Origin of the sequence: Pseudoclavibacter sp. RFBJ3 (assembly GCF_002931375.1) — a bacterium.
Lineage (GTDB): Bacteria > Actinomycetota > Actinomycetes > Actinomycetales > Microbacteriaceae > Pseudoclavibacter.
Genome location: NZ_PSXZ01000005.1, coordinates 229207 through 286877, shown reverse-complemented (window position 1 = coordinate 286877; position 57671 = coordinate 229207). Strand labels below are relative to the sequence as shown.

General features: G+C 68.2%; 53 protein-coding genes (2 of these 53 only partly in view). 12 read left to right on the top strand and 41 right to left on the bottom strand.

Features of this window, described 5'->3' with window-relative positions:
- On the top strand, positions 1-1190 hold the 3' portion of the coding sequence (locus C5E07_RS07475; RefSeq protein ID WP_104298975.1) for an ABC transporter ATP-binding protein. 571 nt of this gene lie to the left of the window's left edge; only the last 1190 of its 1761 coding nucleotides appear in the window; its start codon lies beyond the left edge, outside the window; it ends in the stop codon at positions 1188-1190.
- Complete coding sequence (locus C5E07_RS07470) at positions 1187-3049, top strand: ABC transporter ATP-binding protein (RefSeq protein WP_308471358.1); 1863 nt, start codon at positions 1187-1189, stop codon at positions 3047-3049. Before C5E07_RS07475 ends, C5E07_RS07470 begins: the two co-directional genes overlap by 4 nt.
- Positions 3050-3259: 210 nt before the next feature.
- Here the strand turns inward: C5E07_RS07470 and C5E07_RS07465 are convergent, their stop codons facing one another.
- The 4 genes from C5E07_RS07465 to infC all read right to left on the bottom strand — a co-directional run bounded on the left by C5E07_RS07465 (position 3260) and on the right by infC (position 5528).
- Complete coding sequence (locus tag C5E07_RS07465; protein ID WP_104240893.1) at positions 3260-4060, bottom strand: RNA methyltransferase; 801 nt, start codon at positions 4058-4060, stop codon at positions 3260-3262.
- Between the two features lie 176 nt (positions 4061-4236).
- A complete protein-coding gene (gene rplT / locus C5E07_RS07460; RefSeq protein ID WP_068481110.1) occupies positions 4237-4623 on the bottom strand; it encodes a 50S ribosomal protein L20 in 387 nt (128 codons plus the stop codon).
- 39 nt (positions 4624-4662) lie between these two features.
- Positions 4663-4857 carry a 50S ribosomal protein L35 gene (rpmI, locus tag C5E07_RS07455; protein ID WP_104240892.1) on the bottom strand — a complete coding sequence of 65 codons (195 nt, stop codon included), beginning with the start codon at positions 4855-4857 and terminating at the stop codon, positions 4663-4665.
- The gene (gene infC, locus C5E07_RS07450; RefSeq protein ID WP_104240891.1) at positions 4857-5528 is read right to left on the bottom strand and encodes a translation initiation factor IF-3; all 672 of its coding nucleotides are present in this window, start codon (positions 5526-5528) and stop codon (positions 4857-4859) included. Before infC ends, rpmI begins: the two co-directional genes overlap by 1 nt.
- A 291-nt stretch (positions 5529-5819) precedes the next feature.
- Between infC and C5E07_RS07445 the strand changes: the two genes are divergently transcribed.
- Positions 5820-6194, top strand: a complete 375-nt coding sequence (locus C5E07_RS07445; protein ID WP_104240890.1) for a DUF1844 domain-containing protein — start codon at positions 5820-5822, stop codon at positions 6192-6194.
- An 86-nt stretch (positions 6195-6280) separates the two neighbouring features.
- Here the strand turns inward: C5E07_RS07445 and C5E07_RS07440 are convergent, their stop codons facing one another.
- The 12 genes from C5E07_RS07440 to C5E07_RS07385 form a co-directional block, all read right to left on the bottom strand.
- Entirely contained in the window at positions 6281-7807 is a 1527-nt protein-coding gene (locus C5E07_RS07440) for an NAD(P)/FAD-dependent oxidoreductase (protein WP_104298974.1), read from the bottom strand.
- Complete coding sequence (locus tag C5E07_RS07435) at positions 7804-8643, bottom strand: carotenoid biosynthesis protein (protein WP_104298973.1); 840 nt, start codon at positions 8641-8643, stop codon at positions 7804-7806. The genes C5E07_RS07440 and C5E07_RS07435 overlap by 4 nt, the downstream gene beginning before the upstream one ends.
- An 85-nt stretch (positions 8644-8728) precedes the next feature.
- Positions 8729-9421, bottom strand: a complete 693-nt coding sequence (locus C5E07_RS07430) for a monooxygenase (RefSeq protein WP_104240887.1) — start codon at positions 9419-9421, stop codon at positions 8729-8731.
- Entirely contained in the window at positions 9418-10986 is a 1569-nt protein-coding gene (gene crtI, locus C5E07_RS07425; RefSeq protein WP_104298972.1) for a phytoene desaturase family protein, read from the bottom strand. Before crtI ends, C5E07_RS07430 begins: the two co-directional genes overlap by 4 nt.
- Positions 10983-11852: a squalene/phytoene synthase family protein gene (locus tag C5E07_RS07420; protein WP_104298971.1), complete on the bottom strand. Its 870-nt coding sequence runs from the start codon at positions 11850-11852 to the stop codon at positions 10983-10985. The genes crtI and C5E07_RS07420 overlap by 4 nt, the downstream gene beginning before the upstream one ends.
- Positions 11849-12970: a polyprenyl synthetase family protein gene (locus C5E07_RS07415; protein WP_104298970.1), complete on the bottom strand. Its 1122-nt coding sequence runs from the start codon at positions 12968-12970 to the stop codon at positions 11849-11851. Before C5E07_RS07415 ends, C5E07_RS07420 begins: the two co-directional genes overlap by 4 nt.
- 108 nt (positions 12971-13078) lie before the next feature.
- Positions 13079-13924 carry an SseB family protein gene (locus tag C5E07_RS07410; RefSeq protein WP_104298969.1) on the bottom strand — a complete coding sequence of 282 codons (846 nt, stop codon included), beginning with the start codon at positions 13922-13924 and terminating at the stop codon, positions 13079-13081.
- 17 nt (positions 13925-13941) lie between these two features.
- A complete protein-coding gene (gene priA, locus C5E07_RS07405) occupies positions 13942-14685 on the bottom strand; it encodes a bifunctional 1-(5-phosphoribosyl)-5-((5-phosphoribosylamino)methylideneamino)imidazole-4-carboxamide isomerase/phosphoribosylanthranilate isomerase PriA (RefSeq protein ID WP_104298968.1) in 744 nt (247 codons plus the stop codon).
- A gap of 121 nt (positions 14686-14806) precedes the next feature.
- Positions 14807-15460 carry an imidazole glycerol phosphate synthase subunit HisH gene (gene hisH / locus C5E07_RS07400; protein ID WP_104298967.1) on the bottom strand — a complete coding sequence of 218 codons (654 nt, stop codon included), beginning with the start codon at positions 15458-15460 and terminating at the stop codon, positions 14807-14809.
- Positions 15457-16065 (bottom strand): imidazoleglycerol-phosphate dehydratase HisB, encoded by a 609-nt coding sequence (hisB, locus tag C5E07_RS07395; protein WP_104298966.1) that lies wholly within the window; start codon positions 16063-16065, stop codon positions 15457-15459. The genes hisH and hisB overlap by 4 nt, the downstream gene beginning before the upstream one ends.
- A gap of 9 nt (positions 16066-16074) precedes the next feature.
- A complete protein-coding gene (locus tag C5E07_RS07390; protein ID WP_104298965.1) occupies positions 16075-17163 on the bottom strand; it encodes a histidinol-phosphate transaminase in 1089 nt (362 codons plus the stop codon).
- Positions 17164-17208: 45 nt separating this feature from the next.
- On the bottom strand, positions 17209-17526 hold the full coding sequence (locus C5E07_RS07385) for a LysM peptidoglycan-binding domain-containing protein (RefSeq protein ID WP_104298964.1): 318 nt from the start codon (positions 17524-17526) through the stop codon (positions 17209-17211).
- Positions 17527-17751: 225 nt separating this feature from the next.
- Between C5E07_RS07385 and lexA the strand changes: the two genes are divergently transcribed.
- A complete protein-coding gene (lexA, locus tag C5E07_RS07380) occupies positions 17752-18405 on the top strand; it encodes a transcriptional repressor LexA (RefSeq protein WP_104240877.1) in 654 nt (217 codons plus the stop codon).
- A gap of 113 nt (positions 18406-18518) precedes the next feature.
- Here lexA and hflX read toward each other — a convergent pair whose 3' ends face one another.
- Positions 18519-20045: a GTPase HflX gene (gene hflX / locus C5E07_RS07375; RefSeq protein ID WP_104298963.1), complete on the bottom strand. Its 1527-nt coding sequence runs from the start codon at positions 20043-20045 to the stop codon at positions 18519-18521.
- Between the two features lie 36 nt (positions 20046-20081).
- Here hflX and C5E07_RS07370 point away from each other — a divergent pair, with 36 nt between their 5' ends.
- Positions 20082-20693 (top strand): class I SAM-dependent methyltransferase, encoded by a 612-nt coding sequence (locus C5E07_RS07370; protein ID WP_104240875.1) that lies wholly within the window; start codon positions 20082-20084, stop codon positions 20691-20693.
- Here C5E07_RS07370 and dapF read toward each other — a convergent pair.
- Genes dapF through miaB form a run of 3 tightly spaced genes read right to left on the bottom strand, consistent with a single transcriptional unit; the run spans position 20662 to position 24066 of the window.
- Positions 20662-21573, bottom strand: coding sequence for a diaminopimelate epimerase (gene dapF / locus C5E07_RS07365; RefSeq protein WP_104298962.1), 912 nt, complete (start codon positions 21571-21573; stop codon positions 20662-20664). The genes C5E07_RS07370 and dapF overlap by 32 nt on opposite strands.
- Positions 21574-21628: 55 nt before the next feature.
- A complete protein-coding gene (gene miaA / locus C5E07_RS07360; protein WP_258063801.1) occupies positions 21629-22540 on the bottom strand; it encodes a tRNA (adenosine(37)-N6)-dimethylallyltransferase MiaA in 912 nt (303 codons plus the stop codon).
- Between the two features lie 2 nt (positions 22541-22542).
- Positions 22543-24066, bottom strand: a complete 1524-nt coding sequence (miaB, locus tag C5E07_RS07355; protein ID WP_104298960.1) for a tRNA (N6-isopentenyl adenosine(37)-C2)-methylthiotransferase MiaB — start codon at positions 24064-24066, stop codon at positions 22543-22545.
- Between the two features lie 67 nt (positions 24067-24133).
- Between miaB and C5E07_RS07350 the strand changes: the two genes are divergently transcribed.
- On the top strand, positions 24134-25075 hold the full coding sequence (locus tag C5E07_RS07350) for a hypothetical protein (RefSeq protein ID WP_146080541.1): 942 nt from the start codon (positions 24134-24136) through the stop codon (positions 25073-25075).
- Here the strand turns inward: C5E07_RS07350 and C5E07_RS07345 are convergent.
- The 10 genes from C5E07_RS07345 to lepA all read right to left on the bottom strand — a co-directional run bounded on the left by C5E07_RS07345 (position 25037) and on the right by lepA (position 36718).
- Positions 25037-25669 carry a regulatory protein RecX gene (locus C5E07_RS07345; RefSeq protein ID WP_181057868.1) on the bottom strand — a complete coding sequence of 211 codons (633 nt, stop codon included), beginning with the start codon at positions 25667-25669 and terminating at the stop codon, positions 25037-25039. The genes C5E07_RS07350 and C5E07_RS07345 overlap by 39 nt on opposite strands.
- 206 nt (positions 25670-25875) lie before the next feature.
- A complete protein-coding gene (recA, locus tag C5E07_RS07340; RefSeq protein ID WP_104240869.1) occupies positions 25876-26955 on the bottom strand; it encodes a recombinase RecA in 1080 nt (359 codons plus the stop codon).
- A 258-nt stretch (positions 26956-27213) separates the two neighbouring features.
- Entirely contained in the window at positions 27214-27444 is a 231-nt protein-coding gene (locus C5E07_RS07335; protein ID WP_104240868.1) for a DUF3046 domain-containing protein, read from the bottom strand.
- Positions 27445-27516: 72 nt separating this feature from the next.
- On the bottom strand, positions 27517-27828 hold the full coding sequence (locus tag C5E07_RS07330; protein ID WP_104298957.1) for a helix-turn-helix domain-containing protein: 312 nt from the start codon (positions 27826-27828) through the stop codon (positions 27517-27519).
- A 169-nt stretch (positions 27829-27997) separates the two neighbouring features.
- On the bottom strand, positions 27998-28537 hold the full coding sequence (locus C5E07_RS07325; RefSeq protein ID WP_104298956.1) for a CinA family protein: 540 nt from the start codon (positions 28535-28537) through the stop codon (positions 27998-28000).
- Positions 28534-29166 carry a CDP-diacylglycerol--glycerol-3-phosphate 3-phosphatidyltransferase gene (gene pgsA / locus C5E07_RS07320; protein WP_104298955.1) on the bottom strand — a complete coding sequence of 211 codons (633 nt, stop codon included), beginning with the start codon at positions 29164-29166 and terminating at the stop codon, positions 28534-28536. The genes C5E07_RS07325 and pgsA overlap by 4 nt, the downstream gene beginning before the upstream one ends.
- Positions 29167-29180: 14 nt before the next feature.
- A complete protein-coding gene (locus C5E07_RS07315) occupies positions 29181-32036 on the bottom strand; it encodes a DNA translocase FtsK (RefSeq protein WP_104298954.1) in 2856 nt (951 codons plus the stop codon).
- An 85-nt stretch (positions 32037-32121) separates the two neighbouring features.
- The gene (locus C5E07_RS07310) at positions 32122-33795 is read right to left on the bottom strand and encodes a ribonuclease J (protein ID WP_104240863.1); all 1674 of its coding nucleotides are present in this window, start codon (positions 33793-33795) and stop codon (positions 32122-32124) included.
- A 48-nt stretch (positions 33796-33843) separates the two neighbouring features.
- Positions 33844-34818, bottom strand: a complete 975-nt coding sequence (gene dapA, locus C5E07_RS07305; RefSeq protein WP_104240862.1) for a 4-hydroxy-tetrahydrodipicolinate synthase — start codon at positions 34816-34818, stop codon at positions 33844-33846.
- 55 nt (positions 34819-34873) lie between these two features.
- Positions 34874-36718, bottom strand: coding sequence for a translation elongation factor 4 (lepA, locus tag C5E07_RS07300; protein WP_104298953.1), 1845 nt, complete (start codon positions 36716-36718; stop codon positions 34874-34876).
- A 109-nt stretch (positions 36719-36827) separates the two neighbouring features.
- Between lepA and C5E07_RS07295 the strand changes: the two genes are divergently transcribed.
- The 3 genes from C5E07_RS07295 (at position 36828) to C5E07_RS07285 (ending at position 39417) form a co-directional block, all read left to right on the top strand.
- Positions 36828-38441 carry an ABC-F family ATP-binding cassette domain-containing protein gene (locus C5E07_RS07295; protein WP_104298952.1) on the top strand — a complete coding sequence of 538 codons (1614 nt, stop codon included), beginning with the start codon at positions 36828-36830 and terminating at the stop codon, positions 38439-38441.
- Between the two features lie 114 nt (positions 38442-38555).
- Complete coding sequence (rpsT, locus tag C5E07_RS07290) at positions 38556-38816, top strand: 30S ribosomal protein S20 (RefSeq protein ID WP_068493103.1); 261 nt, start codon at positions 38556-38558, stop codon at positions 38814-38816.
- 10 nt (positions 38817-38826) lie between these two features.
- On the top strand, positions 38827-39417 hold the full coding sequence (locus C5E07_RS07285) for a DUF1697 domain-containing protein (protein ID WP_104298951.1): 591 nt from the start codon (positions 38827-38829) through the stop codon (positions 39415-39417).
- A gap of 147 nt (positions 39418-39564) precedes the next feature.
- On the opposite strand, the gene holA is transcribed toward C5E07_RS07285, so the two are convergent.
- The 8 genes from holA to C5E07_RS07245 all read right to left on the bottom strand — a co-directional run bounded on the left by holA (position 39565) and on the right by C5E07_RS07245 (position 52782).
- Entirely contained in the window at positions 39565-40578 is a 1014-nt protein-coding gene (holA, locus tag C5E07_RS07280; RefSeq protein WP_104298950.1) for a DNA polymerase III subunit delta, read from the bottom strand.
- Between the two features lie 99 nt (positions 40579-40677).
- Positions 40678-43146, bottom strand: coding sequence for a ComEC/Rec2 family competence protein (locus tag C5E07_RS07275; protein WP_104298949.1), 2469 nt, complete (start codon positions 43144-43146; stop codon positions 40678-40680).
- 26 nt (positions 43147-43172) lie between these two features.
- The gene (locus C5E07_RS07270; RefSeq protein ID WP_258063800.1) at positions 43173-43847 is read right to left on the bottom strand and encodes a ComEA family DNA-binding protein; all 675 of its coding nucleotides are present in this window, start codon (positions 43845-43847) and stop codon (positions 43173-43175) included.
- Between the two features lie 474 nt (positions 43848-44321).
- The gene (gene leuS / locus C5E07_RS07265; RefSeq protein WP_104298948.1) at positions 44322-46871 is read right to left on the bottom strand and encodes a leucine--tRNA ligase; all 2550 of its coding nucleotides are present in this window, start codon (positions 46869-46871) and stop codon (positions 44322-44324) included.
- A gap of 111 nt (positions 46872-46982) precedes the next feature.
- Positions 46983-48662, bottom strand: coding sequence for a thiol reductant ABC exporter subunit CydC (gene cydC / locus C5E07_RS07260; RefSeq protein WP_104298947.1), 1680 nt, complete (start codon positions 48660-48662; stop codon positions 46983-46985).
- On the bottom strand, positions 48659-50323 hold the full coding sequence (cydD, locus tag C5E07_RS07255; RefSeq protein ID WP_104298946.1) for a thiol reductant ABC exporter subunit CydD: 1665 nt from the start codon (positions 50321-50323) through the stop codon (positions 48659-48661). The genes cydC and cydD overlap by 4 nt, the downstream gene beginning before the upstream one ends.
- A gap of 3 nt (positions 50324-50326) precedes the next feature.
- Entirely contained in the window at positions 50327-51355 is a 1029-nt protein-coding gene (cydB, locus tag C5E07_RS07250; protein ID WP_104298945.1) for a cytochrome d ubiquinol oxidase subunit II, read from the bottom strand.
- Positions 51355-52782, bottom strand: coding sequence for a cytochrome ubiquinol oxidase subunit I (locus C5E07_RS07245; RefSeq protein WP_104240852.1), 1428 nt, complete (start codon positions 52780-52782; stop codon positions 51355-51357). The genes cydB and C5E07_RS07245 overlap by 1 nt, the downstream gene beginning before the upstream one ends.
- A 249-nt stretch (positions 52783-53031) precedes the next feature.
- Between C5E07_RS07245 and C5E07_RS07240 the strand changes: the two genes are divergently transcribed.
- On the top strand, positions 53032-53769 hold the full coding sequence (locus C5E07_RS07240) for a DedA family protein (protein WP_104298944.1): 738 nt from the start codon (positions 53032-53034) through the stop codon (positions 53767-53769).
- A 4-nt stretch (positions 53770-53773) separates the two neighbouring features.
- Complete coding sequence (locus C5E07_RS07235; protein ID WP_258063799.1) at positions 53774-54922, top strand: App1 family protein; 1149 nt, start codon at positions 53774-53776, stop codon at positions 54920-54922.
- On the opposite strand, the gene C5E07_RS07230 is transcribed toward C5E07_RS07235, so the two are convergent.
- Positions 54919-55425, bottom strand: a complete 507-nt coding sequence (locus C5E07_RS07230) for an HtaA domain-containing protein (protein WP_104298943.1) — start codon at positions 55423-55425, stop codon at positions 54919-54921. The two genes, C5E07_RS07235 and C5E07_RS07230, sit on opposite strands and share 4 nt — an antisense overlap.
- 53 nt (positions 55426-55478) lie before the next feature.
- Complete coding sequence (locus C5E07_RS07225; protein WP_104240849.1) at positions 55479-56408, bottom strand: AEC family transporter; 930 nt, start codon at positions 56406-56408, stop codon at positions 55479-55481.
- A 262-nt stretch (positions 56409-56670) separates the two neighbouring features.
- On the opposite strand from C5E07_RS07225, the gene C5E07_RS07220 reads away from it, so the two are divergent.
- Complete coding sequence (locus C5E07_RS07220) at positions 56671-57015, top strand: Lsr2 family protein (RefSeq protein ID WP_104240848.1); 345 nt, start codon at positions 56671-56673, stop codon at positions 57013-57015.
- A 163-nt stretch (positions 57016-57178) separates the two neighbouring features.
- Here the strand turns inward: C5E07_RS07220 and C5E07_RS07215 are convergent, their stop codons facing one another.
- Positions 57179-57671, bottom strand: the 3' portion of a protein-coding gene (locus C5E07_RS07215; RefSeq protein WP_104298942.1) for a universal stress protein. The gene runs 350 nt beyond the window's last position; the window shows 493 of its 843 coding nt (coding positions 351-843); its start codon lies off the right edge, out of view — the gene reads right to left on this strand; its stop codon occupies positions 57179-57181.

The window sequence follows — 57671 nt, the reverse complement described above, 5'->3', positions numbered from 1 at the left end:
GGCGCAGCCAGGACCAGGCCGGGGCGCTCGCGACGACGGTCGGCGAGGCGGCGAAGGGGATCCGGGTCATCAAGGCCTTCGGCCGTGGCGGAGAGTTCCTCGAGTCGTTCCGCGAGGAGGCGCAGGCGCTGCGTGAGACCGAGCTCGAGAAGGCCCGCCGCCAGGCCGACATGCGCTCGTGGCTCATCCTGCTCCCCCAGCTCGCCGTCGCCACCTCGCTCGCCCTCGGTGTGATCGCCGTCGCCGACGGCAGGCTCACGATCGGCGCGCTCTCCGCGTTCCTCTTCACGGCGCTCATGCTCGCCTGGCCGGTCCGCTCCCTCGGTTTCCTCTTCGCCGACACCCTCGACGCGGCGGCGTCGACGACCCGTGTCTTCGAGGTCCTCGACACTGCGACTGCAGTCTCCGACCCGGAGCACCCGCTCCCCGTTCCGGACGGGCCTGGGGTCCTCGAGTTCCGGGATGTGCGCTTCGCCTTCCCGGATGCGCCGGACGGAGACGAGGTGCTGCGAGGCATCGACCTCACCCTCGTGCCCGGCGAGACCCTTGCGCTCGTGGGCGCGACCGGGAGCGGCAAGAGCCTGCTGAGCGAGCTCGCCGTGCGCCTCCACGATCCGACAGCTGGCGAGGTGCGGCTCGACGGCACCGACATCCGCCGTCTCCGCCGAGACGACCTCAGGGGCCACGTGGCCATCGCCTTCGAGCAGCCTCTGCTCTTCTCGGCCAGCGTCAGAGACAACGTCGCCCTCGGCCGACCGGACGCGAGCGACGACGAGGTGCGGGAGGCCCTGACCGTCGCGCAGGCCGGCTTCGCGCTCGAGCTCCCGGAAGGCCTCGAGACCCTCATCGGGGAAGAGGGGCACAGCCTCTCGGGAGGCCAACGGCAGCGCCTTGCGCTCGCCCGCGCCATCCTCGCGCGCCCCCGCGTCCTCGTCCTGGACGACCCGCTCTCGGCCGTCGACGTGCGCACCGAGACCCTCGCGACCGAGGCCCTCCGGTCGGCTCTCTCCGGCGTGACGACCCTCGTGGTCGCGCACCGGTCATCCACCGTCGCCCTCGCCGACCGGGTCGCCGTCCTCGTCGACGGTCGCATCACGGCCCTGGGCGAGCACCGCGAGCTGCTCGCAGCCGACCCCGTGTACCGGGGTCTGCTCTGGCAGGGCGACCACGTCGATGAGGTGGTCGCGTGACCAAGTCCAGCGCTGCTGCACCCCTCGGGGTGCGGGTCGAGCACCTCACGAGCGTCGACCGCGACACTGCCAGACTGCTCCGACGGCGCTCGCTTCGGCTCATGGGCCAGCTCCTCGCCCCGCACAAGGCACGCCTCGTGTGGCTGGGGGTGCTCGTCCTCATCAGCCAGGCGGCGTCGGCTGCCGGGCCTCTGCTGCTCTCGCAGGCCATCGACACGGGGCTTCCCACGCTGCTCGACGGCGACGCGGCCCCGTTCCTGGTCATCGTCGTCGCTCTGGTCCTCGCGACGATCACCGACGCCGGGCTCTCCAACCTCTTCACCCGGAATGCCGCAGCGCTCAGCCAGCGTGTGCTCCTGCGAGTCCGGACCCTGCTCTTCGAGCACACTGGGCGTCTCGGCCTCGACTTCCACCAGCGCTACACGTCCGGGCGAGTCATCAGCCGCCAGACGAACGACGTCGATGCGGTCGCCGAGCTCCTCGAGTCCGGCTTCGGCGACCTGGTCAACGCCGTCGCGCGGATGGCATTCATCGCGGCGGCCCTGCTCATCCTCGACCCGTTGTCGGCCCTCGTGGCGTTCGCGGTCTTCGTGCCGGTCGTGCTGGTCACCCGACGGTTCCAGGTCGTCTCCTCACGCCTCTACCGCGAGTCGAGCGAACGCTCCGCGCGCCTCATCGTGCGCTTCGTCGAGACCATCACGGGCATCCGCGCCATGCAGGCCTTCCGCGCCGAATCGAGAAACGCGGACGTGTACGGCGGACTCAACGGCGCCTACACCGACACCGGTCGGCGAACCGCGATGGCGTTCGGCAATCTCTTCACCGGCATCGAGCTCATCAGCAGCATCGGCCTCGCGGTACTGGTGCTCGTCAATGGCCTCCGCACGCTCGAGGGCAGCATCGGCGTCGGCGTCCTCGTCGCAGCCGCGCTGTACCTCGTGCAGCTCTTCCAGCCGATGGAGGCCGTCGGCATGTTCGCGAACACCTTCCAGTCCGCAGTCGCGGCCCTGGAGAAGATCTCGGGCGTGCTCGAGGAAGAGCCAAGCGTCGCGGCACCCGCCCGAGATGCCAAGCAGGATCCGGCCCGACGGACGGCGGACCACCGCGGTGTCACCGAGCCCGGTGACATCGCCCTCCGTGGCACCGCGTTCTCCTACGGAGACGGACCACTTGTGCTGCAGCGTGTCGACCTGCACATCCCCGCCGGGCAGACCGTTGCGATCGTCGGCCCGACCGGGGCGGGGAAGACCACGCTGGCGAGCATCATCGCCCGATTCGCGGACCCGACGCAGGGGCAAGCGCTCCTCGATGGCGTCGACCTCCGCGACATCCCGGACAGCGAGCTTCGACGACGCGTCATCACGGTCACGCAGGACCCCTTCCTGTTCCAGGGAACCGTCGCCTCCAACATCGGGCTCGGGCGGCCGGGCGCGAGCCGCGAGGAGATCGAGGACGCCGCGAAGCTCATCGGCGCCGACCCGTTCATCCGACGCATGCCGAACGGCTACGACACCGACCTGAGCCACCGCGGAGTGAAGCTCTCGGCCGGGCAGCGCCAGCTCATCTCCTTCGCCCGCGCCTTCGTGGCCGATCCGGAGGTGCTCATCCTCGACGAGGCCACGAGCTCCCTCGATATCCCGAGCGAGCGAGCCGTCCAGAAGGCGCTCGGCACCCTCCTGCACGACCGCACGGCCGTCATCATCGCCCACCGCCTGTCGACCGTCAACGACGCCGACCGCGTGCTGGTCCTCGATGGCGGAGCGATCGTGGAGGACGGCTCCCCCGCAGACCTCGTGGCCCGTGGGGGGCGCTACGCCGAGCTGCACAGCGCCTGGCTGTCATCGCTCGACAGCGACTGACGCGAACGAGCGCCACTCCCGCGACGCGAGCAGGATACCCCCGAACCCGACTGACGACCGCGGAAGACGAGGCGAGATTCACCGCCAGCCAGCCAGCCGGCCGGCCAGACATCCAGGCATCCGGATCACCAGACGCGCAGAGAGACAGAGACGCCCGGGCCGCCCGACGCGAGTATCGCGAAGAGGCCCGGGCGTCCAGGTGCGCTGCGGTCAGGCGCGCTGCGCGAACGCGCTCTCGTACAGGCAGACGGAAGCCGCGGTCGCGAGGTTCATCGATTCCGCTCGCCCGTAGATCGGCACGCTCATGGTCGCGTCGGCATACGCGAGCTGCTCGGCGTCGAGGCCGCGAGCCTCGTTCCCGAAGAGCCAGGCGGTCGGCTGCGCCAGCTCGCCGGCGTCACGAGCCGACAGCAGGTCCGAGCCGTCGATGTCGGCGGCGACGATACGGAGACCAGCGTCGCGAGCGCGCGAGGTGGCGACGTCCAGGGTCACCTCGACGGCGATCGGCAGGTGGAAGATGGAGCCGGTGCTCGAACGCACGACCTTCGAGTTGTAGAGGTCCACGGTCCGGCCCGTGAGGATCACCGCGTCGGCACCCGCAGCGTCGGCCGCTCGGATGATCGTGCCCAGGTTGCCCGGGTCGCGCACCTCTTCGAGGATCGCGACGAGCTTCGGCGAACCGCTCAGCGCATCCCGAATGGAAGCGGGGAACTGACGGCACACGGCGATGACGCCCTGCGGGGTCCGCGTGTCCGCCATCGCGTCGATGGCCTCCTCGCTCGCGAAGTCGACCTCGAGCTGCGCCTCCTCGGCAAGGCCACGCAGCTCGGAGTGACGCTCGAGCGCCGTGGGCGTGACGAACAGCTCCTCGATGAGCTCTGGGCGCGAGACCAGTGCCTCGCGGACCGCCTGGGGGCCCTCGATGACGAAAAGGCCAGTCTCCTGACGCTCCGACTTCTGCGCGAGCTTCCTGACGTCCTTGACGCGCGCGTTGCGCGGGCTCTCGATCATGGTGTCGACTTCTTCCTGCGCGCGAGGCGCTGCGTTGCTTGAGTGGATGCTCATCGAGCCAGGTGCGGATGCAGAGTGCAGGCCCTAAGAAAAGAACATGCGGCCGAGAGCTGGACTCTCGACCGCATGTTCATACGGCCGGCACACTCAGAGAGCGAATCGGGCCGCGGTGGTGACTAGGCCGCTGCGCGCGGAGCCGACGTGTCGGCCGGGAGCGCCTGCTTGGCTGCCTCGACGAGACCGGCGAACGTCGCGGGCTCGTTCACGGCGAGCTCAGCGAGGATACGGCGGTCGACCTCGATGCCAGCAAGGCCGAGGCCCTGGATGAAGCGGTTGTACGTGAGGCCGTTCGCGCGGGATCCGGCGTTGATGCGCTGGATCCAGAGGCGACGGAACTCGCCCTTCTTGGCGCGACGGTCACGGTAGGAGTAGACCATCGAGTGGATGACCTGCTCCTTGGCCTTGCGGTACAGGCGCGAGCGCTGTCCACGGTAGCCGGATGCGCGCTCAAGGATGACGCGACGCTTCTTATGGGCGTTTACTGCCCGCTTTACACGTGCCATGTGTGTTGATTCTCCTCAGTAAGTGTGGGTGCGGGCGGCTTAGTGGCCGAGCAGCTTCTTGGCGACCTTGGCGTCTGCCTTGGAGAGCAGCTGGTCCTGGTTCAGTCGAGCCTTACGACCCGGCGACTTGACCTCGAGGTTGTGGCGAAGGCCGGCCTGCTGCTTCATGAGCTTGCCGCTTCCCGTGACCTTGAAGCGCTTCTTGGCGCCCGAGTGGGTCTTCTGCTTCGGCATTAGTTCTCCTCTGTGGTTGCAGACTCTGGTACAGACTCTGTTGCAGCTTCATCTGCAGATTCATTCGCAGCTTCGCCAGTTGACGGCTGCCCGTGCTTGGCCGCTCGAGACGCCTCGCGGGCCGCATTCCGCTTCGCGGAAGCGTCAGCCTTGACGTCGGACTTGTTTCGGAACGGGCCGATGATCATGACCATGTTGCGGCCATCGATCATGGGGTTTGACTCGACAGTGCCGTACTCCGAGACTTCCTCGGCGAAACGCTGGAGGAGGCGCACACCCATCTCCGGGCGCGACTGCTCGCGGCCGCGGAACTGGATCATGGCCTTCACCTTGTCACCGTCTTCGAGGAAGCCGATGGCGCGCTTGCGCTTGGTCTCGTAGTCGTGGGCGTCGATCTTCAGACGGAAACGGACCTCTTTGAGGACGGTGTTCGCCTGGTTGCGACGCGCTTCCTTCGCCTTCTGGGCGGCCTCGTACTTGAACTTCCCGTAATCCATGATCTTGGCGACGGGGGGCTTCGAGTTGGGGGCGACCTCGACGAGGTCGAGCTCAGACTCCTGCGCGAGGCGCAGCGCCATCTCGAGCTTGACTACTCCGACCTGCTCACCGCCCGGGCCGACAAGGCGGACTTCACTGGCACGGATGCGGTCATTGGTACGTGGTTCGCTGATGGAAGGCTCCTGACTTCACTGAATGTGGAAAGGAGGCGTCACACCAACCACGCTGCGCTCGCAGCGTGTTTCCACCCATCGCCACCGAGCCTGCGCATCCTGCAGCGAGTGCAGTTCGTGCGAACTCTGTGACCTCTTCCTGCACAGCCGCGAGGCCGGGCAAGGAAGGGAGTGGAGCAACCCGGTAACCTACGTAGAGCGGTTTGCGCGGGTGGGACGAATCCTCTTTCGTGGCCTCTGCACAGCAGAAACCGCTCGCCACATTACCAGAACTCCGGACAAAGGACCAGCGTGACCGACGCCTCACTCGAAAACCCCTCCGCAGCCGAGCCAGAGTACGGTGATCTGCGTCGCGACATCGGCGAAGTCCCGGCCGTCGAGCTCATCACGACAACCGCCGTCCACCTCATGAGCGCCGCCGCAGTCGCGTGCGGCCTGGACGAGGACAGCGGCGACGACGAGCTCGACCTCGACGAGGCCCGCAAGCTCATCTCGGCGCTCGCCGGTCTGCTCACCGCGAGCCTCCCCTACCTGGGCGACCACCACGCGCGCCCCCTGCGCGACGGCCTGCGCTCGCTGCAGCTCGCGTTCCGCGAGGCATCCGAGCACCCGGACCCCGTCGGCAAGGGGCCAGGCGAGGACCTCACCGGCCCCGTCTACGGCTGAGTTCGGACCACGGGACCACGGCCCGCTTGCCGAGCCTTCGGGCCGTCGAGCGGGCTTCGTCGATTCGTGGGTCGGCCTCCGGGCGTTCAGCGGCCTTCGGCGGGCCCGACCAGTTCCGCGACGATAGCCGCCGAGAGGGTCACGAGCGGAAGTCCCCCGCCCGGGTGCGAGGAACCGCCAACGAGGTACAGCCCATCGACGGGCTGACGGTTGGCCGGCCGCAGGAAGGACGCCTTCGCGCCGTTCGACGCCGTCCCGTAGATCGAGCCTCCGGGAGAGAGCGTGTCGCGCTCGATGTCAGCCGGGGTGCGGATGCGCATCCACCTCACGTGCGGCCGCACGTCGAGGCCTCGTTCGGCCATGAGCTCCAGCAGCGACTCCGCGTAGCGGTCGGCGAGCCCCGGCTCGTCCCAGTCGACACCGTGCTCCGGGTCATGCCTGGGGGCATTGACGAGGACGAACCAGGCGCCGCTGTGTGGCCCCGGAACGGTCGCCGGATCCTGCGGCGCCGAGACGTAGATCGTGGGCCGCTCGACCGGCCTCGGCCCGGACCCCGCGTGCGCCCCGACGCCGAAGACCGCATCGAACTCGGCGTCGTAGTCCTCGGCGAAGAGCACCCTGTGGTGCGTCGCCTCGTCGTGCGCGAAGCTCGCACGCTCGAGGTCGTCGAGGGCGAGGAGCATGACGAAGCCCGAGAGCGAGGGGTCGAGCTTCTCGTGGCTCCTGGCGGCGCGCCTGGCCCCCTCGCTGTGCAGCAGCTCCCCGTAGACGGACTGGGCGTCGGCGTTCGCGACGACGACGTCCGCGGCGAGACGCTCCCCCTCGCTCGTCTCGACCCCGGAGACCCTGGCGCCTTCCTGGAGGATGCGGGCGACCCTGACCCCGGTGCGAATGTGCGCCCCGCACTCCACGGCACGTTCGGCGATGGCCTCCCCGAGCCGCCAGAGGCCACCGGGCACATACCAGGAGCCGTAGGCCTGCTCGGCATACGGCACCGTCGCGAGCGCAGACGGCGCCCGCCTCGGGTCCGACCCCGTGTACGTCGCATAGCGATCCAGGAGTGCGCGCAGGCGAGGGTCCGAGAGGTCGCGCTCGCCGAACCCGCGCAGACTGCGCCACGGGGCCACCCGTGCGAGCGACAGCGGATTCACGGCGAGCGACGCGATCCCGGCCGCATCGATGGGCGATTCCAGGAAAGGACCCCTGGCGATGTCCCAGACGCCCTCCGAGCGCTCGAGGAAGCGCGCCCACTGCTGCCCGGTCCCCGCACCGAGCGCGGCGTCGAGCGCAGCAGGGATCTCCTCGATCCGTCCGGGCATGTCGAGCTCGCTGCCGTCGGCGAACCGGTACCGGCAGGCGACCTCGAGTCGGCGAAGCTCGACGACCGACTCGATCGGCGCCCCCGTCTCCGCGAACAGCTCGGCGAAGACGTACGGCATGGTCACGAGCGACGGACCGGTGTCGAAGAGGAAGCCGTCATGCTCGAGCGTGCCGAGCTTGCCCCCGACCTTCTCGGCCTGCTCGAGCACCGTGACGTCGTGGCCCAGCGCGGAGAGGCGGGCTGCCACGGCGAGCCCGCCGACCCCCGCCCCGATCACCACGACCGTGCTCATCGCGGGGAGTCCCCCGTGTGCGCCCCGGACGCCACGAGGGAGCGCTCGGCTCTCCTCGCCCGCCAGTCGCGCAGCAGCACGACGACAAGCGGGATCGCGATAGCACCCATGATCAGGCCGCCGACGAGAGCCACGCTCGGTCGCTCGAAGAACGTGAGGTTGCCGACGACGCACGTCGCGTACGTCCACAGGTAGACCGTGAAGGGTGCCGCGTCGCTCGGTGCGCCGTCGACCTTCTGCGAGCGAGCGGCGACGGCGTCGATGAGCCCGCAGATGATGAGCGAGACCAGGTACCAGCCGAGGAAGTTCGTGAGCGGGATGCCGTCGACGCCGGGGATCCCCGGGTCAGGGTGCTTCCAGCCCCAGTGCCCCGAATCGACCATCTGGGGGTCGAGGAAGACATCCCAGGCGGTGAGCGCCCACGCGGCCACGGCGACGCGCACGATACGCCGCAGCGTGCCAGGCGCCGTGCCGATGAGCCGCCGCGCGATGATGACCGCGGGGTAGGCGATCGTCACCCAGGCGAGGGGCACGATGAGCGGCACCTCGAAGAGCGAGAAGCCGAGCGACGGCGTGTAGATGTACTGTCCGAACGGGAAGCTCGTGGCCACACCGACGACTTCCGCGAAGAAGCCGATCGCGGCGGCGGCGAGCAGCACGGAGGCGAACCGCGGCCCGCGGGTCGCCCAGGCGTGGAGCACCCCGGTGGCGGCGAGCAGGGCGACGCTCGCGATGGTCAGCGGCACGGTGCCGCCGCCGGTGAAGGCGAACAGGCTCTGGACGAACATGCCTGCTGCGAGTGTCACCCACATGAGTCGTCGTGTGATGGCGGTCATCTTGAGTCCGTTCCTCTCGGTCGTGGCTCTGGATCTGCGTCGTCTGACGTTCTGGCGGATGGTGGCCCGCTCTTCGCGGGGGAGGTCATGCAGTCGTGGCCGACCAGCCCTCGACGGCATCGACCGCGAAACGCGCGAACAGCTCCTCGGCGAACCATCCGCCCGCTCGGCTGTCGGCCATGGCGGCTCTGTGCGATGGTGCGCCGCTGATGAAGGCGCGAAGCGCCGGCTCGGACTCCCAGAGGGTGAAGGTGCCGAGGAGGCCTGCTGGCAGCTCGCCCATCCCGAACGCGAGACCGAGACCGCGCGACCTCGCGCGGAGGAGTTCGGCAGCGATGGGTGGCACGGTCCCCGTGAAGCGCGGCACCGACGAGGCCCGGATCCGCGCCCGCGTGATGACGGCCACCCGCTGCCCCTCCTCGGCCTCCGCGACGGCGGGCCCGAACGGCTCGCGACCTCCCCAGAGGCCGACCGAGCGAATGGCGCGCATCCGCACTCTGAGTCGCTCCCGCGAGCGTGCGTCCCACGCACCCACGAGGGCCCCTCGATCGAACGCGTCCGCAGCCTCGAGCGACTCCCAGGCGGCGACCAGCGCCCAATGCCCGAGGTCGGCGTCGCGCGAGGAGAAGCTCGTCGCCCGCGCCGTGCCCATGACACGCGCGAATCGCAGACCCTCCGGACGTCGACGGCCCAGGAGGTGCAGCGTGGTCTTCGCGGTCAGCGAGAGGCCGGCGCTCGCGCTGCCGGTTCCCCAGAGGTGGACGGTGGTGACCGTCACCGGCGGTCGACCTCGAGGGGGCCAGCGCTCCGGTCGCCCCGCACGTGCTTGAGCACCAGCTCGGCGCTGATCAGGCACATCGGGACGCCCACGCCGGGGTTGACGGTCGCGCCCGCGTAGTAGAGCCCCTTGACCTTCGGGGACGCGTTGCCGGCACGCAGCATGGCCGACTGGGCGAGCTCATGCGACGGGCCGAGGATGCCGCCACGCCAGGAGTTGTAGTCGTGCACGAAATCGGCGGGGCCGAGCGTCCGGCGAACCACGATGCGGCGCTCCAGGTCGGAGACTCCCGTCCATTCGGCGAGCTGGGAGATCGCGAGATCGGCGATCCGCTCGACCTCTGCATCTCCCGCCCCATCTGCTCCTCCCCCACCGATGCTCTCCTCGCCCTTGACCGGGATGAGCAGGAACAGGTTCTCGTGCCCTTCCGGCGCAACTGCCGAATCCGTGGCGCTCGGCTTGCAGACGTAGACGGAGACCGGGTCAGGCAGGGCGACGCCCTCGCCGAAGATGGCGTCGAAGTTCTCCCCCCACTCCTTCGTGAGCAGCAGCGAGTGGTGCGGCAGGGCGGGCAGCTCGCCCTCGACGCCGAGCATCACCAGCACGGCGCCCGGACCCGACGAGGTGCGCTTCCACACGCGCTCCGGGTAGCTGCGGTACCGCTCTGGCAGCAGCCGCGTCTCCGTGTGATGCAGGTCAGCGGCGGAGACGACGACCTCCACGTCCTCGAAGTGCCGCTGCCCGTCAGCGTCGCGCCAGTGCACGCCACGGCTCCAGCCATGCGCCACGGCGATGTCCGTGACCTCGGCCTCGAGCCGGAACTCGACGCCGGCGTCCACGGCGAGCCGGTGCAGCGCATCCACCACGGCGGTGAAGCCGCCCATGGGGTACTGCACGCCCTCGACGAGATCCATGCGACTCATGAGGTGGTAGATCGCCGGAGCGCGGCGCGGGTCGGTTCCGAGGAACACCGCCTGGTAGGCGAGGATCTGCCTGAGCAGCGGATGCGTGAACGACTCCTCCACGAACTTCTCGAGCGGGACCGTGAGCCACGTCAGCAGCTCGGGGAGCTCGCGGCGAACGGGGGCGCCGAGCAGCGTGGCCGGGTTCTTGAACGTGTTGTAGAGGAACGATTCCTCCGCCATGTCCATGGCGCGTCTCGCGGTCTCGAGGTAGTCGTCGAAAGCGCCGAGCGCCTCGGGCTCGAGCTCAGCGACGAGTTCGCGCACGGCGTCCTGGCCGTAGGGGATGGAGAGGGGCTCGCTTGCGCCCCCCGCATGCTCCGGCTCGGGGAAGACGCGGTAGCCGGGGTCGAGCATGCGCAGATCCAGCTGCTCCTCGGTGCTCGTGCCGGCAAGCGCGAAGTAGTGGTCGAAGACGCTCGGCATCAGGTACCAGCTCGGGCCGGTATCGAAGCGGAAGCCGTCGACCTCGAGGAGGCCAGCACGGCCGCCGACCCTGTCGTTCTTCTCGAGGACCGTCACGGCGAAGCCGTCCCGCGCGAGCAGGATCGATGTGGCGAGGCCGGCCATTCCGGCGCCGATGACTACTGCTCGGGTGCTCATGATCGTGTCTCCAGAAGGACTCGTGCTGCGATGCGCGCCTTCTCGGCGCCGGGAACTCTCACGCGTGTGGTGCGCAGCCGGTCTGCCGGCGTCTCCGCGATGCGGTCGGCGAGCGCAGCGAAGAGCGCGCTCGCGAGGGCCACGCCCCGTCGGCAATCCCTCGGAAGCAGCGGGATGCCCGCTTCCGCTGTCGCAAGATCGGCGCGGATGCGGTCGAGCCAGATGAGCTTGCGCCGCTCGTCGAGCGGCGCCGATTCCAGACCCTCCACCGGCAGGTAGTCCCTGCCGAGCCGGTCGGCGTCATCGCCTACGTCGCGGAGGAAGTTCACGTTCTGGAACGCGGCGCCGAGCGCGCAGGCCGCCGCGTCGATGCGCTCCCGCTGCTCCGGGGTGCGAGAGACACCGGTGAGGAATACCCGCACGCACATCAGCCCCACCACCTCCGCGGAACCGTAGACGTAGCGCCGCTGCTCCTCCACGTCGAGCGAGCGAGGTTCGAGATCCATGCGCATCGAAGCGAAGAAGGGCACGACCAGCTCGGCCCCGAACCCGCAGCGTCGCGCCGTCACCGCGAACGCGTGGACGACCAGATTCGTGCTGAAGCCTGACTCGATGGCCTCGAGCGTCTGCGCCTCGAGCCCGTCGAGCGCCGCGTGCTGCTGCTCGAGGGAGAGGCCGGCGAGCGCGCCGACACCGTCCACGATCTCGTCCGCCACGCGGACCAGCGCGTAGATGCTGCGCACCGGCTTGACCGTCCGGCGCCCGAGGAAGCGCGAGGCCGCCCCGAAGGAACTCGAGTAGGCGAAGATGACCTCGGCCGCGGACTTCTCCGCGGTGCGCGTGTACTGCTCGAGTGGCGACATCATGACGTTCGCCTCTCCAGCAGCATCAGCAGACGCTCCAGCATCTCGGCCAGGTTCCGCTCCCCCTCGCGGCCCGAAGCGCCCACGGCCCTCGCGGCGGCTCGTGCCCTCGAGAACTGAGCCGCGAGCTCCTGCTCGACAGCGGCGCGCGAGCCCGAGGCGTCGATGAGGTCACGCGCCTTCGCGCCATCCGCCTCGCTGAGCATCGGGTCGCCGAGCAGCGACTCGAGCTCACCCCAGACCGGGGTCCCGCAGGCCAGGGCGATGAGCGCCGTGAACTTGCCCTCCCGGATATCCGAGTACGGCGCCTTCCCGAGCTTGTGCTGGTCCCCGAAGACACCGAACAGATCGTCCTGGAGCTGGAAGGCGAGTCCGGCGGCGTCCGAGAACTGGGCGATGAGACGCGCATCCACCGAACCTTCGGCACCCGCCGCGATCAGACCCAGCTCGAGCGGCAGGAGCACGGTGTACGCGGAGGTCTTGTTCGAGCTCATCGACAGGACCTCGGCCAATGCCGGATGGTCACTTCGAACCGACAGGCTCACGTCGCTGAACTCACCGGCAACCGAGACCGCGAGGGCACGCTCGATGGCATCGAGCACGCGCAGACGAACGGCGTGGGGCTGATCGATGCGTGCCACCCTCAGGTGCGCTTCGGAGAGCAGGAGGTCGCCGACCAGGATCGCGGCGGCCTGCCCCAGGCGGTTGCCGCGCTCGTCGTCGAACTCCGGTCCTCCCACGATCTCCTCGACGCTGCCGAGGAGATTCAGCTCCCCCCTGCGCATGGTGTCGTTGTCGATCACGTCGTCGTGGGTCAGGAACGCGAGGTGGAGCAGCTCGGTCGCGGTTGCCAGTTCCATGACCGATTCAGGCACCTCTGCTGCGCCCGTGTAGGACAGGTAGGCCTGCATGACCAGCGCGGGGCGGAAGAGCTTCCCCCCTTCGGCGCTGCGCGCCGTGATGCGCCACAGCGTCGCGAGGCCCTCGTCGATCGCGGCCGCGGCAGCGACTCGTCCGGCCAGGAACTCCTCGATTCGCCTTCTCACCTCGAGCAGCTGCTGCGCTGCGAGGTCGAAGTCCGAACCCTGGCCACGGGGGCTCGCCAGAGGCTCACGGATCACTCGGCACCACTCCCTTTAGCTCGGTTGGCTAGCAATAAGAGTATCTAATTACTTCTGCTCGAGCGTACAGGCAAGCCTTCCCCGAGTTGCCGCGCCTGGTCAATCCCCTCAGCGCCTCCACCACGAGCGCTTAGAATCTCGCTGCCGCTTCTCCGCGTCGCTCGAAGCAGCAGTGCTGGCCCGCGCGAACGAGATGCCGAGCGAGTCGACCTCTGTGCGGAACGCCTCGCTCCCCTGCAGCAGCTCGCTGGCTCGGCGGGACAGATCCGCGAGCTCCTCGCGGCCAGCGTCACCACCGACGTGGAGCACCACACGCAGCTCGGGCCCAGCCAGGCGAGCCTCCGGATCGCCGGGCACGAGATCCATGCCAAGCACCTCGTCGAGCTCTGCCATCACCCTCGACAGCTCAGCCGTGACAACCGGGTTCACCCACGGGGCCGCCCAGCCCTGCTCCTGCGCGATCGCCCACACGGCCGGACGGCGGACGACGAACTCCGTCTCGCTCGTCGGATCAACCACGATGAGGTCGCTGCCCTCGGCAGCCGCCGAGATGGCCGCCCGCTGCATGAGCGCAGGCACCGGCCGAGCCTTGGGATTCCAGACCCTCATCGCCTCCGCCGAGGTGAACACGGGCAGGACGGTGCGACCGTCTGGGCCGGCGACCGTCACGATGGAGAGATCAGCGCTCTTGTCGACGGTCACACCCTGCGTGTTGACATCGGCTTCGCCCAGCTTCGCCACGAGCGGGATCAGCACGCGAGCCTGACGCAATGCGTCGACCACCGCGTCGGGACCCACCCCCCGAGCCCTGAAGCGCCGGATCGCCGCGACGAACTGCGCCGGCGCCGTGCCGTCGTCGTCGCGGAACGGGTTGTCGCCGAAGCTCCGCCCAGACCAGCTCTGGCCAGCAGAGTCGGCCTTGCTGGGCTGGAAATGCTCTGGCAGCGACGGCATGGGTCAGACCTCTCGAGTCAGGATGCGACGTCGAGCGCTTCGACGAGCGTGAAGGCCCCCGAGTAGAGCGCCTTGCCGATGATCGCGCCCTCGAGGCCCTGCGGCACGAGGCCACGCAGCGCCGCGATGTCGTCGAGACTCGAAACGCCGCCAGAGGCGACGACGGGACGGTCGGTCCGGTCGAGGATGTCGCTGAGGAGCTGGAGGTTCGGGCCCTGGAGGGTGCCGTCCTTCGTCACGTCGGTCACGACGTAACGTGCGCAACCGGCCTCCTCGAGCCGTTCGAGTACCGACCAGAGGTCACCAGCATCGCGCGTCCAGCCGCGAGCCGCGAGCGTGGTGCCACGCACGTCGAGGCCGACGGCGATGAGCTCGCCGTAGCGAGCGATGACGTTCGCCGCCCACTCCGGATTCTCGAGCGCGGCGGTGCCGAGGTTGATGCGGCGCGCACCGGCGTCCACCGCACGCTCGAGGGACTCGTCGTCACGGATCCCGCCGGACAGCTCCACATTGACGTGCTTGGCCGCCCGGATGACGCGCTTGATGACACTGCGGTTCTCCCCGCGCCCGAAGGCCGCGTCGAGGTCCACGAGGTGGATCCACTCCGCACCCTGCTCGATCCAGTCCTCCGCCGCATCCACAGGATCGCCGTAGTTCGTGGCGGAGTCGGCCTCGCCCTGAACCAGACGAACCGCCTTGCCGCCGGCGAGGTCGATTGCGGGGAAGAGCACGAGCTCCGGTGACGTGTTGAATTCGCTCACGCGCGTAGGTTCCTTGTTCTCGTTCTGAGGCGCCGGGGCATCGACGCCGAAAGGGGATGCCCTGGCAGTCCGGGCAATAGCGTATCGGCAGGCGGCGGTGCAGCGCGCCGACGCAGCAGCACTAGGCGCGCTTCGGCAGCGTCTCGATCCAGTTCCGAAGCAGGCGCACGCCAGCCTCGCCGGACTTCTCCGGGTGGAACTGCGTCGCCGACAACGGGCCGTTCTCGACTGCCGCGATGAAGCGCTCGCCGTGCTCGGCATGGGTCACGAGCACCGGGCGGGCCTTCGGATGCGGGTCGAGCGGGAGCTCATGCGCCGCGTACGAGTGCACGAAATAGAAGCGCTCGCGAGCAATGCCGGCGAAGAGCTTCGAGTCGGCCGGGGGGTCGACGAGGTTCCATCCCATGTGCGGAAGGACCTCTGCCCGCAGTTCGGTCACCTCGCCCGGCCATTCGCCCAGACCTTCGGCTCGCCTGCCACCCTCGATGCCGCCGTCGAAGAAGATCTGCATGCCGACGCAGATGCCGAGCACGGGGCGCCCCCCTGCAAGGCGCCGGCCGACGATCTCCCCGATGCGCTGACGATTGATGGCCTCCATGACGTGAGCGAAGCTCCCGACACCTGGCACGACGTAGCCGTCGGCGTCGGCGGCGGCAGCGCGGTCGGCCGTCAGCTCGACCTCAGCACCAGCCGCTTCGAGCGCCTTCACGGCCGAGTGAACGTTGCCCGAGCCGTAGTCAGCGACGACCACCCGCGGACGTGCGACTGAAGTCACAGCGCGCCCTTGGTCGAAGGAATGCCCACGACCTCCGGGTCGAGTCGCTTGGCCGCGCGGAACGCACGGGCGAACGCCTTGAACTCCGCTTCGGCGATGTGGTGCGGGTCGCGCCCGCGGATGACCTCGACGTGCACCGTCAGACCGGCGTGGAACGTGATCGCCTCGAAGACGTGACGCACCATCGCGCCCGTGAAGTGCCCGCCGATGAGGTGGTAGATGAAGGCCTCCGGCTCCCCGGTGTGCACGAGGAACGGACGCCCCGAGATGTCGACGACGGCTTCGGCGAGCGACTCATCGAGCGGCACCCTCGCATCGCCGTAGCGCGCGATGCCCGACTTGTCGCCGAGGGCCTGGCGGATCGCCTGACCGAGCACGATCGCCGTGTCCTCGACCGTGTGGTGCACGTCGATCTCCGTGTCACCCGTCGCACGGACCGTGAGATCGGTCAGCGAGTGCTTCGCAAAGGCGTTCAGCATGTGGTCATAGAACGGAACCGACGTCTGGATGTCGGCGATGCCGGTCCCGTCGAGGTTCAGGCTCAGCTCGATCGAGGACTCGCTCGTCGCGCGTGAGACGGTCGCGGTGCGTGGCGTCGTGGTCATCGCTCCAGCCTAGGCCTTCCCTGCATCGGTGATCTCGGCGAGTGCGGCCAGGAACGCGCTCGTCTCCGCGCGCGTCCCGGCGGTCACCCGAAGCGCGTTCGGGATGCCGACATCCCGCACCAGGATGTCGCGGTCGAGGAGCTGCTGGAACGTAGCCGCGGGATCCGCGACGTCGCCGAACAGCACGAAGTTCGCGCCAGACTCCCACGGCGTGTAGCCAAGACGGGGCAGCTCCACCAGCAGGCGGTCGCGCTGCTCGCGGATGGCATCGACCTGCTGGAGCATGATCTCCGAGCACTCGAGCGCTGCGGTCGCGGCGGCCTGGGTGATCGCGGAGAGGTGGTACGGCAGCCGAACGAGTCGGACGGCGTCGACGACGGCCTCGTGAGCCGCGAAGTACCCGACGCGGGCGCCAGCGAAGGCGAACGCCTTGCTCATGGTCCTCGAGACCACGAGCCGCTCGCGACCCGGGAGAAGGGAGAGCGCGGTCTCCTGACCATCAGGGAGGAACTCGGCGTAGGCCTCATCGACGATCAGGATGCCGTCGGTCGCGTCGTACGCAGCCGCGATCACGTCGAGATCGGTGACGGTGCCCGTGGGGTTGTTCGGCGTGCAGATGATGGTGATGTCGGGGCGCTCTCGACGAAGTGCCTCCGTGACGAGGTCCGCGGTCAGCGCGAAGCCGTCAGCGCGTGACACCGGAATCCATTCGGACCCAACCCCTCTGGCGAGAAGGGGGTACATCGAGTAGCTGGGTGTGAAGCTGAGCACGCTGCGCCCGGGGCCACCGAAGACCTGCAGCAGCTGCTGCATGATCTCGTTCGAGCCGTTGGCGGCCCACACCTGTTCGGGACCGATGCCCCGGCCCAGGTAGACGCTCAGCTGCTCGCGCAACTTCGTGAACTCGCGGTCCGGGTAGCGATTGAGTCCGGGGAGCTCGCGGGCGATCGCCTCGATGATTCGCCTTGCCACGACCTCCGGCACGGGGTGCGGATTCTCGTTGACGTTGATGGCAACGCGCACCGGCTGCTGCGGCGCTCCGTAGGGGGTGAGTCCGCGGAGGTCGTCACGGATGGGCAGATCTTCGAACGAGGTCACCGCACAAGCCTACGACGCGGTCTGCGCCTGGAATGGGCTGCGGACTCAGTCGAGTGGGAGGGCGAGGCGCTGGCCGGCCTGAACCGTGCCGTTCTCGAGAGCGTTGAGCTTGGAGATCTCGACGATGACGTCGCGGATATCGGAATCGCCCGCGACCTCCTCGGCGATGCCCCAGAGCGTGTCGCCAGCGCCGACGGTGACGTACTCGAACTCGACGTCTGCGGCGTCGCTCGAGGCCGCCGCGGAGTTCATGTGCGTGGCCCCGACGGCGATGGCTGCGGCGACGGGCAGCGCAGCGATGGCGAGCAGGACACGACGGCCTCGGACGGTGAGGCGGAGTGGTGCAACGGCAGTGGTGTTCATGATTCCTCCTGATTCGTCCACATCTTCGAGTGGTCGAATGTATGTACTGAATATAGCTACGAACAAAGTGCCAAGTCAAGGCTTCCAGTTCGAATCTCTCGAACTTTCATCCACAACACTCGAAGAAATGTTTCGTACCTGCGTGCACCCTCGGTAGGGTTGGCGCTATCAGGCAGTGCATCACCTGCCACCGACATTCCGTGTCGGAGAGCGGACGGAGACGACATGGCCAAGAAGCCAGCGAGCGACATCTACAGAAAACTGACCGAGAAGCAGGAGCGCATCCTGACCTGCATCATGGAGTCGGTGCGCACGCGCGGGTACCCGCCGAGCATGCGCGAGATCGGCGACGAAGTCGGCCTCGTCTCCTTGTCGAGCGTCACCCACCAGCTCGGCCAGCTGGAGAAGTTCGGCTACATCAAGCGCAATCCGGGCATGCCCCGCGCCCTCGAGGTGCTGGTGCACTTCGACCACACCGACGATGGCGATTCCAACGAGACGGCTGAGGCCGCGTTCGTCCCGGTAGTCGGTAGGATCGCAGCCGGCATCCCGATCACGGCGGAGCAGCAGGTCGAAGACGTCTTCGCGCTCCCCCGTCAGATCGTCGGCAAGGGAGAGCTCTTCCTGCTCCGTGTCGTTGGCGAGTCGATGATCGATGCTGCCATCTGCGACGGCGACTGGGTCGTCGTGCGGTCACAGCGCAACGCGGAGAACGGCGACATCGTCGCCGCGATGCTCGACGGAGAAGCCACGGTCAAGACCTTCCGCAAGCGTGACGGCCACATCTGGCTGCTCCCCCGCAACAGCGACTTCGAGCCCATCCTCGGCGATGAGTCCGAGATCCTCGGCAAGGTCGTCGCTGTCCTCCGCTCCATCTGAGAGCAGCCGGAAGCACCGGCGCCTGCACACGTCAGCAGATGCAGAAGAGCGGCGAGCCCGATGGGCTCGCCGCTCTTCTGCATGCCTCCCTCAGGAGGACTGAGGCGTATGCGTCAGCCTGCGACCGCGAACGCCTCGAACAGTCCGAGCTGGTCGGGGTGGACCCGGGCCTTGAGCCGCGTGCCGCTCTCCACGTGCTCGAGCTCGAGCACCGCTCCTCGCTCGTGCAGGTAGGAGACGAGATCGCCGCGCTCGAAGGGCACAAGGACCTCGATGGTCACCTCGGGGGTTGGCAGGAGCTCGGCGATGCGCCCGAGCAGCAGGTCGATGCCCTCGCCCGTGTGCGCGGAGACGAAGAGGCCGTCGGGGGCGAGCCCCTGGAGCTCGAGGCGTCGATCGCTATCGACCAGGTCGGCCTTCGTGAAGACCACGATCTCGGGAACATCGTGGGCTTCGACCTCTCCGATGACGTCTCGCACCGTGGCGAGCTGCGCGGCGGGATCCGGGTGGGAGGCGTCGACGGCATGCACGATGACATCGGCAGCCTGCAGCTCCTCGAGCGTCGAGCGGAAGGCTTCGACCAGCTGGTGGGGCAGGTTACGCACGAAGCCGACCGTGTCGGCAATCGTGTAGGGGCGGCCGTCTTCCGTCGCCGCCTTGCGCACCGTCGCGTCGAGGGTCGCGAAGAGAACGTTCTCGACCAGGACGCCCGCATGCGTGATGCGGTTGAGGAGGCTCGACTTGCCGGCGTTCGTGTACCCCACGATCGCGACGGCCGGAACCTGGTTGCGCTGTCGGGTCGCGCGCTTCACGTCACGCGAATCCTTCATGTCGGCGATCTGGTGGCGAAGCTTGGCCATCTTCGTGCGGATGCGCCGACGGTCGAGCTCGATCTTGGTCTCTCCAGGGCCTCGTGACCCCATGCCGGCACCGCCGGAGCCGACCTGACCACCGGCCTGCCGGGACATCGACTCGCCCCATCCGCGAAGGCGCGGGAGCATGTACTCCATCTGCGCCAGCTCGACCTGCGCCTTGCCCTCGCGGCTCTTGGCGTGCTGGGAGAAGATGTCGAGGATCACCGCGGTGCGGTCGATGACCTTCACCTTGATCTCGTCTTCGAGCGCGCGACGCTGGCTGGGCGCGAGCTCGGTGTCGGCGACCACCGTGTCGGCTTCGAGCGCCGCGACGATCTCCTTGAGCTCAGCGACCTTGCCTCGGCCGAGGTACGTGGCGGGGTCGGGGTTCGGCCGACGCTGCAGCACGCCGTCGAGGACGACGGCTCCCGCAGTCTCGGCGAGTGCGGCCAGCTCCTGCATCGAGTTCTCGGCCTCCTCGAGGGAGTTCCTGCGGTAGACGCCGACGAGCACGACCCGCTCGAGGCGCACCTTGCGGTACTCGACCTCGGTGACGTCCTCGAGTTCCGTTCGCAGGCTCTCGACTCGTCGCAGCGACTGCCTGGCTTCTCGTTCGAGCTGGTCGCCGTCGGCCTCGCCGTCATAGCTCGTGCTGGCGCCGTCCTGCAGCGCCTGCGCTCTGCCGGCGGAGAACAGGGTCATCGTGGCGCCCGGTTCCTTCGCGGCTCGGAGGATTCGGTCGATCGCGTCGTTGCTCTCGCCTGGAGGAGTCTCAGAATCTCGCATATTCGTACTATTCTACGCCGGTGCTAGCGTCTAGGGGTGACCGCTCAGCATTACTTCTCAGCAACCCCGGACGGGCCTCTCGAGCGGCGACGCGTCGTCGCCAACCTCCGGGGCCGAACGGTGACCGTCATCACGGCAGGCGGTACCTTCAGCCCTGAGCACGTGGACCGCGGCACCCAGGCGCTCCTGCACGCAGCACCCCCGCCGCCCTCGACCGGAACCGCGCTGGACCTCGGGTGCGGCTGGGGACCGATCGCGCTCGCACTCGCACTCGAGTCGCCCGAACTGGACGTGCGGGCCGTCGACGTCAACGAACGGGCGCTGCTGCTCACCGGTGAGAACGCGCAGGCCCTCGGACTCGACAACATCACGCCGACGCGCCCCGAGGATGTCCCCGAGGACACGACCTTCGACCTCATCTGGTCGAACCCGCCCATCCGAATCGGCAAAGAGGCCCTGCACGAGCTGCTCTCCGCGTGGCTGCCGCGCCTCAGCGCCGAGGGAGAAGCCTGGCTCGTCGTCGCCAAGAAGCTCGGCGGCGACTCACTGCAGTCCTGGATCGCGGCGCAGTTCGGACCAGAGCTGTCCGTCGAGCGGCACTCGACGGACGCGGGCTTCAGAGTGCTGCGGGTGAGGCGAGTTCGCTAGCGAGCTCGTCCTCGATACTGCCAGTGAAGGCGATCTCGGCCGGCCCCGCCAGGAAGACATGCTCGACGCCGTCGACAGCTCCGACCGTCACCTGCAGCACGCCACCCGGCACACCGACCGACCAGGCATCCGGCGCGCCAGCGCCCGCCCAGTAGCGAACCGCCAGTGCTGACGCGACGGCCCCGGTGCCGCAGGAGAGAGTCTCGCCGACGCCCCGCTCGTGCACGCGCATCCGGATGTGCCCGACGCCGTCCTGCACCAGCTGGTCGTGCGGGACGACGAACTCGACGTTGGCTCCCAGCTCAGGGGCTGGATCGATGAGCGGTGCATGGAAGAGCTCGAGCCGCTCGAGCTCTTCCTCGCTCGAGAGCGCGACGACGACGTGAGGGTTTCCGACGTCGATCCCGAGCCCCGGGCGTGAGACGCCGATGTGCGGGACGGTGACGAGCGGCTCGCCACCTTCGAGGCGCCACGGCCCCATGTCGACCTTGAAGCCCGTGCCGTCTCGCTCGACGACCCGCAGACCGGCACGCGTGCCGATCTCCAGCCGCTCACCCGCCTCAAGGGTCACCAGCCCTGTTTCCGTGAGGAAGCGCGCGAACGCGCGCACCCCGTTGCCGCACATCTCCGCGATCGATCCGTCGCCGTTGCGGTAGTCCATGAACCATTCGGCCAGGGGGTGGGCTGCCTGCAGCTCGCGCCCTTCAGCGAGGTTCTGCGAGCGAACCGCTCGGATGAGACCGTCTGCGCCGACACCGAAATTGCGATCGCACAGCCGCGCCACGCGCTGAGGCCCGAGGTCCAGCTCCCCGTCCGGGTCAGAGACGAGGACGAAGTCGTTGCCGGTGGCCTGCGCCTTGGTGAACGCGAGTTGTGTCATGGGGCCAATGCTACGGAACTCTCGATCCCCGTGTGCGCCGTGCGTGGTCTCCCGGTCAGAGTCCGGCGGCCTGGAGGATGCGCTGCGCCGCGAACCCCTCCCCGCTCTGGGCGCGGACCGCGCTCTCGTAGCGTCGGAACCAGGAGACCTGGCGCCTGGCGTACTTCCGGGTCAAGAGCTGCGCCTCCGCGATCGCCTCGGCGCGGCTCATCTCGCCCCGAAGCTCCGCGAGTGCCTGCTGGTACCCGATCGCGCGCTTGGCGGTGCCGCCCTGCTCCAGCCCGGCCTCGGCAAGCGCCTGCGTCTCCTCCAGCAGCCCCGACTCCCACATGCGCTCGACGCGGGCGCCGAGCCTGGGGGTGAGCACCTCCCGGTGCTCTTCGACGACGGCGAACGTCACGTCCCGCCATCTGGCTTCCTGGTCAGGCAGCTGAGCGCTGAACGGCTCCCCCGTGACCTCGATCACCTCGAGCGCCCGTACGAGGCGCCGTCCGTTGCGCGCGTCGATGGTGGCCGCGGCCTGGGGGTCGAGTGCACGGAGCCGCGCGAAGAGCGGACCGGGACCCTCGAGCTGCAGCTCCGCCTCGAGCTCGGCTCGCACGGCGGGGTCGGTCCCTGGAAAGCGCAGATCGAAGCAGACGGCCGCGATGTAGAGCCCAGAGCCCCCAACGAGGATGGGCACATCTCCCTCGGCCTCGATCTCCTCGATCAGCCCTCGAGCCCGCTCTTGATACCAGGCGACACTCGCGTCTTCCGTGACATCGAGCACGTCGAGCAGATGATGCGGCACCCCCTCACGGTCTTCGGGGGCGAGCTTGGCGGTTCCGACATCCATGCCCCGATAGAGCTGCATGGCGTCGGCGTTGATGACCTGAGCTCCGCGCCCGGAGGCGCGCAGGCGGGCGGCGATGTCCAGCGACAGCTGCGACTTCCCCGTGCCGGTTGCTCCCCCGATGGCGATGAACACGCTCAGCCGCGCCGGATCGTCGGGAGTCCGAGCGAGACGCGAGCAGGTGCCCCGGCCGGCGCGGGGACTGCGCAGCTCTCGGCAAGCGAGCGGTCCCAGGCGTCCCCCGCTCTCGTGCGACGGACGTCGAGGCGGCTCGATGTGGCATCTGCGACGAGGTGGAACGATGCCGCTCCCGTGATCTCAGCGGTGACGACATCACCGGGTCGTGGACGTTCTGCGCCGTCTGGGAGCGAGAAGTGCACAAGCCGGTTGTCCTCCGAGCGTCCCGACATGCGGTGTGTCTCGTCGTCCTTCTTGCCTTCTGCTGCGCTGACCAGGATGCGCTGGACGCTGCCGATCAACTTCTCGTTCTCTTCCCGGCTGATGCGGTCCTGCAGCTTCATGAGTCGCTCGTAGCGCTCCTGCACGACTGCCTTCGGCACCTGGTCGGGCATCGTCGCGGCCGGTGTTCCTGGCCGGATGGAGTACTGGAAGGTGAATGCGCTCGCGAATCTGGACGCCTCGACGACACGCATCGTCTCTGCGAAGTCTTCCTCGGTCTCGCCGGGGAAGCCGACGATGATGTCCGTCGTTATCGCGGCGTGAGGCATCTGCTCGCGGACGCTGTCGAGGATGCCGAGGAACTTGGCGCTGCGATAGGAGCGCCTCATGGCCTTCAAGATGCGGTCGGAGCCCGATTGCAGCGGCATGTGCAGCTGGGGCATCACGTTGGGTGTCTCGGCCATGGCGTCGATGACGTCCTGCGTGAAGGCCGCCGGGTGCGGGCTGGTGAAGCGCACCCGCTCGAGCCCATCGATGCTGCCAGCGGCACGCAGGAGCTTGCTGAACGCCTGCCGGTCGCCGAACTCGACTCCGTACGAGTTGACGTTCTGCCCGAGGAGGGTGACTTCGATGGCGCCATCGTCGACGAGCGCCTGGATCTCGTTCAGGACATCGCCTGGCCTGCGGTCCTTCTCCTTGCCCCGCAGAGATGGGACGATGCAGAACGTGCAGGTGTTGTTGCAGCCGACGGAGATCGAGACCCACCCCGAGTAGGTCGAGTCACGCTTCGTCGGAAGTGTGGAGGGGAACACGTCGAGGGACTCGAGGATCTCGAGCTGTGCTTCCTCGTTGTGTCGGGCTCGCTCGAGCAGACTCGGGAGCGCACCCATGTTGTGCGTGCCGAACACGACGTCGACCCATGGGGCCTTCTCGAGGATCGTCCCGCGGTCCTTCTGCGCGAGGCATCCGCCGACGGCGATCTGCATGCCCTCGTGCTCGCGCTTGATCGCGGCGAGCTGGCCGAGGTTGCCGTAGAGCCGGTTGTCGGCGTTCTCTCGAACCGCACAGGTGTTGATGACGACGATGTCCGGGTCGGCTCCGTCGGCTTCGACGTAGCCTGCCGCACGAAGGGATCCGGACATGCGCTCGGAGTCGTGCACGTTCATCTGGCAGCCCAGAGTGCGCACCTCGTAGCTCCGCGGAGTACCGTCCGGCTTGAGTGCTGCCGGGGATGATGCGATGGGTGTGGCTGTCTCGCTCATGATCCGTCAATTCTACGTTCGCTTCACGCCTGGCCATTCCCACCGCTACGCTGACGGGATGCGAGCCATGACCTCAGATGACGGCGTCACGCCAGCAACTTCTCTTGCTCTTCAGCGAGGTCTGCTGCAGACCGATGCCGGCCCAGTGGAGGCTCATGGTGCGCGGGTCGCTGCGATCTCGGCCCCGAGCGGGGCTCTGTACGTAGGTCCCGCTGGCGGTGAGAACGGTGTCGACGGCCTGGTCCTCCGGACGAGCGGCGGCCCGCTGGCTGCGACGACGACGGTGGTGTCGGATGCGTCTGGGGCCTCGCGAGTGGAAGCGCTCACGGTCTCGACGAACGACGAGCCCGAGCGCTGGCGCGATGCGCCCCGCGAGGAGGCGTACTGGCATTCGCTGCCTGGCGAGCTGCAGGGCGAGGTACCGGTGGTCGAGCCCCGTCACGGTCTGCTGATCGTGTGCGACGCGGGGCTGCGCGACCAGTACCGGCAGAGTGATTTCGCGTGGGATCGCTGGGTCGACGAGGTTGTGGCCCCCGCCGCAGCCGCGAGCTCGGAAGCGGCGGTTGCTGTGGCGTTCGCTGGTCGAAGTGAGGTGCTCCTGGCCCTGTCGTCCGTCTCGTTTCCGTCGGGTGCCGCGGTTTTCGCCGGGTTCGATGCTGGCCTGCAGATCGCTGCAGTGCATCTTGCGCCGGTTGCCGAGCATGAGCAGGAGGCTGCGATCGTTCTGGTGCGGCGAGCGCGCGCCTCGTTGCGTGACGGAGACCCGGCAGGGGCGACGGCTCAGGCTATGGCGGCGATCTCTGCGCTCGAAGCGGAACGTGATCTGCGCGCCGCTGGCCGAGTCGGATTCGTGCTCGCGGAGGCCCATGACCGTGCAGGCGCCCCGGCTGCCGCTCGCCGAGCCCTCGAGGAGGCGCTTGTCCGCCTCGAGGTGACGCGCGACGCCGAGGGCCAGCGAGTGGCGCTGGCGCTACTCGACGGGCGTGGCGCCGAAGAACACGCCGGCTGAACCGCTCGAAGACCTGCCTGACCTCGGTCCGCCCTGCACGACTTCGCGTGCCGCGTTGAAGGCAACACCAGCGGAATAGCCGCGTCGTGACAGGAAACCGGCGATGCGCCGGATCGCGACGTCGGGCTCCAGGCCCTTGACACGTCGAAGCCGGTCGGCGGCGAGGTCGCGAGCCCGTTCGAGCTCGTCGTCACGGTCGACTTCGGCGAGGGCCTCCGTCATGGCCTCAGCCGAGATGAAGCGCTCTCGGAGCGCGCGCTCGACTCCCTGGATGCCGGAGTGCTTCTTGTCTCGCGCCTTGTGAACAAGCAGCTCGGCGAGCCGCAGGTCGTCGAGGTAGCCGAGTTCCGTGCACCGTTCGATGACCTGTTCGATCTCGTCGTCGTCGAGGCGAAGGGACTCTTCGAACTCGGCGGCTTCCTCGGTGCCGTCCTCCGGAGCATGCGCACCCTTGGGATCTTCACCACGCCAAGCCCGGAGGAGGCGTCGCGCCTCCTCCGTGGACCGGTCGCTGCGAGCAAGGGCCCGCACGAGCGTCTCCTGCGCCTCCGCGGTGAGCCGCTCTCGAGCTTCCGAGTCCATCCCAGCGGGCACGACGGCCGTGAAAGCCTGTGTATCGCCTTGCCCGCCAGGGATGGAAACGAGTCTTGGAGCGCTCTCCGCTGCGGTGTGAACGCCCGACGCCGGGGCCTCAGGCGTCGAGGGGCGTGTTTCAGCCGGAGCTTCAGCGGCAGCGGGGCCGCGTTTGCGCCCCTCCGGTGACGCCCCGAAGAGGGGCGTCACCGGAGCGAGGTCGTCGGTCATGCGCCGCGCCGCTGAGCGACCTTCGCGTCGGCGACGGGCGCCAGTGGTGCCTCGACTGCCTCGGCAGGAGCCTCGGCAGACTGCCCGACGCCGAGCTTCGCCAGGATCTTGCGTTCGATCTCCTCAGCGATCTCGGGGTGCTGGATGAGGAAGTTGCGGGCGTTCTCCTTGCCCTGGCCGAGCTGGTCACCCTCGTAGGTGTACCAAGCGCCGGACTTGCGCACCAGGCCGTGCTCGACACCGAAGTCGATGAGCGAGCCCTCGCGAGAGATTCCGACGCCGTAGAGGATGTCGAACTCTGCCTGCTTGAAGGGCGGCGCCATCTTGTTCTTGACGACCTTGACTCGCGTGCGGTTTCCGACGGCTTCCGTGCCGTCCTTGAGGGTCTCGATACGACGGATATCGAGGCGGACGGAGGCGTAGAACTTCAGCGCCTTGCCACCAGCGGTCGTCTCGGGGCTGCCGAAGAAGACACCGATCTTCTCGCGCAGCTGGTTGATGAAGATGGCTGTGGTCTTGGTCTGGCTGAGACCACCCGTCAGCTTGCGGAGCGCCTGGGACATGAGGCGTGCCTGCAGGCCGACGTGGCTGTCGCCCATCTCGCCCTCGATCTCGGCCTTCGGCACGAGTGCTGCGACGGAGTCGATGACGACCAGGTCGACCGAGCCCGAGCGGATCAGCATGTCGGTGATCTCGAGCGCCTGCTCTCCGGTGTCTGGCTGAGCGACGAGGAGGGCGTCGATGTCGACACCGAGCTTCTTCGCGTACTCGGGGTCGAGGGCGTGCTCGGCGTCGATGAACGCCGCGATACCTCCCGCTCGCTGGGCGTTCGCGATGGCGTGCAGCGTGAGGGTCGTCTTACCCGAGGACTCGGGACCGTAGATCTCGACGATACGTCCGCGAGGGAGTCCGCCGATGCCGAGGGCGACGTCGAGCGCGACGGAGCCGGTCGGGATGGTCTCAACGGGTGCGCGCTCGTCGCTTCCGAGGCGCATGACCGACCCCTTGCCGAACTGGCGGTCGATCTGAGCGAGTGCGGCGTCAAGCGCCTTTTCGCGGTCTGCTGGGTTTGGCATGGTGGTGATCCTCTCGGGATGTGGCGGTCGCCTCTCGGCTGTCGCGCGCTGATGGAGAGCGCTGACGACAAGGCGGATCGGGTTCCTTGGCTACTCGAGTTTCACGGTAGAGGCGACCACCGACATTCGGTGATCGAGACCCTGCAACTGTGGACAAGTCTCCGAGGAGTCCGACAGGAACACCCTACGCGCTTAGAACACGACTTCGAACATTCCGCAGGCGTGTCGGATCCGACACGGAGTCGCGCGGGCCGGAGATCAGCCTCGACGGTCGGGATCTATCGTGCCGACTCCGTGGCGCCTACCCTCGGGAACACCGGTGTCGATGCAGAGCGCGAGCCAGATCGCACGCGGCTCGACGCCATCGTCGAGGGCCTGCTTCGCGGTGCGATCACCGAGAGCCCCCAACACGAGGTCTCTCATCAGCGAGCGCCCGTAGGCCTCGCCGAACTCATCGACCACGGCCCTGTCGAACTCGCTCTTGCGCATCCCCCAAGCGTACGCCGACGGCGCCGCAGCAGATGCTGCGACGCCGTTGGACGTACCTTCGAAGCCGTCGCGCTAACGAGTGACGAGCGGCTTGCGCATGCCGAGCAGGAGGTCGTCCGGAACCGTGTCCGGGATGCTCGTCTCAAAGCGCTCATGAACGGCCAGACGGTCGCCCACTTCGCGGTAGATGGTTGAGAGGGGGGTCTCGAGGGCTTCGGCCACCGAAGCGAGGATCTCGCTCGAGGCTTCCTTCTGCCCGCGCTCGACCTCACTCAGGTACCCGAGTGCAACCGAGGCGCGACCCGCGACCTGCCGGAGCGTGTGCCCCCTGCGCAGGCGCACATCGCGCAGGACTTCACCGATCTCTTGACGCGCTAGGACCATAGCGGGGTCCTCCTTACTGCCGTGTGCCAAGAACTGTAACTTACGAGACTTCGTGGAGACTTCGTCACGCTGAGAACAACCAAGCAAACCCCGATGGTATTCCTGAAAGAAAGCCGAATGTTGAGGCGATCCGACTCAACCTTCGTGTGGCTCCGACCACGATACCTCGTCAGTGTTCCACGAGCATTTCGAGCACGTTGTGAACAGCCGCCTCGACCGTTGCCCCACGCACGCGCTGCCGACTGCCCTCGGGGTCGTCGAGTCGAACGAGCGAGGAGAAGTCCAGGTCGATCACCCGATCGCCGAAGAGCGAGGAGATGCCCACGAAGACGATGCCGGGCGCTCGCCCGGCCTGCGCCTGCGGACCGGCGACCCCCGTCGTCGACAGCCCGATGTCGAGGCGATCGGCGCGACCCGCTGCGAGCGCCGTCCGAGCGCCGAGCGCCATCGCCGCAGCGACGTCAGGATCGACCGAGCCCCGCTCCGCGAGCAGGTCCTCGTCGACTCCAAGCAGCGAGTGCTTGAGCTCTGTGCGATAGGCGACGATTCCGCCCGCCAGCGACGCCGAGATCCCAGGGATCTTCACGAGTTCGGCGACAAGCGCCCCGCCGGTCAGGGACTCCGCGACGCCGATGCTGAGGCCGGCCTCGAGGAGGACACGCCCCAACTCGACCGTCTGTGGGAGTGCTGGTGTGATTCCGCCGGTCATCGCAGGGTGCTCCCATCATCGGCCCGCAGTTCGGGCGCCTTCTTCTTCTGTGGCCGGTAGGCCTCCCACAGGTAGTCGAGACCAGACCACACCGTGAGGATGAACGCCGCGGACATGAGGATCCCGTTGACCCAGTGCACCCAATCCCCGAACACGACCCAGAGCGGGAGCAGGGCGAGCGAGATGGCGATGGCCTGGACCAGGGTCTTGAGCTTCCCGCCGCGTCCGGCCGGGAGCACGCGCTTCTTGGCGACGGCGAGACGCCAGAAGGTGATGCCGAGCTCGCGGACGAGGATGATGATCGTCACCCACCACGGCAGCTCTCCGAGTACCGACATCATGACGAGTGCCGTGCCGGTGAGCGCCTTGTCTGCGATGGGGTCGAGCAGCTTGCCGAGGTCCGTGATGAGGTTCCTGCTGCGCGCGATGTGCCCGTCGAGGCTGTCGGTGGCGATCGCGACGATGAAGAGCACCGCGGCCGCCCAGCGCCAAGGGCCGTCGCTCGATTCGTCGAGGAGGAGGAACCAGACGAAGACCGGCACGAGCAGGATGCGCGCGATGGTGATGAGGTTCGGCACGCACCAGTTGCTCACCGGTCCATCGCCCCCGCGGAGTATTCGGCCGGTCATCGTTGTGCCTCTCGCTAGTCGCGCCCTGTCAGACTCCAGGCGTCGTCGTCGCCGCTTTCGGCTTCGACTTCTTCCAGCCCATCGTATTGGGCCGCGACGGCGTCGAACGACGCGGCCATGCCATCCTGCTCGGCCATCGACGCCGCATTGGATGCCGGAGCACCTGCCGCCGGGTCCTGGCCGCGGATGCGCGCGAGCACGCCGGGGAGTTCCTCGGCGGTGACGAGGACGTCTCGCGCCTTGGACCCCTCGGAGGGACCGACGATCTCTCGGGATTCCATGAGGTCCATGAGTCTGCCGGCCTTCGCGAATCCGACGCGCAGCTTGCGCTGCAGCATAGAGGTCGAGCCGAACTGCGAGTTCACGACCAGCTCGGCTGCCGCGAGCAGGAGCTCGAGATCGTCGCCGATGTCGGCATCGATCTCCTTCTTCTCCACGACCTGCGCGACGTCGGCTCGATATTCGGGCTGCGCCTGGCGCTTGACGTGCGCCACGATCTCCATGATCTCTTTGTCGTTGACCCAGGCACCCTGCACGCGGGCAGCCTTGTTGGCTCCCGATGGGAGGAAGAGGGCGTCGCCCTGGCCGATGAGCGACTCGGCGCCGACCTGGTCGAGGATGACGCGCGAGTCGGTGGAGCTGGTCACCGCGAACGCGAGGCGGCTCGGCACGTTGGCCTTGATGAGACCGGTGACGACATCGACGCTGGGGCGCTGCGTCGCGAGTACGAGGTGGATTCCGGCGGCACGCGCGAGCTGGGTGATGCGGACGATCGAGTCCTCGACATCGCGCGGGGCGACCATCATGAGCTCGGCGAGCTCGTCGACCACGACAAGCAGGTAGGGGTACGGCTTGAGCTTCCGCTTCGAACCCTCAGGGAGGACGATGCCGCCCGAGCGGATGGCCGCGTTGAAGTCGTCGACGTGGCGGTAGCCGAAGCTCTCGAGATCGTCGTAGCGCATCTCCATCTCCTTCACGACCCACTGCAGCGCTTCCGCCGCCTTCTTGGGGTTCGTGATGATGGGGGTGATGAGGTGCGGGACGCCACTGTACGGCGTGAGCTCGACGCGCTTCGGGTCGACGAGGACCATTCGCACTTCGGCCGGGGTCGCGCGCATGAGCAGCGACACGATCATGGAGTTGACGAAGCTCGACTTTCCGGCCCCCGTGGCACCCGCCACGAGGAGGTGCGGCATCTTGGCGAGGTTCGCGAGCACGAAGCCGCCCTCGACGTCCTTGCCGACGCCGATCGTCATGGGGTGGCGCGCTGCGATCGACTCCGGGGACTGCAGGACGTCTCCGAGCGAGACGACCTCGCGGTCGGAGTTCGGGATCTCCACGCCGATGGCGCTCTTCCCGGGAATCGGCGAGAGGATGCGCACCTGATTGCTCTTGACCGCGTAGGCGATGTTGTTGGAGAGCTGGGTGACGCGCTCGACCTTGACGCCGGGGGCCACCTCGACCTCGTAGCGCGTGACGGTCGGGCCGCGCGAGAAGCCGGTGACCTTCGCGTCGACCTTGAACTGCGCGAACGTCGAGTTGAGCGCCTCGACGATGAGGTCGTTTGCCTCGGTGCGCGCGAGTGCTGGCGCACCGCGCGAGAGCATCGACTGCACCGGGAGGCTGTACGCCTGGCCCGGGGCGCCAGCGTCGCGGGAATCCCACTGCTCGGCCCCGTCTTCCGCCGTAGCCGAAGACTCTGCCGTCGCGGCTGTCGACGCCGGTGTGGCCGGCGCCGCGGCTGCGGGCGGCCCGAAGAGGTCGGCGAACTCGTCCGGATCGGTCGGCGTCGAGTCGTCCTGGATCCCTGTGGCCGAGAAGAGCGTGGGCTCGGCGACGTCGATGACATCGGTGGCGTCGTCCATCCGCACTCCGGAGAGGACCGCGGTCGGCTGCGGTCCGGTGACGGCGTTGTCCGGGTCCTCGGAGGTGAGACCGCGCAGGACGGTCGTCGTCGCCTCCGGGTCGATGCGGTGGTGCTCGTGCTTCTTCGTGTCGGCGACGGCAGTGTCGTACGGCTGCTCCTCGTAGTCGACGTCCTCTTCGCGGCCGGAGTCGTTGCGTCGCCACCACGGGAGGCGGTCCGACTCCGACGAGCGTCCGCGGTCTTCTCCGCCGAGCAGGCTCTCGTCGTCGCCGGACGCCGGCTTGCCGGCCTTCGCCGAGCGGGCGTGGGCTGCGGACTCCTCGTCGATGCCGAACATCCAGGCCCACAGCTCGCGAAGCCTGACGACGACCTTGTGCGGAGGGGTCTTCGTGATGATGAAGACGGAGAGCAGGATGAGGAGACCCGCGACGATGGCCGCACCGATGGGGGTGATGACAACACCGAGAGTGCCGCCGAGGAGCCAGCCGAGGACTCCACCGCCCAGGGCGAGCGCTGGCATGCCGTTGACGGGGTCGGGGCTGTCCGCGAGCACGTGGCAGATCGCGGAGCTCGAGACGATGCCGAGGAAGAGGCCGACGCCGATGCGCCCGTTGTCGCTCACGGAGGAGGGGTGCCGGAAGAGCCAGAGCGCGAAGAACGCGAGCACGACGGGCAACGCGTAGGAGACGCGGCCGAAGAACCCGCCGAACGTGTAGTCGTTCAAGGCCGTGGCGACCCCGTTCCCGGGGAAGAACCAGACGACCACGCCGCCGATGACGGCGAGCAGGAGGAGCAGGAACGGGAATCCGTCGCGCCGCTGGTCTTTCTCGAGCGTCTCGGGCCCGAGTGCCCGAGCGGTCTGGCCGGCGACGTTCGCGGCGGCCATCCAGGCGCGGGTCGCGATGCCCGGCTTCTCGGTCTCCGCCGGCGCCTTCGCGGCTGCCGCGCTCGCCCGCTTCTTGGGCGCGGGGGTTCGCTTGGTGTTGGACGGAGTTGTGGCCATGGTGCCCAAGGTACCTGCGGCCACCGACAGGATCGAGGATGACGCCCCGAGAGCCGCCGAGATCGGCGGCTCTCGGGGCCTGAGGTCAGGCCTCGATGACCACCGGGATGATCATCGGGTGACGGCGGTGCTTCGTGTTGACCCAGCGGCCGATCGTGCGTCGCACGACCTGCGAGAGCTGGTAGGAGTTCGAGTTGCCCGCCTCGACGGCTTCCTTGAGCGCCTTCTGGATGCCCGGGATGATGTCGTCGAAGACGGCCTCGTCCGGCGCGAACCCGCGTGCGTGGATCTCCGGGCCGACGAGGATGTTGCCGGTGGCCGCCTCGACGACGGTGAAGATGGAGATGAACCCCTCTTCAGCGAGGATGCGGCGGTCCTTGAGATCGGCGTCGGTGATGGTGCCGACCGTGGATCCGTCGACGTAGATGAAGCCGATGTCGAGCTGCGCGACCTGGCGCGCGATGCCGTCCCGCATGTCGATGACGGCGCCGTTCTCGACGACGAGCACGTTCTCGTCCGCGATGCCGGACTTCTTCGCGATCTCGGCGTTGGCGACGAGGTGTCGGATCTCGCCGTGCACGGGCATGACCTGACGCGGCTGCAGGATGTTGTAGCAGTAGAGCAGCTCGCCTGCCGCGGCGTGACCGGACACGTGCACGTTCGCGTTCGCCTTGTGCACCACGTTCGCGCCGAGCTTGATGAGCGCGTTGATGACGCGGAACACCGAGTTCTCGTTGCCCGGGATGAGGCTGGAGGCGAGGATGACGGTGTCGTCCTCCCCCACCTCGATGGCGTGCGTCTTGGACGCGATGCGGCTGAGGACGGCCATTGGCTCGCCCTGCGACCCCGTCGACATGAAGACGATCTGGTCGTCGGGCAGATTGAGCGCCTTCTTGTGGTCGATGAGCACGCCCTGCGGCACGTTGAGGTAGCCGAGCTCGGACGCGATGCCCATGTTGCGCACCATGGAGCGGCCCATGAGCGCGACGCGACGACCGTTGGCCGCGGCGGCGTCGATGACCTGCTGCACGCGGTGCACGTGGCTCGAGAAGCTCGCGACGACGACCTTGCCCTTGGTCCGCGAGATGACGTCCTCGATGACCGGGCCGATGTTGCGCTCGGTCGGCGTGAAGCCGGGGACCTCGGCGTTGGTGGAGTCGGCCATGAAGAGGTCGATGCCCTCCTCGCCGAGGCGAGCGAAGGCGCGGAGGTCCGTGAGGCGACCGTCGAGCGGCAGCTGGTCCATCTTGAAGTCGCCCGTGTGGAGCACCGTGCCGGCGTCCGTCGTGATGTGCACGGCGAGCGCATCCGGGATGGAGTGGTTGACGGCCACGAACTCGAGCGTGAAGGGCCCCATCTCCTCGATCTGCCCTTCGGCGACCGTGAGCGTGTACGGCTTGATGCGGTGCTCCTTGAGCTTCGCCTCGACGAGGGCGAGCGTCAGCGTGGAGCCGATCAGGGGGATGTCCGGCTTGAGTCGGAGGATGTACGGCACCGCTCCGATGTGGTCCTCGTGGCCGTGGGTCAGCACGATGCCCACGACGTCGTCCAGACGAGCGCGGATCGAGTCGAAGTCGGGCAGGATCAGGTCGACGCCGGGCTGCGTCTCTTCTGGGAAGAGCACGCCGCAGTCGACGATGAGGATCTTGCCGTCGATCTCGAACGTCGCCATGTTGCGGCCGACCTCGCCCAGTCCGCCGAGCGGGATGATCCGCATCGAGCCTGGTGCGAGCTTGGGAAGGTGTTCGGTCTTTGTCATATGAGCCTTCAGGAAGTCAGCGTTGCCGCTGGTGAGGTGAGGGTCGAATCAGCGGGTTGTGCCTGGGATGCGCGGGAGCGCACCACCCGCGGCCGCGTTGCGGTCAGGCCGGAAGTTCGTGAAGCTCGCGCCTTCGACGTCGCGAACCAGGTCGAGCTCGTCCTCGATGAGGGCGGCTTCCCACTCCTCCGGGCCGACGAGCGGCAACCGGACGCGGGGGGACTGGATGCGGCCGAGGCCGTGCAGGATGTACTTGGTCGCCACGGTGCCCGGAACGTGGGTCATGGTGGCCCGCACGAGCGGCTCGAGCCGCTGGTGCGCGTCCGTCGCGGTGCGCAGGTCGCCCGCGTTGACGGCGTCGACCATCATGCGGTACGGCTGCGACGCGATGTTCGCGGTCACGCCGATGAGGCCCGTCGCGCCGATCGAGAGCAGCGGGAGCGTGTTGGCGTCGTCTCCCGAGAAGTAGAGCAGCTCGGTCTGGTTGAGCACGCGGGACACCTGCGCGAGGTCGCCCTTCGCGTCCTTCACCGCGATGATGTTCGGGTGCTTGGCGAGGCGCAGGATCGTCTCGTAGGTGATCGGGATGCCCGTGCGGCCCGGGATGTCGTAGAGGATGAGCGGCAGGTCGGTCGCGTCCGCGATCATGCGGAAGTGCGTGAGCACCCCAGCCTGCGTCGGCTTGTTGTAGTACGGCGTGACGGCCATGACGCCGTCGGCGCCGGCATCCGCCGACTGCTTCGCGAGCTGGATGGCGTGTGCCGTCTCGTTCGACGGTCCACCCGTGATGATCTTCGCGCGCCCGGCCGAGACCTCCTTGCCCACGACGACGAGCTTGAGCTTCTCGGCGTCCGTGAGCGTCGACGTCTCACCGGTCGTGCCGGTGACGACGATGCCGTCAGCGCCGGCCGAGATGACGTCGTCGATGTGCTTCTCGACTCCCGCCCAATCGACTTCGCCGTCGTGCGTCATCGGAGTCACGAGTGCAACGAGCACCTGGCCGAAAGGGTTGTCCTGTTCCATCACGTCTCTCAGGCTACTTCCACTAGGTAAAGACTGGGTCTTGGTGTCGAGCTTGCTATTTCTTCTTCTCTACATCGCCGCTCAGCGCCGCGATGAAGGCTTCCTGCGGCACTTCCACGCGTCCGACCATCTTCATGCGCTTCTTGCCGGCCTTCTGCTTCTCCAGGAGCTTGCGCTTGCGGGAAATGTCGCCGCCGTAGCACTTCGCGAGCACGTCCTTGCGGATGGCGCGGATCGTCTCGCGCGCGATGATGCGGGCGCCGATGGCGGCCTGGATGGGGACCTCGAACTGCTGGCGCGGGATGAGCTTCCGGAGGCGCTCGGTCATCAGCAGGCCATAGGCGTACGCCTTGTCCTTGTGGATGACGGCGCTGAACGCGTCGACGCGCTCGCCCTGCAGCAGGATGTCGACCTTCACGAGGTCGGCGACCTGGTCTCCCATGGGCTCGTAGTCGAGGGACGCGTACCCCTGCGTCCGGCTCTTGAGCTGGTCGAAGAAGTCGAAGACGATCTCGCCGAGCGGCATGGAGTAGCGCAGCTCGACGCGCTCCTCGCTGAGGTAGTCCATGCTGATGAGCGTCCCGCGCTTGCCCTCGCACAGCTCCATGATCTTGCCGACGTAGTCCTTCGGAGCGAGGATCGCGGCGCGCATCATCGGCTCGCGGACCTCAAGGATCTTGCCCTCTGGGTACTCGCTCGGGTTCGTGACGGTGTGGAGCTGCTTGTCCTCCGTCTTGACCTCGTAGACGACCGAGGGCGCGGTCGTGATGAGGTCGAGGTCGAACTCGCGCATGAGGCGCTCGGTGACGATCTCCAGGTGGAGCAGGCCGAGGAAGCCGACGCGGAACCCGAAGCCGAGCGCCACCGATGTCTCGGGCTCGTAGTTGAGCGCCGCATCCGAGAGCTTGAGCTTGTCCAGCGCTTCGCGGAGCTCGGGGTAGTCGCCCGCGTCGATCGGGTACAGGCCGGAGAAGACCATCGGCTTCGGCTCCGTGTAGCCGGGAAGCGGGTCGTCGGATGGACGCGTGCTGCCCGTCACGGTGTCGCCCACCTTCGAGAGACGCACGTCCTTCACGCCCGTGATGAGGTAGCCGACCTCGCCGACGCCGAGGCCCTTGGCCACGGTGGGCTCCGGCGACGAGACGCCGATCTCGAGCATCTCGTGCGTGGAACCGGTCGACATCATCTTGATCTTGTCGCGCGCCTTGAGCTCGCCGTCGACGACGCGAACGTACGTGACGACGCCGCGGTAGGCGTCGTAGACCGAGTCGAAGATCATCGCGCGAGCGGGGGCATCCGCCACACCGACCGGCGCTGGGATGCGCTCGACGACACGGTCGAGCAGCTCCTCGACTCCCATGCCGGTCTTGCCGCTCACGCGCAGCACGTCGTCGGGGTCGCCGCCGATGAGGTTCGCGATCTCCGCCGCGAAGCGATCGGGGTCGGCGGCAGGCAGGTCGATCTTGTTCAGGACCGGGATGATCTCGAGGTCGTTCTCCATCGCCAGGTACAGGTTCGCGAGCGTCTGGGCCTCGATGCCCTGCGCCGCATCCACCAGCAGGATCGCTCCCTCGCAGGCTGCGAGCGAGCGCGAGACCTCGTAGGAGAAGTCGACATGGCCGGGCGTGTCGATCATGTTGAGCGCGAACGTGTCGCCCTCGACGGCCCACGGCATGCGGACCGCCTGGCTCTTGATCGTGATGCCGCGCTCCCGCTCGATGTCCATGCGGTCGAGGTACTGTGCACGCATGGCGCGGTCGTCGACGGAGCCCGTGAGCTGCAGCATCCTGTCGGCCAGGGTGGACTTGCCGTGGTCGATGTGGGCGATGATGCAGAAATTGCGGATCCGGGCGGGGTCGGTCTGAGCCGGCTCGAGCGGAGTGGAGGCGCGTGGTGACATGGTGTCGCCTATTCTCCCATGAGCCGCGCACCCAGCGCTCATCGCCCGGCGCTTCAGCGCGCAGCCCGCGTGCGCACCGCCAGAGAACGGCCCAGGAAGGCACCACCGCATGAGTCTCATCCGCCTCAACGACGTCGAGGTCGGCTTCGGCCCCTCCCCCGTGCTCAAGGAGATCTTCCTCACCCTCGACCGGGGGGATCGAGTCGGGCTCATCGGGCAGAACGGCTCAGGGAAGTCGACGCTGCTGAAGCTCATCCTCGAGCAGGTCTCGCCCGACACGGGCACCGTCTCGATCGATGACGGCGTGCGCATCGGCTACTTCTCGCAGTTCTCCGAGCTGGACGGCTCGTCGACGATCCTCGAGACGCTGGAGACCCTGTTCTCGCACGTCCACGACATGGAGGCGGAGCTCGCCGAGATCGACGCCGCCATCGCCGCCGAGCCAGACGCCGACACGCTCGACCGCCTCATCCTGCGCCAATCCGAGCTCTTCGAGGAGATGGACCGCGCGGACGGCTGGGACTACAAGCGCCACATCGACACCGCCCTCACGAAGCTCGGCTTCAACGAGGCACACCGCACGAGCCCCATCGAGAAGCTCTCCGGCGGCTGGCGCAACCGCGCGGCGCTCGCCAAGCTCCTGCTCGAGCAGCCCGACGTGCTGCTCCTCGACGAGCCCACCAACTTCCTCGACGTCGCAGGCGTCGAGTGGCTCGAGACCTGGTTCCGCTCGTTCCGCGGCGCCGCGATCGTCGTGTCGCACGACCGCACGTTCCTGGACGCGGTGGTCACGCGCATCCTCGAGGTCGAGAACCTGCACCTGCACGAATACCCGGGCGACTTCGGCGAGTACGTCATCCAGAAGCAGTTCCGGCTCAAGACCCTGCAGGCGCAGTTCGTCCACGAGGCCGAGCTGCTCGCCTTCGAGGCGGAGGGCATCTCCGACCGCCGCGAAGCAGCGAAGGCTGGCGGCAAGGGACTCGGCAAGCGCCTCTCGAGCATCAAGAAGAAGCGAGCGCCGCGGCCCGTCGACGAGATCGTGACCGAGATCTACGGCTCGCTGCACGTCAAGGATGTGCTCGCCCGCGTCTCGGGCCTCGGCAAGAGCTACGGCGACCGGACCCTCTTCGACGACGTGACCTTCGAGGTGCACCGCGGCGACCGCATCGCCGTCATCGGGCCCAACGGCAGCGGCAAGTCGACGCTCCTGCGCGTCCTCACGGGCGAGGAGCCCGGCGACGTCGGCCGGGTCGACTGGCCGAACGGCGTGAAGGTCGTCTCGTACAACCAGGTGCTCGCGGAGCTCGACGAGTCCGACACCGTGTCGCACTCGGTGAACGCCATGCCGGACAGCATCGCGCTGCGGGCGACGAAGAAGTCCGTCGCCCGGTTCCTCAGCATGTTCCGCTTCAGCGAGGCCGAGCTGAAGTCCCGCATCGGCACCCTCTCGGGTGGCCAGCGGGCGCGAGTCGCGATGGCGCAGTGCCTGCTGTCGGGCGCATCCGTGCTGGTGCTCGACGAGCCGACGAACCACCTCGACCTGCCGAGCACGCAGGTCATGGAGCGCGCGCTCGTGCACTTCCCCGGCGCCGTCATCGTCGTCAGCCACGACCGGTTCTTCATCGACAAGGTCGCCACGGGGACCGTCGTGTTCGGCACGAAAACGAATGCTCCAGCCGAGCTCGAGATCACCATCGCCGATTCAGGTACCGACGTCGCCTGAAGCCTGGTAGAGTTTCTGTTTGGCTTACGCGTCGCCCACTCGGCGCGGATTGGCGGCACGGCCCTCTTCCGTGCGGCACCGTTCCAGTACACCTTCCTGTAAGAAAGAAGCAACGTGGCAAATATCAAGTCGCAGATCAAGCGCATCGGCACCAACCGCAAGGCGACCGAGCGCAACCGCGCCTACAAGAGCGAACTCCGCACGGCTATCCGTCGCGTTCGCTCGGCTGTCTCCGAGGGCAACAAGGAGCAGGCTGAGCTCGCGCTCACCTTCGCTGCCAAGAAGCTCGACAAGGCCGTCTCCAAGGGCGTCATCCACAAGAACCAGGCAGCGAACCGCAAGTCGGCCATCGCCAAGACGGTCGCAGCGCTCTAAGCCTCCTGTCATGCCGACATCGACCCCCGCATCATCTTCCGAGGTGCGGGGGTCGATTCGTCGTATCGCGCTCCTGCAGAGCATCAACCTCGGCCAGCATCGAAAGCTACCGATGGCCGAGCTCAAGCAAGCCCTCGAGGCCGCCGGGCACACCAGCATCGCGACGGTCCTGCAGACCGGCAACGTGCTGCTCGACGCTCCGGCAGCGGTCACGAACACCGAGCTCGAGACGCGGCTCCGCACCGAGATCGCGGCCGCCTTCGACCTCGACGTGCCCACACTCGTCCGCGACGCCGACGAGTGGCGGGCGGTCGTCGAACACGATCCGTTCCGCCAGTTCGATCCCCACCCGAGCCGCTTCGTCGTCGTGTTCTGCGCCGAGCCGCCGCTGGAACGTGTCGAGGCGCTGCTCGAGGGCGTCGACCTCAAGGATGATCGGTGGGTCGCGCGCGGACGCGAGCTGTACGTGTCCTGCCCAAACGGGCAGATCGAGAGCCCGGTGCTGCAGCGCCTCGGCCGCCCGAAGAGCTCGGACACGTCGAGCGGGCCGGCCACGGTGCGCACCTGGGGCACGGTGCTGCGGGTCGCGGCCAAGCTCTAGCGTCAGTGCATCGGCGGCCCGCCTTCAGGCGACGGAGCATCCCGGCCACCACCTGACCAACTTGCGTGATCAGAAGCGCTCCAAGCGACGCTGGTGCCCCGCGAGCGCCGTTCCATCACGGAAGGTGGCCCGGGTGCGCGGCTGCGGTCAGACGTCGCGCAGGGCGATGCAGCGCAGCATCCGCTCGACGGCGAACTGCGGGTCTCTCCCCGCCCCCTTGACGGCGTGGTCGGTCTCAGCGACCAGCGTGATCGCGCGTCCGAGGGATGCGTCGTCCCAGTCGCGGAGTTCGCGGCGAGCCTGGCCGACCTGCCACGGCGACGCGCCTGCGCGGCTGGCGATCTGCGCGTCCGAGCCGCTGAGTCCCTGCACCTTCGCCATGATGCGCAGCTTCGAGGCGACGGCCGAGACGATGGGCACCGGGTGCAGTCCGGTCGAGAAGCCGTGGCGCACCAGCGCCAGCGCGTCGCGGACTCGCCCAGCGAGTGCGGCGTCCGCGATCTTGAACCCGGTCGTCTCGACGCGGCCGCCGAAGTACTTGTCGACGTGCTCGTCGGTGATGGTGTCACTCGTGACGGTCAGCAGCTGGCGAGCAGCGCCGATGAGCTCAGCGAGGTCGGTGTTGAATGCGGCTACAAGCAGCGAGGCAGCCTGCGGCTCGATGCGTCGGCCAGCGTTGCGCACCTCGGCCACGACGACGTCCACGAGCTCGCTCGGCTTGGGCTTCTGGCAGTCGATCTCGACGGCGACATCCTTCGCGCCCCGCACGGCATCCAGGAGCTTCTTCCCGCGCACTCCCCCGCCGTGCCGGAGCACGAGCGTCGCGCCTTCGACGGGCATCTTCGTGTAGGCGACAACGTCGGCGATGAGTGCGTCCGTGCACTGCTGCACGCCTCGGATGATGACCAGGCGCGGTTCGAAGAACAGCGATGGGCTGACGAGGGTCGTGAGGTGCCCGCCTGCGTAGCCGGAGGCTTCGATCTCCGTGATCTCGAGGTCAGGTGACTCTGCACGGAGCACATCGCGGAGCCGTGTGATCGCGGTCTCGGCGAAGTAGTCCTCCGGGCCGCTCACCAGCACGATGCCAGCAGGCCGCACCTCCCGGTGGGTGAGGACGGGAATCGCCCTCTTGGGGGTGCTCGCCCGCTTCGCCTGTGCCATAGCTCAATGGTAACGACGCGCATCTGGCCGTGCGACCGAGGCCCCGATCTGTCGAACCCGGCTAGGAGGATTCGACGCGTCGGTTGTGGGCGGCGAGGATCACCCTGACCGCGCCCTGAGTGCGGGCGGCGGCGCGAATCGCCCTCGGGTTCGCGGGGCCGTGGCGACTCCCGCCACCGCGGGAGGGTCCGAACCTCCGTGACCTCCCTCGCCGATGACGATGGTGCCGAGCTCGTCGGTGCGCAGCGGCCGCGTGCCTGCCGCGGTGAGCATCCCGAGGGCCGCGTCCGTCGGGTGGCCGTAGCCGTTGTCTGCGCCCACCGAGACGAGTCCGATCGACGAGGAGAGCTCTTCGTAGAGCTGCGCGCTCTGGTCGCGCGAGCCGTGGTGCGCCATCTTGACGATGTCGGCCCGCGGGTGCGGGTGCTCGCGCAGCAAGCCGCGCTGCGCCTCCTCTCCCAGGTCGGCGAGGGCGGCGAGCGACAGGCAGACCGTCACGCAGGACATCGTCGGTTCGAGCAGCGTCACGAGACTCCCATCGTTGCCACCGACACTCGCCGGTTCCCCGCCGCTCCCGCGCTTCGGCCACAGGACGCTCCATGCGAGGTCGCCGAGCGTCCAGGAGTCGCCACTCGCGGCGTAGTGCACCTGGGCGCCGGCCACCCGCAGCTCGTCGACGAGCGGCTCCGCTCGCGCCTCGGCGGTATCGGGGACGACAAGCGACCCGACGCCGACACCGGACTCGAGCAACGCCGTCGCCGCCCCGGTGTGGTCCAGATCGAAGTGCGTGAGCACGAGCAGACGCAGCTCGTCGACGCCGAGCGTCTCGAGGCAGGCCAGCAGCGCTTCGGGCTCCGCACCGGTGTCGATGAGCGCCGAGCCGCTCCACGTGGTGACGAGCAGCGCATCCCCCTGCCCGATATCGCACGCCGCATAGCGCCATGCACTTGGGATGCTTCTGCTGAGGTGGACCGCCTGCCCGATCACCGTGCCGACATATGCCACCAGGGCGACGCAGAGCAGGAGCGCCAGCCACGCTCTCCAGCGGTGGAGCAGGACGATGAGCGCGACGACGACGGCGAGACAGAGCAGCGCCCCCGGGAGTCCGCCAGGCAACGGCAGCAGCGCCCCGGGCCAGTCACTGACCGCCATCGCCACGAGTCCGATCCACTGCGCGGGCAGCCAGGCGACCCACAGAAGCGCCTGGCCGAGCCAGGGAGCGGCCCACAGGAGCAGGCAGCCGACCAGCCCGACGAGCGTCGCCACGGGCGCCGCTGGGGCGGCCAGCACGTTCGCGAGAATGCCGTAGAGCGGCAGTTCCGGGGTCAGGAGCAGCAGCACCGGTTGACACGCGAGCTGCGCCGAGGCGGGCACGGCGAGCATGAGCGCGACGGGCCGTGGCATGACGCGTGCGAGGCGATCGCCGATCGGGTTCGCGAGCGTCAGCAGCCCGACCGTCGCGAGCACCGAGAGCGCGAAGCCGTAGTCTCGGCTCCGCCAGGGGTCGGCGACGAGCACGACCACCGTGGCGAGGGCGACGAGCGCAAGACCTGTCGACCGACGCGGAGTGGCTTCGAGCACCAGGACGACCATGGCCATGATGCTCGCCCGGATGACGCTGCCCTCCGGGGTGACGAGCGCCACGAACACGGCGAGAACCGCGGCTGCGAGTGCGAGGCGCACTCCTCGCCGCAGCCCGCAGAGGCGAGCGAGGACCAGGGTCGCGGCGACCACGACCGCGCAGTTCGCCCCCGAGACGGCCGTGAGGTGCGTGAGCGCGGCCGTCTTCATCCGGTCGTCCAGCTCGGCCCCGACCAGGCGCGTGTCGCCGACGGACAGTCCCGGGAGCAGCTGCGCGCCAAGACCGGGGAGGGCTCGCGCCGCGTCGACGAACCGGTCTCGCGCCCCTGCGGTGACCTCGAGCAGACCGCCGGGCGCGGCGACGACGTGCGCCGGAGCGTCGAGGAAGACCAGAGCGGCGACGCTGTCGCCCGCCTCCGCGGGCCCGAGGACCCCTTCGAGCTCGACCCGTGAGCCGATGGCTGGGAGCCGCTCTCCCGCCGACGTCGGCATGCTCAGCTTGCCGAACGCGAGCAGCGAGGCGCCACTGCCTCCGCTCCTCCCATCGACCTCGAACGAATCGAGGCGCACCTCGAAGTGGGACGGCTCCTGCAGCTGCGCGCCGGACCAGCGCCCACCGTCGCCGCCGGGAGCCGCGACGGCGCCCTCCCCGACGAGGGTCGTGAGGGTGCCCGTCGCCTGCACCCGAAGCCCCTCCACGGCGCCCGCGCGAAGCGCCTCGGGAGACCTCACGGGATGCTGAGCGCCTGCGCTCACCGCGAGCAGCGCCATGACGGCCGCGACAACGGCGAACGTCGCGAGCACTGGCCGCAGACGCGCCGCGGCCAGGAGCACGATCGCGAGCAGTGCCAGACCGATGCCGCACCCCCAGGCGAGGGAGGGATGCGTGACGCAGATCCAGGCCATGACCCAGGCACCGGCCGCCGCCGGCACGAGACGCGCGTCTCGACCATCGAGCCGCTCGGCCAGCGCTCCCAGATTCCCCACCTGAACGGCACGACCCTCCCGAGTCGTCACACGGTCACCAGGTCGACGAGCCCCTCGTAGGTGGCGTCCCCGATGCCGGCGACCTCCTTGAGCTCCTCCACAGCACCGAATCCGCCGTTCTGCTCACGGTGGTCGATGATGCGCGACGACATGGCCGGTCCGATCCTCGGCAGCTCTTCGAGCTCAACCGCAGACGCCGTGTTCAGGTTCACGAGGCCACCGCCGGCAGCACCCCCGGCACCAGTCGGCCCCGCTCCCCCTCCGACGGGCTCGGAGGGGGTCTCTCCGATCCGCGGAACCCGCAGCTGCTCGCCGTCGACGAGCGTTCGAGCCATGTTGAGGAGCGACGGGTCGGCGTCGCCGGCAAGGCCGCCCGCCGCGGCGATCCCGTCGACCACCCTGGCCGTCGACGGCACCTCGTAGACTCCGGGACTCGTGACGGCCCCGACGACGTGGACCAGGAGCGTCGTCGCCCCCTCGGAGCTCGGTACGCCAGCAGGCGGTTCAGTCGCGCTCAGCTGGAGGCTCTCGGTCGGCGACACCTCCCCAAGGGCACCGAGACTTGGCGTGGGACGCAGGGCCGCGAGCGTGATCGCCCCGGCGAGCACGACCAGGACCAGCACAACCGCAGCGCCGACCCCGATTCGCAGACGCGGTCGGGGCGGACGCTCGAAGAGATCTGCCAGCTCGGATTCGGACACCCTCGGACGCTACGACGGCGCGCGCATCCGCTGGCCCGCGAAGTCCCCTCCTGTGGAGAGCGACTCTCGCACAGGGCAGGTGACTGCAGAGTGGGCCGCGAGCGCCCGACGCCCTTCAACCGACCACGCTGCGGAAGCCGTCGATCGCAAGTCTCGGGATGGCTTTCGCACTTCGGGATGGGTTGCAACCCATCCCGAAGCGAGAAAGCCATCCCGAAACGGGAGAAGAAGCCGATCAGAGGAAAGAAGCCACCTCGAGCGAAGCCACCTCGAGGAAAGCCACCTCGAGCGAAGCCACCGCGAGCGAAGCCACCTCGAGCGAAGCCGCCTCGAGCGAAGCCACCTCGAGGAAAGCGCCTGCGAGGAAAGCCACCGCGAGAAGGCGGTAGACCGGTAAACGCGCAGACGCAAACGCGCCCTCGCTCGGCTGAGCGGGGGCGCGTCTGGCGCCAGGCTTTGGGCGACTGGCTGCTGCTAGCCCTTGACCGCGATGTTCACGAGCTTCGGGGCCCGCACGATGATCTTGACGATCTCGCGGCCGTCGATGGCGGCCTGCACCTTCGGCGAAGAGATGGCGAGCTGCTCGAGCGACGCCTCGTCGATCGTCGGGGGCACATCGAGGCGGTGCCGCACCTTGCCGTTGATCTGGACGACCGCCGTCACCTGGTCCTGCGTGAGCAGCGAGCGAGCCGCGGTCGGCCACTTGACGTGCGAGATGCTGCCCTCGTGGCCGAGTCGCTCCCACATGTCCTCGGCCGCGTGCGGCGCGTACATGTCCAGCACAACCGCGATGGCCTCGGCGGCCTCGCGCACGGCGGGGTCAGCCGGGCCAGCACCCGAGTCGATGGCCTTGCGCGTCGCGTTGGTGAGCTCCATGAGGCGCGCGATCACGACGTTGAACTTGAAGCCGGAGGCCAGCTGCGGGATGTCGGCGAGGAAGCGGTGCGTCTCGCGGCGCAGACCACGGTCGCCCTCGCCGAAGTCGACGCCGACGGGGCTCGTGACCTCGCCGGAGATGCGCCAGGCGCGCGCCAGGAACTTGCCGGAGCCTGCGACGGAGACATCCGCCCAGTCGACGTCGTCTTCCGGCGGGCTCGCGAAGAGCATCGTCAGGCGCACGGCGTCGACGCCGTACTGGTCGAGCTCGGCCGAGAGGCTCACGACGTTGCCCTTGGACTTCGACATCTTCTTGCCGTCCATGACGACCATGCCCTGGTTGAGCAGTGCCGAGAAGGGTTCCGTGAAGTCGACGTGCCCGAGGTCGTAGAGCACCTTCGTTATGAAGCGCGCATAGAGGAGGTGCAGGATGGCGTGCTCGACGCCGCCCACGTACTGGTCGACGGGTGCCCAGCTCGCGGCCGTCTTCTCGTCGAACGCGGCAAGCTCGTTGTTCGGCGAGAGGAAGCGGAGGAAGTACCAGGAGCTGTCGACGAACGTGTCCATCGTGTCGGTGTCGCGCAGCATCGGCTCGCCCGTCTCCGGGTCGACCGTGTTCACCCAGTCGGTCGCGCCGCCGAGGGGCGAGGCTCCCTTCGGGCGCAGGTCGAGCCCTTCGGCCTCGGGGAGGCGCACGGGCAGCTGGTCCAGCGGCACGGGAACCTCCTTGCCGTCCTCGCCGTGGAGGATCGGGATGGGCGTTCCCCAGTAGCGCTGGCGGGAGATGAGCCAGTCGCGGAGGCGGTAGTTCTTCGCGGCCCGGCCCGTGCCACGCTCGTCGAGGAGCTCGATTGCCGCCTGGATGCCCGAGCGCTTCGAGAGCCCGTCCAGCGGCCCCGAGTTGGTGAGGCGTCCGTCGCCGGACAGCGCCTCCCCGGTCTTGGCGGGGTGGAGGTCTTCGAACTCCGGCATCGACCCGTCTTCGGGGATGATCGGGATGACACCCGTGACGGCCTGCGTGACGTCGACGACCACCTTGACGGGCAGGTCGAACGCGCGTGCGAAGTCGAGGTCGCGCTGGTCGTGTGCGGGCACCGCCATGATCGCGCCCGTGCCGTAGTCGGCGAGCACGTAGTCGGCGGCCCAGATGGGCAGGCGCTCGCCGCTCAGCGGGTTGATGGCGAAGCGACCGAGGTCGACGCCGGTCTTGGGGCGGTCGCTCGACTGGCGGTCGATGGAGTCGAGCGCGCGGGTGTCGGCGAGGTACTTCGCGAAGCGCTCGCGAACCTCGTCGTCTGCGCCTTCGGCGAGCTCGGACGCGAGGTCAGAATCGGGGGCCACGACCATGAACGTGGCGCCGTACAGCGTGTCGGGGCGCGTCGTGAAGACCGTGACGGGCTCATCCCGCCCCTCGACGACGAAGTCGACGTCAGCGCCGAGCGAGCGCCCGATCCAGTTGCGCTGCATCGTGATGACCTTCTGCGGCCAGTGCCCCTCGAGCTGGTTGAGGTCGTCGATGAGCCGGTCTGCGTAGTCGGTGATCTTGAAGTACCACTGGTTGAGCTTCTTCTTCACGACGATCGCGTCGCAGCGCTCGCAGTGCCCGTCGATGACCTGCTCGTTGGCGAGCACCGTCTGGTCGTTGGGGCACCAGTTCACGTCGGAGTACTTGCGGTACGCGAGACCTCGCTCGTACATCTGCAGGAACAGCCACTGGTTCCAGCGGTAGTACTCGGGGTCGGAGGTGTGGATGACGCGGTCCCAGTCGAAGGACGCCGCGTAGCGCTTCATCGAGGCGCGCTGCTGCGCGATGTTCTCGTACGTCCAGTCCTTGGGGTCGCCACCGTTCTTGATGGCGGCGTTCTCGGCCGGCAGCCCGAAGGAGTCCCAGCCGATGGGGTGCAGGACGTTGAAGCCCTGGTGGCGCCAGTAGCGAGCGACGGCGTCGCCGAGTGCGTACTGCTCGGCGTGCCCCATGTGCAGGTCGCCCGACGGGTACGGGAACATGTCGAGGACGTACTTGCGCGGGCGATCGTCACCCTGGAGGTTCGTCGCGAAGGGCTGCAGCTTGTCCCACTCAGCCGACCACTTCGCTTCGAGAGCCTTGAAGTCGTATTCCTGGGGCTCAGCGCCTGTCGCTTCGGTCACAGATTTCTTCTTTCGCGTTGCCGGTTGCTGCACGGAGGGTGGTTCTCGTCGCGGTCGTCTGGCATCGTCGCGAAGCGCGGGGCTCCTCGCGTCGGACACCAACGACCAAGACTACTCGCCGTCGAGCCGAAGCGCGCGTGTGACGAGGGAGGGGTCGAGCGGGGTGTGCGAGATGATCACGACGGAGCGCTGGTCACCGGATGCGGCGAGCAGCTCGGCGACGAGCCTGTCGGCGAGACCCGGGTCGACGTTGGCCGTCGGCTCGTCGAGGATGAGCACCGGGAAGTCGGCCAGGAGGCCGCGAGCGAGCGCGATGCGCTGCGCCTGACCGCCGGAGACGAGCGCGCCGTGCTCGCCGACCCGCGCCTCCAGCCCACCCCGCTCGTCGAGCCATTCGCCGAGGCCGACTCGTTCGAGGACAGCGCTGAGTTCCTCGTCGTCGGCCCCCGGCTTGGCGAACAGCAGGTTCTGCCTGATGCTCTCGTCGAAGATGTGGGGCCGTTGCTCGATGAGGCCGACGACGGATCGCACCTGTGCGGGCGCGTACGCCTTCGCCTCCACGCCGTTGACGCGGTACGAGCCCTCGTAGTCGAGGAACCGCACGAGCACGTTGGCGAGCGTCGTCTTGCCTGCGCCGGATTCGCCCTCGACCAGCAGCCGATCGCCGGGAGCCAGCTTGAGCGAGACGGAGCTGATCGCGGACTCGCGCGCACCTGGCCACGCTGCCGAGACGTCTTCGAGGGTCAGCGTGACCGGCAGGCTCGGGTCGGCGCGAGGGGCGGGCAGCGGCTGAGCATCCGGGAGCTCCCTCGGCGCTGACGCCGGGGCGACATCCGCGACTCTGGCGGCGCTGGCCCTGACCTGGCGCCAGGCGGCGACCGCCTGCGGCACCTGCGCGAAGATCTCGAACAGGGCCATCGGCACAAGCGCGATGAGGGTGAGCATCGGCGCGAGCAGCGTGCCGTCGACGGTGGGGTCGATGCCGACGGCAAGCGCCCCCGCCGTCGCGAGGCCGGAGAAGAGCATGACGAGTCCGGCGACGGCGCCGCTCCCCCGTGCCCGCGAGACGAGCGCGTCGCGGAGTCTCGCGTCCGCGGCGTCCACCTCGGCGAGCTTCGCGTCGAGCGCCCCGTAAGCCTCGAGCGTCTCGAAATTGGAGACGGTCTCGTAGATGCGGTCGTTGAGGGCCGCCCGGAGCGGCGCGGCCTCGCGGTCGGCGCGTCCCGAGATCGCGAGATTGGTGGTGGTCGCGATGATCCCCGCGAGCACGAGGCAGATCGCGAGCACGAGTGCGGCCGGGGCGCTCACGAGCCAGATGCCGATGACGGCGAGCGTCGACGTGAGGCCGGCGATGATGAGCGGCTGCGCGACGCGCAGGGGCAGGAACTGCAGCTCGTCGACGTCGCTCACGAGTCGTGTCAGCAGGTCTCCCCGGCGGTGCGTGGCGAGGCCAGCGGGAGCCAGCGGGATGAGACGTTCGAGCACGCCGACGCGCAGCTCGGCGAGCTGCCGGAACGAGGCGTCGTGGCCGAGCAGCCGCTCGACGTAGCGGAACGCGGCTCGCCCGATGGCGAAGGCACGCACGCCGACGATCGCGATGCCCAGCAGCAGGATGTGGATGATCTCCGACGCCCGGGTCAGCAGGTAGGCACTCGTCGCGAGGAGCGCCACGGCGCAGATCGCGCTGAGCAGGCCGATGGCGATCGAAGGCCACAGGCGCCGAGCGGAGGGCATCGCAAGACGGAGGATCCGCCGCTCGTCGTCGGAGACGCGCTGCCGGTTCCCGGTCATGCGTTCGCCACCGTCTCGAGTCGTTCGATGGTGTGCACCGAGTCGGCGGAGGCGACGAGCGCGCGCCGGTGGCTGACGACGAGCACGGCCCGTCCTTCCTGTGCCAGGCTCCGGAAGGCGGCAGCGATGCGCTGCTCCGTGTCGGCGTCGAGCGCCGAGCTCGGCTCGTCGAAGAGCACGACGGGGCAGTCGAGTCGGCGGGCGCGTAGGAGCGTCCGCGCGAGCGCGACGCGCTGCGACTGCCCACCGGACAGACCCGCGCCCGCGACCCCGAGCATCCGGTCGCCGTCGAGGAACTCGAGGCCGGCATCGGCGAGGGCCGCACGGACCTCGTCTGGCCCTGCATCCGGCTGGCCGAGTGCCACGTTCTCGGCGACGGTCCCCTCGATCAGCGAGGCCGACTGGCCCATCCAGGCGATCGCGGCCCTGCGGCGATCGCCCGTGAGCTGCTCGCCCTCGATGGTCACGGTGCCCGAGGCACCCACGGTGCCGCGCGCGACGCCGAGCAGCGTCGACTTGCCGGCGCCCGAGGGGCCGACGATCGCCGTCACCTCGCCCGGAGGCACGACGAGGCTGTAGTCGCGGAGGACGGTGCGTCCCTCGTAGCCGACGGTGATGCCGGTGAAGGCGAGGCCTCGGTGCTGCAGGCCTGCGCCGATCGGGCGGCCAGCAGCGGTCGTGCGCACATCGCTCGGCGCAGGCGCCCTCTCGGCTTCCTCGATGATCGAGAACACATCGTCGGAGGCGGCGACGCCGTCCGCGGCTGCGTGGAACTGGGCTCCGACCTGGCGCAGCGGCAGGTACACCTCAGGAGCGAGCAGGAGCACGAAGAGCCCGACCTCGAGCGTCATGTCCCGGTTGATGAGCTGGATGCCGATCGTGACGGCGATGAGGGCCACGGACAGGCTCGCCAGCAGCTCGAGCGCGAAGCCGGACATGAAGGAGAGCCTGAGGACCTTCATGGTCGCGACCCGATAGCCGTCGGTGACCTCGCGGATGCGCGCCGGCTGGCGTTCCGCACGGCCGAAGATCTTGAGCGTCGACAGCCCTTCCACGACCTCGAGGAACCCGGTCGCGAGCGTCGACAACGCCGTCCACTGCCGCTTCTGGACCTTCTCGGTCGCCCAGCCGATGAGGATCATGAAGACGGGGATGAGCGGCAGCGTGATGATGACCGTGATGGCGGATGGGAGGTCCCAGAGCGCCATCACGACGATCAGCACGGGAGCGGCGATCGCCGTCAGGATGAGCTGCGGGAGGTACTTGGCGAAGTACGTGTCGAGGGCGCCGAGGCCTGGGCCGGCAAGCGTCGTGAGCCGGGAGCTGGAGGTGCCTGTGAGCCAGGCAGGGCCGAGCTTCGCGATGGACGCGAGCAGCTTGGAGCGCAGTTCGCTCTTCACCTTCGCGGCCGCGCGTGCGGAGATGGCCTCCATGCCCCAGGTCGCCGCGCTTCTGACGGCGATCACGACGAGCAGGGCGCCGAACCACGGCAGCAGCTCCACGACGCGCTCACCCGCGATCGCGGACACGATGAGGTGCGTGACGAGCCAGGCGAAGCCGACGATGGATGCGGTCTGGACTGCGCCGAGCGCCGCGCCGAGCACGAAGAAGCTTCGTGCCGACGCGGCGTGGCTCAGGAGGCGGGGGTCGAGGGGTTTCACGGGTCAGGCGGCGACGACCGCTGGCTCCTCGTGCGCGTCTCCGGTGATCGTCTTCCTGCTGATGCGCTTGCGGAAGACCCAGAAGGTCCAAGCCTGGTAGCCGAGGACGAACGGGACGATGATGAGCGCCGCCCAGCTCATGATCCCGAGCGTGTAGTCGCTGGACGAGCCGTTGGTGATCGTCAGCGGGTTGGAGGGGTCGAGCGTGTTGGGCAGCAGGTTCGGGAAGAGCGAGGCGAAGAGCGTCAGCACCGCGGCGGCCACGGTCAGCGCGCCGAGCGCGAAGGCGATGCCGTCACGCCCCAGCAGCGTGCTGACGTAGGAGCCGACGAACGCGAGGACGGCGACGAGCGCGAGGGCAAGACCTGCGACCGAGAAGTGCGCGACGACGGTCCAGCCGAGGAAGGCGATCGCGAGCACCGCGACGACGACGCCGACCTTCAGCGCGAGGGATCGTGCACGGTCGCGGATGTCACCTTCCGTCTTCCGAGTGATGAACACCAGCCCATGGTAGAAGAACAGCGTGAGCGTCGTGAGCCCGCCAAGCAGGGCGTACGGGTTCAGCAGGTCGAAGAACGAGCCGATGTAGTTGAAGTTCTCGTCGAGCGCGAGGCCCTGCGTGATGTTCGCGAACGCGACACCCCAGAGGAGGGCCGGGACGGCCGAGCCGACGAAGATCATCCAGTCGAACCACCTCGTCCACTCCACGCCCTTGCCCTGGTGGCGGTACTCGAACGAGACGCCGCGCACGATGAGCGCGAGCAGGATGAGCAGCAGCGGCAGGTAGAAGCCGGAGAAGATCGTCGCGTACCACTCCGGGAAGGACGCGAAGAGTGCCGCTCCGGCCACGATGACCCAGGTCTCGTTGAGGTCCCAGATGGGGCCGATCGTGTTGATGAGCACGCGTCGGTCGGTGTCGTCCTTGCCGATGAACGGGAGGGCGATGCCGACGCCGAAGTCGAAGCCGTCGAGCACGAAGTAGCCGACGAAGAAGAAGGCGACGATCCAGAACCAGAGGACTTGCAGATCCATCAGTAGACGCTCGCTTTCACCTTGACGGCGGCAACGTCATCGACGGTGCCATCTGCGTTGGAATCGAAACTCGGCGGGTCTTCCTGCGCGGCCTTCAGCAGCAGCTTGACCTCGACGACGGCGAGGATCGCGTAGACGAGCGTGAAGGCGACGAGCGAGATGAGCACGCTGAGCCCGCTCACGTTGGGCGAGACGCCCGCCTCCGTCTTGAGGAGGCCGAAGACCAGCCACGGCTGGCGGCCCATCTCGGTGAAGATCCAGCCGACCGTGATGCCGAGCGTCGGGAACAGCACCGTGAGGATCGCGAGGTTCCACATCCACTTCTTCGGCGGGTTCTTCGCCTTCTTGCGCGTGACCCAGAGACCGGCGACGGCGACCGCGATGGAGGCCATGCCGAAGCCCATCATCCAGCGGAACGCCCAGTAGGTGACCCAGATGACCGGGGCGTAGTCGCCAGGGCCGTAGAGCGCCGTGTACTGGGCCTGCAGGTCGTTGATGCCCTCGACGGTGCCGTCGAAGGTGTGCGTCGACAGGAAGGAGAGGAGGTAGGGGATGCGGATGGAGAACAGCTCGGACGAGCCGTCCGGGGTGCCCCACGTGAAGATCGAGAAGGAGGCGTCTGCGCCGGTCGCGGTCGTGTAGAGCGCCTCGGCCGCGGCCATCTTCATGGGCTGGGCCTCGACCATGGCGAGGCCCAGCTGGTCGCCGCTGAGCATCGTGCCGACGCCGCCGACGAGCATGAACCAGAGGCCGAACTTCAGCGCTGGCTGCATGACGTCGTGGTTCTGGTCGCGCTTCAGGTGCCAGGCGGCGGTCGCGATGATGATCGCCGCGCCCACCATGAGGGAGGCGAAGATCGTGTGCGGCAGCGCCGCCATCGCGACGGGGTTGGTGAGCACCGCGCCGAAGTCGACGAGCTCAGCTCGCCCGTTGGCCTCGTTCATCTCGTAGCCGACCGGGTTCTGCATGAACGCGTTGGCGGCGAGGATGAAGTAGGCGGAGGTCCACGTGCCGATCATCGTGAGCCAGATGGTCGCGAGGTGCAGCTTCGGCGGCAGCTTGTCCCAGCCGAAGATCCACAGGCCGATGAACGTGGCCTCGAGGAAGAAGGCGACGAGCCCCTCGAACGCGAGCGGCGCACCGAAGACGTCGCCGACGAAGCGCGAGTAGTCGGACCAGTTCATGCCGAACTGGAACTCCTGCACGATGCCGGTCACGACGCCCATGGCGAAGTTGATCAGGAACATCTTGCCGAAGAGCTTCGTGAGGCGAAGGTAGGTGACCTTGCCCGTGCGGACCCAGGCCGTCTGCCAGATGGCGATGGCGAGGACCAGCCCGAGAGTGACGGGCACGAAGAGGAAGTGGTAGATGGTCGTGACACCGAACTGCCACCGCGCGAGTATGAGTGGATCCAGCAGGGCGTCCACAGTGCCTCCTGATGCGTCTGAGGTTGGGCGTGATGCCCCGGGATCGCAGCGCGACTCCTGGCCCAATGCTACGCCGCCCCGACTACTACATCGTGTCGAATAGGACACCCTAAGTTCTGCTGTTTTCGCCTTCGGATCAGGTACTTCTACATATTGTAGTGGATGTAACGAAATGATAACGGAGGGGAATCTCCAGGGATGCCAAAGTTCGGGCCCTAGAGTCTGCGACATGGATGCGGGGAGCAGAGCATGAACGAGCTGATCGAGACCGCCCTCCAGTACATCGAGTCCGTGCCTCCGGTGTGGCGGATCGTGCTGGTCGGCGTCGCGATCCTGCTCGAGACGAGCGTGCTCATCGGCCTCATCGTGCCCGGCGAGACGGTCCTGCTCGCGCTGAGCACCGGCATCGACGCACCACTCCCCTGGGTCCTGACGATCGCGGCCTCCATCGTGGGCGCACTGCTTGGCGAATCCTTCGGGTTCTGGCTCGGTCGCACGTTCGGACCGAGGATCCGCGCGTCACGAGTCGGCCGCTGGCTCGGAGACGAGCGATGGCAGCGCGCGGAGCTCCTCATCCAGCGTCGAGGCGGCCCCGCGGTCCTCATCTCCCGCTTCCTGCCCGTGCTCCACTCCCTCGTGCCGCTGACGGCAGGGATGGGCGGCATGCGCTACCGGAGCTTCCTCGCCTGGACCATCCCCGCCTGCGTCATCTGGTCGACGGCCTACGTGAGCGCCGCGGCCGGAGCGTCCGCCAGCTTCCGCGAGCTCTCGTCGTCGCTGCACTGGGCCGGCTACCTCTTCGTCGGCGTCATCGTCGTGTTCCTCCTGATCATGTGGCTGGTCAAGCGCGCCGTCGGCAAGGTCATGAACCGCGATCTCGACGAAGCGAACGCGCAGGCTGCCGCTGCGTCGGCCGATCGATCCACCTCCCACGCCCCGACGGGCCACGACGACTCAGACGCCGAGACCGCTGGCGTGCGAGGATGAGCGGGTGACGCCGACCTCCGACGCCAAGTCCCCGCTCGAGCGCTGGCTTCTGAGCCTCAAGCCCGTCAGGGCCGTGATCGACAACGCCTTCCGCATCGAGGACAGAGTGCGCCTCGTGCGTGTGAAGCTCGTCCGCAAGCGTGGCTACCTCACGGTCCTCGAGCCGTACACCGGGTACGGGACAACCTCCTGGGTTCGCGCCCTCGCGCGGGTCCACATGGCACCTCCCGGCAACCGGCGCCGTTTCAGCCTCTCCAGGCTGCTCAGGCGCAAGCGCCGGGAATCGGTCGTCCGCGGATGGCGGAGCTTCGCGCGGGTCTCCGCAGGCAACGTCCCCGCGACCGTCATCATCGACGGCGTTCGACACTCGGTCAAAGCCGACCGCGGCGGCATCGTGGATATCAACCTCCCCGCGAACCTCAAGCCCGGGTGGAACACCATCACGTTCGAGAGCTTCGATCGCCAGACGAGCACCGCGCCTGTCTTCATCGTCGCCGACGAGCAGCGCGTCGGCCTGCTCTCCGACATCGACGACACCGTCATGGTGACGGCGCTGCCACGCCCGATGCTCGCGGCCTGGAACACCTTCGTCCTCGACGTGCACGCGCGCACACCGACCCCGGGCATGAGCGTGCTCTCCGAGCGCATCCTGACCTCATTCGGGCGCAGCGAGACCCCCGTCGTGTACCTGTCGACAGGCCCCTGGAACGTCGCCCCGACGCTCGCGCGCTTCCTCGGGCGAAACCTCTACCCCGCCGGTCCGCTCCTGCTCACCGACTGGGGGCCCACCCCGGATCGCATCTTCCGCTCCGGGCTCGAGCACAAGGTCTCCAACCTCGACCGCCTCGCGCGGGAGTTTCCTGACATCAAGTGGATCCTCGTCGGCGACGACGGACAGCATGACGAGCAGATCTACGGCGAGTTCACGAGCCGCCACCCAGATCGTGTGCTCGCGATCGCCATCCGCCAGCTGTCCACCAGCGAGGCAGTGCTTGCGGGTGGACGCGCGGCCAGTGCGCACTGGCGCAAGAACGCGCCCATCCCGTGGGTCTACGCTCCGGACGGCGCGGGACTCGCCAAGCAGCTGACCGAAGCTGGCATCCTGCCCGACCTCACGCAGGCACCGGCACAGGCACCCGACGCCACTCGCTAGGCGCGCTCCTCCCGCGGGGACTGCGCCCTACCCAGGGCGAGCGTGAAGTTGAGCGAGTCCATCTCCGAGTACGGGCGGTACATGCCGTTGAAGACCCTCGAGCCCTCCGGAGTCAGGATCACCCGCACCCCGAGCCACTCGGCGACGTCGTCGCGCACGAGCGGAGTTCCGACCTCGCAGCTCGCGAAGTCGATGAGCTCGCCGCCCGCACCCTGCACGACGAGCCTCGCGTCCTCACCCTCGAAGACGAGCTGCGGGTTCCGGAAGCTGACGTCGAGCATGCCGCCGTGCCCGGTGAGGCGAACGGCTCCGGTGAAGGAGGCGCTGCCCATGGGGGCGTCGCCGGCCAGCCACGCCGAGTCGGTGGCTCCGCGCGGGTAGGCGAACTCCTCGTCGTCGACGAACGCGCCACCCTCGAGCAGCACCTTGCCGCCGGAGCGACGCACGTACTCGACGAAGGACGACTTGATCGGCCATCGCAGTTCCCCGCGCCAGAGCTCCATGCCCCCACGCTAGCCCGCCTCGAATTCGAAGCGCCAGCGGCAATCTGCTCTCGTTACTTCGAGAGCAGCAGCGAGACGACGAAGATGACCGGAACAGACAGGAACGTCGACGCCAGGATCGCTTCGCGCGCGACCCTCATCCCCACCCCGTAGTTGCTGGCGTAGGTGAAGACGTTCTGCGCGGAGGGCAGGGCCGCGGTGACGACCACGATGAGCAGAGCCGCCCCATCGAGGCCGAAGAGCCACGCCCCGATGAGCCAGGCGAGCGCCGGATGCACGAACACCTTGAGCACGGTGGCCACGATCGCAGGAGCCCGCTCTGGCTCCCGGAAGGGGATCGCGTTGCCCCACAGGGACATACCGAACGCGAGCAGCATGGCAGGAACGCTCATGCCCCCCAGCAGCTCGAGCGGATCGAGCAGGAAGGGCGGGATGGTGATGCCGGATGCGCTCACGACGATGCCAGCGAGCGCACCGATGACGATGGGGTTCCGGAACGGACGCAGCACGATCTGCCACCAGCGGAGCCTCGGCGCGTCCTCGGCCCGCGAGGCGATATCGAGCAGGGTCATGAAGATGGGGCCCATGATGAGCTGCTGTCCGAGCATCACCGGAGCGACCAGCGTCGCATCACCGAGGACATACACGGCGATGGGGATGCCGAGGTTGCCGGCGTTGACATAGCTTGCCGCCATCGCACCTGAGGTCGTCGTGCCGAGCCCCCACTTTCGCAGCGCGCCGATGGCGCCGTACACGAGTGCCACGGCGGTCATCGCGATCGCGGTCACGACGAACTGACTCGAGTAGAGGACCTCGAGGTGCGCGTCTGCCATGAGCGTGAAGAGCAGCGCCGGCGTCGCCACGTTGAACGCGAGCTTCGAGAGACCGGTCTGCCCGGTCTGCCCGAGCACGCCACTGCGTGCCAGGAACACGCCCACCGTGACGATGACGGCGATGACCGCGAATCCCTGAAGAACATTCATAGCTGTCGAAATCGTATCCTGCCTGCACCAGTCGCCAGCCCGCTCTGAGGTGCCGTCATTCGCTCCCGAGCGCCCGAGTGGCATTCCGGCGGGCCGCGGGATCGGCAACCGAAATCCCTTCGGCTGTGCGTGACCTCATCGTGTCGTCACCTAGTGTTCGGGGAATTCGGCACCGACTTCGGCCTTCTGGACGAACCTGGATTCAAATCACCGGACAATCATCTAGCATGTATTCGCTCTGCAATAACCGAAGGGGATCCACATGGCTCGGAAAGTCATCTATCAGCTCGTCGACGACATCGACTCGAGTTCACTCGCCGAAGGCGAAGGCGAGACCGTTCAATTCGCCCTCGACGGAACCGACTACGAAATCGATCTCTCGGACGCGAACGCCAAGAAGCTGCGCGACGCCCTCGCTGACTACGTGTCGGCGGCTCGCACGGTAGCAAAGACCCGCAAGAACAAGTCGACGGGTTCCAGCTCCAGCCGCCCGAAGCGCGACCTCGCGGCAATTCGCGCCTGGGCGCGCGCTGAAGGACACAAGATCTCCGACCGAGGCCGCATTCCCGGCTCGATCATCGAGGACTTCGAAGCGGCGAACTCCTAAGCTGCGGGATTGAGCGGCCGCAGGGGCAACCTAGTTCGGACCGCACGCAGAGAAGAGGGCCAGACGGCGAATGCCGTCCGGCCCTCTTTTCGTCACTCACCCGCTGCATTCAAGCTTCTCCCCGTGACCGAGATCTCCACCGGAGACGCAGAAGCGAGACGCCCTACTTGGCGACGATGGTCGGCGTCTCGAGGTGCGCGAGGACCCCGTGGCTCACGGAACCCAGCAGGAGACGAGCGAAGGTGCCGCGTCCACGACTGCCGACGACCACGAGCGACGCCGAATGGGCGGCATCGATGATCGCCATGTCCGGGATGCCCTCCACGACCACCGGCGTGATCTCGAGATCCGGGTAGCGCCCCCGCAGCCCGGCGAGGGCCAGTGAGAGCGTCTCCTCCGCCGAGAGGCGGAGCTCATCGAAGAAGTCGCCGGTCACGATGACGCCGCCGCCGTACACGTTCGGGGCGTGCCAGGCGTGCACCGGGATGAGGGGCTCTCCGCTCAGGCTCGCCTCCTCGGCCGCGACGGCCAGAGCATGCTCCGAGAGGTCGGAGCCGTCGACCCCGACCACCACTCCGCGCCGGCCCGAGAGATCGACGTCGGGGATCACGGCGACCGGAGATTCGCTGGCTGCGGCCACGCGCACGCTGTGCGTG

Bases quoted from the DNA above. Each gene is read 5' to 3' on its own strand.
- C5E07_RS07465 (WP_104240893.1), bottom strand. From the start codon at position 4,060: ATGATCGAGAGCCCGCGCAACGCGCGCGTCAAGGACGTCAGGAAGCTC.
- rplT (WP_068481110.1), bottom strand. From the start codon at position 4,623: ATGGCACGTGTAAAGCGGGCAGTAAACGCCCATAAGAAGCGTCGCGTC.
- rpmI (WP_104240892.1), bottom strand. From the start codon at position 4,857: ATGCCGAAGCAGAAGACCCACTCGGGCGCCAAGAAGCGCTTCAAGGTC.
- C5E07_RS07440 (WP_104298974.1), bottom strand. From the start codon at position 7,807: ATGAGCACGGTCGTGGTGATCGGGGCGGGGGTCGGCGGGCTCGCCGTG.
- C5E07_RS07435 (WP_104298973.1), bottom strand. From the start codon at position 8,643: ATGACCGCCATCACACGACGACTCATGTGGGTGACACTCGCAGCAGGC.
- crtI (WP_104298972.1), bottom strand. From the start codon at position 10,986: ATGAGCACCCGAGCAGTAGTCATCGGCGCCGGAATGGCCGGCCTCGCC.
- C5E07_RS07420 (WP_104298971.1), bottom strand. From the start codon at position 11,852: ATGATGTCGCCACTCGAGCAGTACACGCGCACCGCGGAGAAGTCCGCG.
- C5E07_RS07410 (WP_104298969.1), bottom strand. From the start codon at position 13,924: ATGCCGTCGCTGCCAGAGCATTTCCAGCCCAGCAAGGCCGACTCTGCT.
- hisB (WP_104298966.1), bottom strand. From the start codon at position 16,065: ATGACCACGACGCCACGCACCGCGACCGTCTCACGCGCGACGAGCGAG.
- C5E07_RS07385 (WP_104298964.1), bottom strand. From the start codon at position 17,526: ATGAACACCACTGCCGTTGCACCACTCCGCCTCACCGTCCGAGGCCGT.
- lexA (WP_104240877.1), top strand. From the start codon at position 17,752: ATGGCCAAGAAGCCAGCGAGCGACATCTACAGAAAACTGACCGAGAAG.
- hflX (WP_104298963.1), bottom strand. From the start codon at position 20,045: ATGCGAGATTCTGAGACTCCTCCAGGCGAGAGCAACGACGCGATCGAC.
- dapF (WP_104298962.1), bottom strand. From the start codon at position 21,573: ATGACACAACTCGCGTTCACCAAGGCGCAGGCCACCGGCAACGACTTC.
- miaB (WP_104298960.1), bottom strand. From the start codon at position 24,066: ATGAGCGAGACAGCCACACCCATCGCATCATCCCCGGCAGCACTCAAG.
- C5E07_RS07350 (WP_146080541.1), top strand. From the start codon at position 24,134: ATGACCTCAGATGACGGCGTCACGCCAGCAACTTCTCTTGCTCTTCAG.
- recA (WP_104240869.1), bottom strand. From the start codon at position 26,955: ATGCCAAACCCAGCAGACCGCGAAAAGGCGCTTGACGCCGCACTCGCT.
- C5E07_RS07335 (WP_104240868.1), bottom strand. From the start codon at position 27,444: ATGCGCAAGAGCGAGTTCGACAGGGCCGTGGTCGATGAGTTCGGCGAG.
- C5E07_RS07330 (WP_104298957.1), bottom strand. From the start codon at position 27,828: ATGGTCCTAGCGCGTCAAGAGATCGGTGAAGTCCTGCGCGATGTGCGC.
- C5E07_RS07325 (WP_104298956.1), bottom strand. From the start codon at position 28,537: ATGACCGGCGGAATCACACCAGCACTCCCACAGACGGTCGAGTTGGGG.
- pgsA (WP_104298955.1), bottom strand. From the start codon at position 29,166: ATGACCGGCCGAATACTCCGCGGGGGCGATGGACCGGTGAGCAACTGG.
- C5E07_RS07315 (WP_104298954.1), bottom strand. From the start codon at position 32,036: ATGGCCACAACTCCGTCCAACACCAAGCGAACCCCCGCGCCCAAGAAG.
- C5E07_RS07310 (WP_104240863.1), bottom strand. From the start codon at position 33,795: ATGACAAAGACCGAACACCTTCCCAAGCTCGCACCAGGCTCGATGCGG.
- dapA (WP_104240862.1), bottom strand. From the start codon at position 34,818: ATGGAACAGGACAACCCTTTCGGCCAGGTGCTCGTTGCACTCGTGACT.
- lepA (WP_104298953.1), bottom strand. From the start codon at position 36,718: ATGTCACCACGCGCCTCCACTCCGCTCGAGCCGGCTCAGACCGACCCC.
- C5E07_RS07295 (WP_104298952.1), top strand. From the start codon at position 36,828: ATGAGTCTCATCCGCCTCAACGACGTCGAGGTCGGCTTCGGCCCCTCC.
- C5E07_RS07285 (WP_104298951.1), top strand. From the start codon at position 38,827: ATGCCGACATCGACCCCCGCATCATCTTCCGAGGTGCGGGGGTCGATT.
- holA (WP_104298950.1), bottom strand. From the start codon at position 40,578: ATGGCACAGGCGAAGCGGGCGAGCACCCCCAAGAGGGCGATTCCCGTC.
- cydC (WP_104298947.1), bottom strand. From the start codon at position 48,662: ATGACCGGGAACCGGCAGCGCGTCTCCGACGACGAGCGGCGGATCCTC.
- cydB (WP_104298945.1), bottom strand. From the start codon at position 51,355: ATGGATCTGCAAGTCCTCTGGTTCTGGATCGTCGCCTTCTTCTTCGTC.
- C5E07_RS07240 (WP_104298944.1), top strand. From the start codon at position 53,032: ATGAACGAGCTGATCGAGACCGCCCTCCAGTACATCGAGTCCGTGCCT.
- C5E07_RS07230 (WP_104298943.1), bottom strand. From the start codon at position 55,425: ATGGAGCTCTGGCGCGGGGAACTGCGATGGCCGATCAAGTCGTCCTTC.
- C5E07_RS07225 (WP_104240849.1), bottom strand. From the start codon at position 56,408: ATGAATGTTCTTCAGGGATTCGCGGTCATCGCCGTCATCGTCACGGTG.
- C5E07_RS07220 (WP_104240848.1), top strand. From the start codon at position 56,671: ATGGCTCGGAAAGTCATCTATCAGCTCGTCGACGACATCGACTCGAGT.